This window comes from Vibrio sp. 10N.286.45.E10 (assembly GCF_002874195.2).
GTDB lineage: Bacteria > Pseudomonadota > Gammaproteobacteria > Enterobacterales > Vibrionaceae > Vibrio > Vibrio crassostreae.
On the sequence record NZ_MCWD02000002.1, the window covers coordinates 1,787,813 to 1,839,189 of the forward strand.

The window sequence follows — 51,377 nt, forward strand, 5'->3', positions numbered from 1 at the left end:
TATCGCAGACCTTCTTAAAGAACAGGGCTACATGACTGCTCAGTTCGGTAAGAACCACATGGGTGACCAAGATAAACACCTTCCAACGAACCACGGTTTTGACCAGTTCTTCGGTAACCTATACCACCTGAATGCAGAAGAAGAGCCAGAAACATACTACTACCCTAAAGATCCTGAGTTCCGTAAGAACTTTGGGCCTCGTGGTGTAATCAAATCAACTTCTGACGGTAAGATTGAAGATACTGGCCCTATGACGCGTAAACGTATGGAGCACGCGGATGAAGAGTTCCTAGAAGAATCTCTAGCCTTCATGGAAAAAGCAGTGAAAGCGGACAAACCATTCTTCATTTGGCACAACACAACACGTATGCACGTGTGGACTCGTCTACAAGAAAAATACCAAGGCGCATCGGGTATCAGCATTTACGCTGACGGCATGTTAGAGCACGATGACCAAGTAGGTATCCTACTAGACAAGCTTGATGAGCTTAAGATCGCAGACAACACCATCGTCATCTACTCTACTGATAACGGTGCAGAAACCGTATCTTGGCCTGATGGCGGTGCGACTTACTTCCACGGTGAGAAAGGTACAACTTACGAAGGCGGTATGCGTGTTCCTCAGCTAGTTCGCTGGCCTGGTACAATCAAGCCGGGAACTAAGATCAACGACATCATGAGTCACCAAGACTGGATTCCGACTCTACTAGCAGCAGCTGGTGATGATAAAGTGGTTGAGAAGCTGGCTTCTGATAAAGGTGCGACTTACAACGGTAAAAACTGGCGTGTACACCTAGATGGTTACAACTTCCTGCCTTACTTCCAAGGTAAAGAAGAGAAAGGCCCTCGTGATAGCATGCTTTACTTCTCTGCTAACGCTGAGTTAAACGCGGTACGTTGGAATGACTTCAAGATTTCGTTCGCTGTAATGGACGGTAACATCACAGATGCAGTGCGTTTCCAACCAAACTGGCCTCAAGTCGTTCACCTACGTGCAGACCCATTCGAAAAAGCACCACACGAGTCTGGCATGTACCTGCGTTGGATGGCAGACAACATGTGGCTATTCGTACCAGTAGGCGGCAAAGTACAAGAATTTATGAACACACTACCTGACTACCCAATGCAGAACAGCCAAGTACTGAACCCTGGTAACTTCAACCAGAATGCTTACATGCTTCAAGGTAAACTTAAGCAACTAGAAGCAGCCGCAGCACAAGCTAAATAAGCTACTCTAGACTAAACATGTAATAACGAAGCCGTGGTGACTGAATGCAGTGACCGCGGCTTTTTAGTATCCAATACAAATAACATAAGACGCGAACCGCCAACTAGTATAATTCACACCCAACCTACCCTCTCATTTTTCAAAAATAAAAACTCACACTAGTCAATGTGAACCTTAATATATGACCGTTGCGTTAAGATTTCGCAAATTTTTTCAAATCCTTATAACATGACTTGAATTGGAGTTCTTACCATGCGATTGTAATTCAACTGCCCATAAACAACTGTATGATTATGAAAACATTAAAATCCATCGCGCTGCTTTCCACAATTATCGCAGCACCACACGCGTTCGCTGACGTAACAATTGAAGTTCCTTCTAGCGCAGATGCTTTAGTCGAAGTCTTAGCGGTTAACGAAGCTAAGCCTGCTCTTGAGGGTGGCTTTTTCTCTTCAAGCAAAACGATCACCGTGCCAGACGGCGTAAACCAAATCGTTTTCAAATATCAACTTGCTTTCAGCCAAGGTAACGACCGCGAGTTTGTCGATAGCGATACGATTATTGCTACTTTTGATGCGACAGACACAGCATTGACGTTCGATATGCCTAAGTTCCGTAACACCAACGAAGCGAAAAAAGGCCTTCAAAACTTAGATTGGAAACTGGTTGATGAAAACCAAAATGCAATCAGTGTTAAGCAAGACAAACTTATCAAAGATGGCATGCAGATTGGTCGTAAGTACCCGCAAGAAGCGAAAGAATACAACCAGAAAGGTGGCATCGCTGCACTTACAGTAGGTGCTAGTGCGGGCGCAGCAGCAGTTGTCGTACAGCCAGTAACGCTTCCAGCAAAGATTGACGGAAATGCAGCAAATACAGCTGAAGAGATGTTGTATTTCTGGTACGAAAAAGCAGATGCTGAAACAAAGCAGAAATTCAAAGACTACGTGAACAAGTAACTCAACTGTCTTTATTTAAAATCGAGTAGGAGGAGGCCTCACGGCCTCCGTCCTCTCACACCACCGTACAAGCGTGGGTCGCATACGGCGGTTCCGAATATATTTTCAGTGACTCATACCCATCTCGCAATGAGTACAGGCCCAACTCCTCGAACCATTTTATTGGCATGGCGTGATTTAACTGCGGCGTTAAGGCCAAGTGCCACCACCCTTTATCTGACATCGCTACCTTCCACGCGTTGCGCTCCGTTACACCTTGTTGTTGTAACCATGTCGCTATGCCGTATCTGCGTTTGCGTTGTTTTAAGCGGTAACATCGTAGCCGTCGCCGTATCCATTCGTCTAAGCGCTGCAAGCTGCTTTTCCGTATGGCGAGTTTGAAGTAGTGTTGCCAACCTCTTAGGTATTGAGTTAATTCCGCTATGACTGCTTGCAACTCTCGCCCTCGGTTTCGCTTCGTTATCTGCCGCACTCGCTTCTTCATTTGAGTTTGTGCTGCCTTCGATAGATGGATTGTTCCATCTATCCCGAAGCGGTGGCTTAAGTAAGTCCGCTCTGTCACTCTTGTCGCACCACTTTTCTCTCGATTTACCGTGAGCTTCAGCTTTTGCTCCAAGAACTCCGTTATCGACTCTTTAACTCGATAAGCGGCTTCTTCACTATGAACGTAGATTTGGCAGTCGTCTGCATATCGACAGAACTTATGCCCTCTGCGCTCTAACTCTTTATCCAGTTCATCTAATACGATATTGGATAGCAACGGGGATAATGGTCCACCCTGTGGTGTCCCTCTTTGTCTCTGTTCAACCATCCCGTTTCGCATTATGCCTGCCTGTAGATATGACCTGATGAGCTTCAACACTCGTTTATCACTGATGTCCTGTGACAGTCTGTACATCAGTCTATCGTGATTCACTGTGTCGAAGTATTTCGCTAGGTCGATATCTACAACATAACCTCGACCTTCTCGGATGTAATGACTGGCTGCCGTTAATGCATGGTGCGCACTGCGGTTTGGTCTAAATCCGTAACTGCTATTGGAGAACTTGGGGTCATAGATATCTGACAGTACTGAGGTCATTGCCTGTTGGACAACTCTATCAAGCACGGTTGGGATACCTAGTTGCCTTACGCCACCACTAGGTTTAGGGATTTCTACACCAAGTACCGGTTGAGGTTGGTAGCTTCCTTCCAGAAGACTCTGGCGAAGCGCTTGCCCATTTGAAGCCTGTCGAAGTGTTGAGATAGTCGCATCTATGTCGAGTTTGTCGACACCTGCACATCCTTTGTTCTTCTTCACTCTTCGTAGAGCTTGATTCAAGTTGGTTGAAGAGCAGATTTGCTCCATCAACGACGTTGAGATCACCAAGACTCGTCCTCCTGTTTACGCCAATCATGCTTGTCATTCTTCATCACCATGAGCTTTACTTGCTGTATCGCCCATTGGGACGTAGAGATGGTTTTCATCTTGCTATGACCCCACATGATTGAGTGTCTAGTGACTGCTTCTTGATATATTCAGTTCGGGCCTTCCCTTAAGTTGTACTTCCTTAAGGTACTATGCCTTCTGCTGACTTCTTATTGCTCGTCATACCGCATCGCTGCTGTATTAGTCTCTATCGAGACAAGTAATAAGATCTCCCGAGGTAAGACGTTGCTCTTTCCCTTGGCCGTGCCTGATTTATCACTACACACTTCCCGTCGAGGCATCGGGCTATTCTATCTATTGCTAGGTTGCCCAAGTTGTAATGACCTACTATCAGATTTCTGTTCGTCACAACCAAGTTTTGCCATTTGCTTCCTTCAGATTTCACCTCACGGTGAACACCCTTGCATAGGCTAACGGTTCTCGCTCGACTGAGCCCGTAGAGGACTTTCACCTCCTAGATCAACGCCATGCTCGGCGCACAATGAAAGAAGCTGGCACACTGCCAGCTTCTTTTTTGTCTTCATCTAGGTACTTTAGGCTCGTATAGATTAAGCAGACTCAGTGGATACCACTTTGCCATCCACTCTGGTTGGCCATCCTAGCGCTTTATACTCTTCAGCCAGTAAGTATGCACAGCGGCTAGAAATTCTTGTTTTAATCCATTCACCAAGTCCCAATACTTTATATTCCAGTACAGCCATTTTCATAACAATTCTATTCCGCTCTAATTCAATTTATAAATCTAGAGTGAACATTATAGATATTCTCTTGTGGTGTATGTTCCTAAAAGAACACTGTGCATAATTTTTTCATGTGATATTGATTTATCACTGAAGATCCAATCATCCAAAGGTTAGCTGTGCTGTTAGAGATTCACGCTTTAATCTCAGCGACAGGATCGCGCATCATCAAATTCATTGGTGAAATACGCTCATACAAACCCTCTGCATCGGTGATGAACACCTTCCCTCTCTGTATCTTCACTAAACCCTGTTGCTCTATACCTTTAAGCACCTCATTCAACCTGGGTCTCGAGATCCCTGTAATGGTACTCAATTGAGTTTGTGAGATATTTATACTCACGGTCGCACCTGCGATATTGGTTTGGCGTGCAGCAAGCTCCAACAAGACGTAAATGGTTTTCTGTTCTTTTTCATGAATCGAGGATAAGTAAGCTTGCATCCAAATAGATTGTGCTTTGGTCCCACTATGCAGAAGCCATTTGAATACCATGCACTGCTCTTCGGCAAGCGCTAACACCTTCTCGGTGGGAAACAATACCATGGTAATAGGCTCGACCTCCTCTGCCACAGCAAAGAGGTTGTAGTCAGCATGAATAGACAAAGCGCCAATCCAATCTCCTCTTCCAATCACACCACCGGATATGCTTTTCATATTCTCAGTAGAAAACAGATTCCTGCAGAACCACTCAGAATATAGAAAACGCCAGGCAGATTTTGGAATTTCTGGGTAATTTCCAGGCTATGAACACTCGTTTTGAAAACAGCAATCTCGATTAAGCTATCGATCAACTCTTGCGGCAATTCACATGGCCACTCAATTTGTTCACTGATTGTTGGGTCTAACAACGGTGTATTCCTCCTCCGACAATCGCTATGTTTTCGTTATACAGCGTTAGTGCTGCATTTGACACTCCTTCTAAAGGTAGTTCATTACCGCTAGGACGAGATGTTTTTCGGAAAATAAAATCATACTTCTTAGTCAGTTAGGTTACTTCTTACCTAAGAATTGCGTAGAAGCAATATAAAAACGACCAACATATGTCGGTCGTTATAAGACTCTAAGCTACAGAGTTTTTATTGCCGAAGTCTAAACTAGAGACTATTCAGAATCGGCTTTAGAAAGGTAGTCTTGAACACGCTCACGATATTGCTGCTTCAATGACTCTTCGATAAAGCTCGCGTCAATCGCATTCAAAGTAAACTGTGCCAGTTCTTTCTGCGTCATCTCATGAGCTTGGCTCACTGCGTTGAAGTTATCCGACATGTAGCCACCAAAATACGCTGGGTCATCAGAGTTTATGGTTACAGCGACACCCTTCCTCAACAGTTCGACAATGTTGTGCTCTTCCATTACATCAAACACTCGTAATTTGATGTTAGACAATGGACACACGGTCAGCGGCATTTTAGTCTCAATCAATTCGACGATTAAAGCGTCATCTGTCATGCATTGCACACCATGATCCACTCGACTCACGCTGAGCATTTCAATCGTATCCACAATGTTTTGAGCAGGACCTTCTTCCCCTGCATGTGCCACAGTTAAGAAACCCGCTTGTTTCGCTTGTTGGAATACACGTTTGAACTTCTCTGGTGGATGTCCTAATTCAGAAGAATCCAACCCAACCCCGACGATCTTATCTTGATGTTTTAACACATCGGCGAACGTTTGAATGGCGCGCTCTTCAGTCAGGTGACGCAAGAAACAGGCGATAATTTGAGAGGTAATACCCAGCTCTTTTTGCCCCTGTTGAAGTGCACGATGAATACCGTTAATGACCGTGTCGAATGCAATACCACGATCAGTATGTGTCTGAGGATCAAAGAAGATTTCGGTGTGAATAACATTATCAGCCTTACAGCGCTCTAAGTACGCCCATGTTAGGTCATAGAAATCTTGTTCAGTGCGAAGCGCATCTGCACCTTGATAATAGATATCCAGAAACGACTGCAAGTCATCAAATTGGTATGCGCGCCTTAACTGCTCTGGGGATGAGTAAGGTAGCTCAATGCCGTTGCGTTGAGCGAGTTGAAAAAGCAACTCAGGTTCGAGTGAGCCTTCAATGTGTAAATGCAACTCTACTTTTGGAAGCCCTTGAATAAATGCGTTCATATTTCACCTACTATGGATTTTAGGTGTGCACTTACTCTGAATAATAGACAGGAGGTTTTCTTGAACGCTATTACAAAGAGTAAGAACACAATTGTGTTCTAAACCCTTCGTAATCAGCACTTTGCGGGAGCCGGTAGAGACCCCCAAACCATATCATTGGGGTTATACGAAGCAAACGGTTGCTACTATACAGAGTTCAGTGTGAATTTCACTAATCGTTTCTCGATAAAACTAATAAATTACTCAGTAGCATTTAAGAATACTCGCCACACCTTATTCAGAACAACATTCTAATATTAGATTGACACACTTTAGTTATTGCCGCTATTTTGTCTAAAACCATAAAAGACGGTCGATATGAAACACAACCTATTCGCGAGCTTTGAGGATCTCCTCTCTCACCAAACCAAAACTTTGACCGCATGCCAGCCCAAAGATTTCGATAGCACTTTTTTCTTACTGGCAAGAGAAGCGCTCGCTTGGTTTAAGCTCGACAGACTTACCCTATTTCCAAACTCAATGATTCTTCTGGATACAGGAAAAAGTATTTCCGTATCCCAAACAGATACTCCACCGCTTGAAATGGAACGCTTTCTAAAAGGCAATTATCTTGACTACCTTAAGCTTTTACGTTCAAAAGAGTGTTGGCAGTTGTTCCCTGAAGAAACACTAAAGAACCATAAACTCGACCCGTTACGTGTACTTTATGAAGAAGGTGCTCATTGGCATGGGATTGTAAGCCTTTCGTTGTTTGGCCAGCAGTGGGGAGCTATCGGCTTCTCACGGTTCAATCGTTACGATAAGCCAATTGAAGAGGCTGACATGAAGCGAATCAAATTGCTGAGTGATATCTGGCTCTGTTTTTGGCAGCATTCCAAAATGACGCGTAGTGTCACCAGCGATGAAACCAATAATATTAACGAGAGTGAAAAACTATTATTGCTGACCAAAAGGCAGTGTGCGGTTCTGACTCAACTGGCACAAGGTTATACCGCAAAGCAATGTGCTGAGATCCTCTTTTTAAGCCCTAGAACCATTGAGTCACACAAATACCGCATGTTGGATATTTTGGAACTCGACAACCATACCGAACTGATTCAGTTTGCACTGCGAAATGGCTTTGGCATCGATAATCCATAGCGATCTTATCAAGAAATCTGATAGTGACGAATGCTTATAAACACAAAACCCTCAAGCAAATAAAATTTGAGGGTTTTATTAAAATAACCCTGTTAATTAATATCTTACTTCAACTGCTTCAGTTATATAGAGTCACTTCGCCTTCAAAGGTAATCTGGTCGTATTCTCGACATTAGTAACATATCGATGTACTTACCGCCTTTGAACGTACTGAGCCTTTTTGTGCCTTCTAACTGAAAACCTACACGTTCATACAAAGCAATAGCGGCGTGGTTGTCAGCATGAACCTCTAACTCAAGACGCACGAGGTTAAGCCAGTTATCCGCCTGATTGATCGCTTCTTGCATTAACGCCTTACCGACCCCTTTACCATGCATATCCGGGTGAATAGCAATACCAAGACCAGCGCAGTGCCTGTCTCTTACCTTGCTGGTCATGAATAAAGTAATATGGCCCACTACTTTACCGGATACTTCCGCAACTAAAGTGAAATGGTCGGAGTGACCAAACAGTCGCTCCACTTGATCAGAGCTGAGGAAAGGCTTTTGAGAGGTGTTTTCTGATACTGATGGATGGCGATAAATATCAAAAATATCTTGGTTGTCTGTGAGTTCTAGATGTCTAATTTGTATTTCCAAAGCGCTTCCTTACTATCTGATCTTTTTAACTGAACGACTTTCATACTACGGATAGCAACGAGCACCTACAACCTTAAAGATTATAAGTGCTCGAAATAATTAAACAGATAATAAACCCAAAGAAATCTTAGCGTTATACAAAGCTTCGGAATATCTAATCTTTAGAACTTATAGTCGACACCGACGCTCGCGAGTACCTGTTCAGAATTATAGAAGTCGATGTTTGAATCTATGCTTCTTAAACCAAGTAAAGTAATCAATGACCAATCTTCATATCCCATCAAGCCGCCAAACTCGTATGCTAAGAAGGCGCCATATTCGTTCTCTTCACGAGTTTTTTCATAAATCGGATTTGCTTCATCATACTGACGATCACTGGCATCTAATGTGACCACAAAACCATGGCGACCAATTCTCTTAGCGTAATTCAGTTCAATACCGTAGCTATCAAAGCTCAGTGCACCACCCTCCGCATCTGAATTGAAATACACCATAGATGGAACGAACACACCAGCTTGATTAGGCAAGATGAAGGGATACCCTACCTTGGCATACACATAAGTTCGCTCCCTATCGAGCAGTGCTATCTCTTCAGCAGATAAGTTTAGTGAACTCCCTGACAGCTCATCATCTACGTCTGATTCACCAATCGCGAAATCCGTTCGAAAGCCAGTGCCGCCGATGTTAGTCATTTGCAATCGCCCAACATTACCTTTCACATCGGTTTCGTTTCGATTAACGCCAACCGCGTAAGGATCAGACCAAGCCTTACCTGAGATAAGCGTAGGAAGAACAGAAAAATCCAATATGGTGCCACCGGAAAGTTGATGTCTGTAACCAATCTCAAACGCGATGGTACCTGTTGCAATATCCTCTCGTGTCGTACCCGCATACACTTGGTGAGTCAGCGATTCACCAAAAGTATATTGAACGGTACCCAAAAAGCCGAGTAACCCTTGCTTTTCGCTATTCCCTTCCTCAGTGTTGGTTGCTTGATTCGAATCTTGTTCAGTATTCAAATTACTACTGTCAGAGTAGAAACCGGCCAAAACACTGAAGTTACCGCTGAAACCTTCATTTGGAGCAAGGCCACTGTAAGCAGGCATTGAAGCCAATGCAGAAAATACAACTGGTAAAGCAAACCTCATATTCACATCCATTACTTGAATAATCACCCACTAACTATAAGTATCAAGATGCAATTACAACAAGTATTTAACATGGATTTTTTATCCATCTGATGACTTTGGCAGTTGAAGTAAGTGTCACGAGGGTGCAATAAGTTGATCTATCGCTTTTAGGCTTTCGTAATACCTCTCGGAAATAACAGACAAACTCAAAGGACTACAATATGTTTAATCACTTAAGCAAAACCCTGTCAGTACTGTTCGCAACACTTCTTTTCACAGCTTTCGCTCACGCGAATCATCACGGTATGAAGAAAGACATCGTTGATGTGGCAGCAGAAAACGGCTCGTTCACCACCCTAGTTGCGGCGGTAAAAGCAGCAGGCTTAGTAGATACATTGAAAGGCGACGGACCATTTACCGTTTTTGCTCCAACCGATGAGGCTTTTGCAGCATTGCCAGAGGGAACGGTCGATATGCTGTTGAAACCAGAGAATAAAGACAAGTTAGTCGCAGTACTGACTTATCATGTCGTACCTGGGAAAATTATGGCGGCTGAAGTAATGAAACTGAACAGTGCAGTCACAGTCCAAGGTGAAGCTGTAATGGTAGGGATTGATCATGGCAGTGTGATGATCAACAAAGCTAAAGTCGTGATGCCAGACGTTGAAGCAAGCAATGGTGTCATCCATGTTATTGATGCGGTACTGCTACCAAAATAATCAATGGGTAAAGCCAGTAATAAGCCTTCAAAAATTCTTTAAAGGGTGTGACTCGTTCGCACCCTTTTCGTGTTTAGAGATAACTGAGTTTCGTCATCAAAGAAGGCGAACTTTCTTTTGCGTGTTCAGCTAGACAAACAAACGTCCGAATATCAAAAAAGCCGCCATCGACACGACCTTGGTAAACACCACTACCCAAATACAGTCACCAATACTCGCGTGTGTTGCCTTCCCGAGAAGGAATACAAAAAGGATCAACCCGAGAGCCCACCCTACAGTTGGAATCAACGACACTAGAGCAACGATAACAGCGATGGTAAGGAGGGATTTAAAGTCGGCAACAACGAATGACATTTTCGACGCAATGTACATGCAACATGCCGTGATTAAAGCGTCCATTACAAACGCCAAAGCTTCTATTCCCACTTGGATTCCTTAATTAAACTAAATCAGCCTGCATACTATATGCAACCCGGAAAAAGTTCTTAAGAACATGGTAAAAAACCCACCAACAAATGTCGCAAATTTGAGAATTATGAGAAATAAAATCCGGTCATTCATGTCGGTTATTTCTTATGTTTTTCAAACCCTTTGGTTAATGCTTCGGGACGAGCTGTATTCGTTTATTGATAGGAATCGGAGACATCTTTGTCTTCTCGACTGATACACAGCACATACAGATTGATAACGACAGAAAAGAAAGAAATAACGACGACAAAGATCGGGAATAACCCTTCGAAGCCGAACTTCAAGGCCAGTACCCCTGCCGCCAATAAGAGAGAGGAAATTAAGACGAGGATCTTATTACTAAGTACAATATTCATGAGCCACATTCCATGTAGTCTTTATTAGTTTAGATTAGACCAATAAAGATGCACATAACTCGAAGCCGCCAACACTATTGATAGTTAGCTCAGGCTATTAGATTACTTTCTCCATCACGTAATTCGTCAGTTTTACGCCTCGCATGTCAACTTCTTGCTCATTCACAACCTTGAATCCAAGATGTTCATAGAAAGGTCTGGCGGTAATACTCACCTCTGAGAAGTATCGAGAAACACCGCGAACTCTGCCGACTGAAAATACATGCTCCATCAAAGCTCTTCCTACCCCCTTTCCTTGATATTCATGGTGACAGAAAAAATGGTCAATCAAGCCATTGGGTTGCAAGTCAGTATAGCCAACAACGCGCCCGTCTAACTCGGCCACAAAGGGCTGTATACGGCGAAGACATTTGTCCCACAGTTCCGAATCAAAATCACTTGGTGCCCAAGCCTCGACTTGTTCTTGAGAGTAATCGCGAACGTTGATGTTACGGACGGTATGAAAATAAATCTCCCATAACGCTTTGTTATCACTAGGTTGGTAATTTCTAATTCTAACCACGACATAATCCTTTCATGTATTTAGTGTATTGGACAAGTACCGTATTGCCCCTAAGCGCTCTCTAAATGAGTCGATTCTAGAACAAAGAGATTCAACGATAAAATACAGCCAACCAGATCGTCACAACGTTTTCCACCGTACCAATCACCTTATGCTTTTCTCTCCCAGCAATGTTGATGTAATCCCCTTTAGACAAGGTAACAACACGTCCATCTTCAAACTCGATGACGCCTTGACCTTCGAGCACCATTACCCATTCATTCTCATCTTGGTTGTACCACCCCTCTTCTGGTGAACTGTGTCCATGTGACAGAATTCGCTCAATTCGAATATTCTCGTTACTAATGAGAGCGTTGAACATCTCATTGGGCAGCGACGAAGGGATATCAGCGTAGATATTTGGCATCGAGCTCTCCTAAATCTTGAATCATCGTCATGCGGTGTACTTTATTGCGTAGCAACAGATTCAAACTCTAAGCTATCGCATTCTTTTTGAAGTAAAAACGGTAATAACCCACCAAGTTGCTGCAAATAAACAGCGCTTCCATAAGAACCGCTGTTGGCGAGCCAACTAAATAATTGTGAACCAACCAAAAACTGGTGCCGATGATCATCAATTCTCTTAAGCGGCGGTCATCCTTATTAAACGCAGCGAAGGTTTGAAATACGGAAGCAAAGCAACTCAGTACGCTAGTCAGCCCCGAATAAGTCACGGCCGTTGCGACCACCGACATCGAACAGAATAAATATTTAAACTTAGACGAGGTAGAAAATACGCTCGTCAAATAGCGAATCGTGGCAATCGTCATTAGGCTCGCCGCTGTCCATTGCTCGAGTAGAATAAAGTGACTCGAAATAAGCACACCGGCAAAGAACAGACAAGTGACGATTTTCTTCCTTTCCTTGAACTGGAATGACAGAAGATCGAAGCAAATCGCAATGGCGACTAAGACTTGAGATAGATAAAACGCAGACACAGTGATTCCTTCAATAATAACTTACGCTTTAGCCGCTTCATTCAATCAATCATCGAACGAACTCGCTTGATGCGCTCAAACAGATACAGCCAATAACGCTTTAAATCTTCAACACACCACTAATCACAGTGGTCGCAGAACCGATTAGCTTTATTCGCCCATTAGCTAATAGCTCTGTCGACATATAGCCACCACGACGAGACGCCTGATACGCACTGAAGCTGCTTTTGTTTAGCTTTTCTGCCCAGTGCTGCGTCAATGCACAATGCGCCGACCCTGTCACAGGATCTTCATTTACCCCAACCCATGGTGCAAAATAACGAGAAACAAAATCAAGCTCAGTATTCGATGAAAGCGCTGTCACGACAACGCCTCGCCCTTTAATACCTTTTAAAGCATCAAAATTTGGTGAAAGGCCCAGTAGCACTCGCTCGTCAGACACTTCGATTAGCTGCTTGGAATCAAACTCTCGGAATGAAACGACTTGGTTCGACTCTAAACCAAGATGTTCGAGCAACATGAGGTTGGGCTCAGTAAACAATGATAACTGTGTACTAGGGAAATCAAGCTCAATAGACGATTCACAAACTGCGGCAGACAACTCCCCAGATAAGGTATTAAATATGACCCTATCCCCTGTGTTGAGCAGACCTTGCTCTTTCATCACATGAACGGTTGCCAGTGTACCGTGCCCACACAGCTTCACTTCTACTTCTGGAGTGAACCATTTAAGTGTCATAGTGTTAAGTGACAAAAAAGCCGTTTCGGATACAGCCATCTCTTCAGCAATTGAAAACATTAACGACTCACCCAATGGCTCTTTGGAAATACAGACCCCTGCGGGGTTTCCTTTAAAAGCTTGAGTTGTGAACGAATCCACTTGATATATCTCTAAATTCACAATGTTTCCTAGCTTTGAGATCGGATAAATATTTTGCCTACAATAAGCACAAATACACTGTGCTACAAGTCTTAAACAGAAATTTTATTAATAGTTATTTGAAGAGTAAGGAAAGATAAACAAAGAGTTATGAAAAGAATTGGTGGATGAAGCAGAAGGTTTAATATCGGGCAAGCACTAGATAAAACGTATCAGACAAGGTAGGAAACATACGCACATTCGCGGCACATAAGCATTGTATCGTGCCACAAACGTGAAGTTACTCAGCAATGATGACTCAAATTGAACCTATTGACGTACTAGCGCAGATTTCACAATGGTCAAACCAAGTAGGCCTAGCATTACTCCTGTCACTTTATCAATATAGTAAGCAACACGCGTAAACTCTTGACGTACTTTGGGCGCAGATAACAGGAAGATGATCGCCGCATCCCATATAAAGACAACCACCGTCATCCAAATACCTAGCCCAAACTTAAACATGAAGCCAATATCTTTGTTCAATACCACCGTGAATAAGCTCAAATAGAACAATAGGTTTTTAGGATTAAGGATTCCAGATAGAAAACCGGTGAGGAATTCTTTAAAAAAAGTCGTTTGGTTGAAGCTATCTCCTTCGGTAACATCCATATTATTGTAATTACATTTCTTCGCTCTTATGGCTTGCACTGCAAGATAAACAAGAAACACTCCACCAATTATCTTGAGTGCAATCATAATAGAAACGGATGCTGCCAAAATCGAGCCTACGCCAACTAGGCACAAAGCAATGTAAACCGCATTCGCACTGGCAATACCGAATGCAACGCCTAGGGCTTTTTTTCCCTTATTTCGAACAGCACTCTTCACCACAATCACAAAATCTGGTCCTGGGCTTAATAGCGCCAAAAAGTGAGCAATCGCCACGGTAACAAAAATTCCAACTAAACCTGCATCCATAAACCAACCTCCTTATCGTTCAATTAATGCCCTACTATTGCATAAATAACGAAAAAATGCTCAAGTAGTTGAATATATATTTACTAGTAACCTAATAACCAAACAAATCCCGTGTTTTCATCGGTCAAGGGTTGATATCCCCTTGATTTAACGTAGTGATGTTGTGTTAAAGCTTACTTTTGGCTCCAATTAGGTTATAGGATTTTTCCACCTGGATGCATTGCGTGATGTTGAAGTGAAATTAGAGACCTAAATTTGAGCTATGTCGCAAAATTTGGGCTACGATTTAGTTAAGCAAAGTAGGAAAGGAATCCGTCAGTGAAAGCATTTTATATTTCAGTTCTTGCGTCATCATCTTTTTTAACTGGCACTGCCTTTAGCCAACAGGATGAGATTTATCTCTACAATTGGGATGAATTTCTATCCGATAGCGTCGTGACCGAACTAAGCGACACGTACGGCATTTATTTGAAACAGCAGTTTTTTTCTGACGAGTCGATCAGAGATGAAGTGCTATTAAGCGAACGTCGGGGCGCATTTGAGCTAGTGATTATAGAAAGTGTAAAGCTCAATGCGTTAGCCAAGCAGAACCTGTTTCACAACCTCAGTGAGTTACAACAATCCATTACGGATAACATCGATTCAAGGTGGGTCGAAGGATGTGGCGAGTATGGCATCCCCTATGCTTGGGGAACGACGGGAATCTTATATCGAAGTGACAAATTAAACCCTCCTACCTCTTGGAAAGCTCTTCTTGAACCAGACACGAACAGCAGTGGTCGCATAAGTATGTATTACGAACCAACCGATCTAGTGGGTACCGCGTTGCTAGCAAATGGGTTTGATCCATTCACTAATAACGAGCAAGAACTACGCATAGCTTACAAGACTCTGCAAGCACAAAAGCCTCATATAGAAAGTAGCGAATACGTCATTGACTATACCCACCAACCTGAACGTCTCGCAGATATAGATCTCGCCTACGGCTACTCCGGTGACAGCTATGTACTGAATGATGCCGACCCTAATGCCTCATGGACCTATATTGTCCCTCAGGAGGGCACCACATTATGGTTGGAGTGTATTGCAGCAATTAACAACGGTGAGCTATCTCCACAAGCGATAACAATTCTATCATTCTTAACTCAACCCGAGATCGCCGCTCAAAACGCGATGGGGTCATGGTTTGCGACTCCAAGTTCAAAAGCAAAAGCCCTGACCACTCAAGAATATCAGAATGATCCTGAGCTTTTCCCTAGCAAAGAGGTATTAGAGCGTAGCCATCTATATGAACAACTCGAACCCAATAGTATTCAAATTCGTAACCGCATTGTCGACAGTCTAAGATAATTAATGTCAGTATTAAAGAAGCTCTATTTTGTACTCATTCCCACGTTATTGTTCGTGTTTGCAATGGGCGGGATGGTTACTTATAACTTAGCCTCCAACCACGTAAAACATATGTACTTAGACGAAGTTCAGTCCGACGTGAACACCGCTCTAGTGGCCGCTGAGTACGAACAACTTGGCCTATCTTTACTAGTAAAAGATATTGGTTCATCCCTACAGTTCTTGAGATATATTCAAAACCCTGGTGACTACACCACCCTATCTCTATTAGAGAAAAGAGTACTTCGAGTCTTAAACCAAAGTCATGTTAATCAATTTGGTCAACGTAATATCTATGTCGTAAATCCTAAATTCAAATTAACGCTTTCTACTTTACGATCAGACCCTTTCGAGGGATTAAAAACCCCAGATAACATCTATGAAAAAGTCTTCGATATCTATACCTCGTTAATCAATAGAAACGAGCTGTCTTATGAAGGTTTCTCTTATATCTCTGTGAGTGGTGAGCTTAGATATGCTTACGTTACCGCGATCGACCCTTATTTAGTCCCGCAAGACAAGCGCGCGAACAACAGTCTAAATCGATATATATTAATTGCAGACGGACCATTAAAACAGTTGTCTAATTTGCTCAACAAATACAACGATGATGACAACATGCAACTACTAATTGAACCGTCATCAAACACAGAACATATCGAAAATACGCAGTTCGTCATCAAGTCGTTTGAACAAACCAAAGACCGTATCAAAGTTGAGATGAACAGCCGTCACTTCCTTGCCCAAGTTAATATCCGCGAAAAAAAATTCAATCAAGAAAAGTCCATTATCGCTCAGAAGACCTTACTTGGTTGCTTGACAACATTATTCATAATCATGCTCATCGTACACATGGTCGTCCGCTATCAATTAGTTCGCCCACTGAAAGACTTGTTACACGAGATCTCCATTGGCGGACTCAAACTTAGATATTTCAAACGCTCATCTGGTCAAAGTGAGATCGATGGTCTTAAGAACGCTTACATTGATTCACTAACGGAATTGAAATTTGAAGCTGAGTTCGATCAATTAACAAAGTTGGCCAACCGACGCTCGTTCATTCGACACCTAGATGTACGTATAAAAAGTTCAATGCGCCCACACTGTTACTTGGTTTGTTGGGATATTATCGACTTCCGTAAAATCAATGATTTATATGGCGCTAAAGTGGGTGACAATGTGCTCGTTAGTCTAGCCAAAGTACTAAGAGAAACCTTACAGAACCAACAATCCTCTTTTGGCTTTAGTTGCAGCGACTATTCAGTAGCAAGGTTGGGAGGAAACCAGTTCATTGCCATATTAGAAATAGGTGACCATCAGTCAATAAACGAAGAAATTGAGAACATTAACCACACTCTTACGGGAACGACTTTCCTCGATTACTATGGTTTTAGGCTCTCGATTGCAACGGGTGTTCTGCCTGTCGACACCCCCAAATTTGAAGAGGTATGGCACCGATGTATTGATGCTATGTTGATTAATGCTAAGAATCACAGCGATGGGGAGAGCAGGATTGTTTATGGCGAAGAGTTACTCCACTCACTTGAAAGGCATGATGTTATCGAAAAAAGACTATTGGAGTGCTGCGAGAGCGACAACTTTGAACTTCGCTTTATGCCTATTTTCAATGCTAAAACACTTCAGATTGACGGAGCAGAATGTCTGATTCGCTGCCCAGCTCTATTTGATATAAAGGCAGGACCAGATGAGTTCATTCCAGTCGCAGAGAAAAGTAATTTAATATCCAAACTCGACATGTGGGTCATTAGTTCCGCAATCAAGAGCTATAAAGAGCTTTCAGATATTCACCAATACAGTGGCACCTTGTCCATTAACATCTCGGCGATGGAGCTCTACAACCGTAACTTTGCCGACAATGTTCGGAAGGTACTCGAGCGTTATAAAGTTCCGCCTTGCAATATCATTATAGAGATTACCGAAACCAGTTACGTTAAAAGCAGCAAACTTACGGTGCAGACCATTGAGAGTATCAGAAGCTTAGGTTTAAAAGTTTCCCTTGACGACTTCGGTACGGGTTACACAGCATTTAACCAACTTCTCCATTACCCTGTTGACGAACTTAAAATTGATAAGAGCTTTATCGATAATATCGTCGACGATAAGGCTGACCGCAAGATGGTCGAATCCATGGTTAACTTAGGACACTCTTGTAACACCTTCGTTGTAGGTGAAGGAGTCGAATCTCTTGAACAGTATCATCTTCTTCGAAAAGCCAACTGCGACCTCATTCAGGGCTATTTATTCAGCCAACCGTTAACTTACATTGAGTTTATTGAATTTGTCCGTGACCATAATCCACAAGCCATTCTAGACCAACAATCGCTTTTAGAACCAAACTCTTGCGAAAGGGTTGTGTCACTAAATCAAAAACAATAGTCGTGTTTCGGTAAGCTCGATGACTTAACAACCATGGCTAAACCTCTGCTTCATTATCATCTGAATAAACCTCCTGCAATAAGCACAGACTCACCGATACGCTTGAACTAACAGTTCCTATAGACAAGCCCGAATAAATAAATGAAGCCCTCTTCTGGCTCATAAGCCAACATATTAATGAGGGTAACAAGTTAGTACGTAAGCTAAGCTGACCAAGCTAATAAATTTAGCTTGGTCAGCTTCATTAAGACTCTTAACGTAGACATACAAGTACCAATAAGATGAGGTATCAGTAGGGAGGGATAAAAACGAGACTAAGCCATATAAGAAGCTTAGCCTTGCATCGAGGTCAGTAACTCCATCATATCTTTGGAGCTTATGTTTTTCTTATGCCTGACTACGGCGTCAATCATCAACTCTAGGTTACCTGCCGAGATGTAATCACTGAGCACGTCGTTAAATTTCTCCTGAATTTCATCACTCGCGTACAAATGGTCAGGAATAAAAAATAAAAACTGGCTTCCGCTACTGCGAAACGAAATGGTGCTTTCTGGTATCTTAGCAGTCAGAGACTTAGCTGCCGAACTCACTACAAGATCGCCATATTCAAGACCATATTTTTGATTAATTTCAGTAAGGTTTCTGATTCGGACAAAATAGAGATCAAAGTTGTTATCTTTCGAGTAGCTATTCTTCACAAATTTCATCAATGAGATTCGATTACGAAACCCTGTAATAAAATCCGTAGAGTAGAGTTTTCTTTTGATAGAGAAATCCACATAGAAAATAACCCCGGTAATCAGCAAGATAGCAACTAGAAACACGCTACTGATTCGATGGACGGTAACTAAGTTATCAACCATTGAAGTATTTTCTTCAATCACAGGGCTTTGTAAGCGAAACTTGTCGTTAATAAAATCTACAAGTGTGTGGTAGCAAATATCGACCTTTTTCTGTAATGACTCCTTGGGTAATAATCCTTCACTGACCAATTTTATCGATGATTCCAAGCTCTTAAATTTATCAAACTCCGAAGTGAAATAAGGCTTAAAATTTGCTGACTTAATGAAATTGGAAGATTCAGTGCTGTTAATCAATATATCAAAACGACTCCACGTAATATCGTACGCTAGCCATAACTCATCGTAATCGATAGTTTCGGAACGACTTACCATCAGAAAATTGGCATATTCCTTTACTAACTGGAAAACAAACCAGGTGGCTTCATTTTGTCGAGTCGAAAAGCTTTTGTTGATGTCGTTAATGCGAGTGACACTGTAAATATTAACGGTGAGCACCACCGCAGCCAAAGATAACACGACGACTTTAATGGCAGTCAACGACAACAGCTTTTTCATAGAGACCTCTATAGGTGGATATCGCGTATCTGCCAGATCATCTTGGCATGGAAGTCTGTATTATCAATATCAGGCGTCGAAGACAATGGATATATCAACCAATAGGGCCCTTTATCTCTAACCGACATAAATTGACCATTTTGTTTTATCGCAATGATCGGTTGGTAATCGTAAAAATCTTCCTTGGGCACCGCAATTTTATAGTCATTCAATGCTACGAAAGTTACCTGAGATACAATAGGTAAGTCCATGGTTTCAAGTACTATTTGCAAGGTCACTCCGCTATAGACTAGCTCTCCATCCACCCAAGGTAATGATGTAATAATCTCTTGTTGGGGAAGTTGTAACAGTTGCTCTCGGCTTAACTGGTGCTTTTGACCTAGATGGTCAAATACGGTGAGTTGCGATGTAGCGAAAATAGAAAATGAACACAATGAAAGCATGAACAACAGTGCAGTTCTCATTTTAAACTCCGTTTTAAAAAGGTCACTCATCTGAGTTTAGTCCATATTAGGCATTTGACTTGCTTAGACATTGCCTTATTTTTCATTCGTACAACTCAACCCTGACTAAATAACATTTCAACCTTATAATCCAGCGCGAACACAACCTTTGCTCCTTCCCAGATAATCATTGGCTCACGTTTATTTAGCAGAAATCTCTGCTTTTTAAACACCTTGAGTAATCCAATCCAGCCACTGAATACGTAGTGACCAATAAAATTGACAATAAAAATGAGTCAGCAAGTAGCGAGAATGCCTGTCGCTGCATAACCTTTAATCGAACGTGAGCAGTTTTAAGAGCCTGTTTATCTGGTATCTGTCGCTTCATATTCCGCCAGCCGATATCGAGCGTCGCTCTTAGGAAGCTTACTCACTTCATAATCAAGGGAATCGATAATGAGTTTATACAAGCGAAAATTTAACCCCATGACGACACTTTCTACCTTAGTAATGACGCTGGTCATGTTTCCTGTTTCTGCTGAAGTTGATCAAGAGCAATTCGAATTGGGTAAGCAAAAAGCCAAAGTGTGTATGACCTGTCATGGAGTTGATGGTATTTCTACACAAGACCCTTACCCCAACCTCCGCGGCCAAAAAGTGGGTTACCTAATCTCTTCACTGAAAGATTACCAGACTCGAGAAAGAACCAGTGGTTTAGCGATTCTCATGCAGCAACAAGCCGACACGCTCTCAGACCAAGATATCCGCGACATTTCCTATTTCTATTCAATGCTTGGTAACGATTCGAGCGAAATCGGCGATTCAAATTAAGTCAGCGGTTCAAAACCCCTAGGCAAGGAGCCTTGTTATGGAACAAGTGACAACGCAATACAGCATTAAGGTCGTGAAGTACTTCATCGTCGCATCCTTAGTGTGGGCGATTGTAGGTATGATCATCGGCGTGATTCTCGCCGCGCAATTATATTGGCCAGTCTTAAACTTTGATTCTCAATACTTCCAATTTGGTCGACTGCGTCCGCTACATACATCAGGAGTGATTTACGGCTTCGTCGTGAATATCTTGATGGGGACCTCATTGTACATTGCCCAACGAACGGGCCATTGTGACTTGTTCAATAAAAGCCTTTCATGGATGGTATTTTGGGGCTGGCAATTCATCCTGTTGCTTGCAGTCATTTCCTTACCCGCAGGCCACACTACTTCAAAAGAGTATGCGGAGCTTGAATGGCCAATCGACTTAATGATTGTGCTGGTTTGGGTGCTTTATGCGGTGTTGTTCTTTGGCACCCTTGCTAAGCGGAAGGTCAGCCATATCTTTGTGGCAAACTGGTTCTTTGCTGCTTTCATTATCGTCGTTGCCATGATTTTCATCGTCAACAACCTCGCGATACCAGTGTTGGCGATGAAGTCCTACTCTGTATTTGCTGGGGCTCAAGATGCAATTGTTCAGTGGTGGTGGGGACATAATGCCGTCGGTTTCTTACTGACCGCTGGTGTGATTGGTATGAATTACTATTTCATACCCAAAGCGGCGGATCGACCTATCTATTCGTACCGTTTGTCTGTGATCCATTTCTGGGGCTTGGTTGGCTTCTACACATGGGCCGGAACGCACCATTTAGTTTATTCTTCCGTTCCTATATGGATTCAGAACATCGGTATCGTGATGTCATTAATCCTATGGCTCCCTTCTTGGGCCGGTGCGTTCAATAGCGCAATGACCCTTTTACAAAACAAGGAAAAGCTGAAATCCGACTACATTCTTTTATTCTTTTTCTCAGCGATTCTTTACTACTGTTTGGCGACATTCGAAGGTCCACTGCTTGCCATTCGTTGGTTCAACATGGTGGCACACAACACCGAGTGGATCATAGGACACGTACATTCCGCAGCTCTTGGATGGGTTGGGATGTCAGGGATAGCGGTTTTTTACTATTTCATTCCACGCTTATGGGGCCAAACCGACCTTTGGTCGCGACGACTGATTAAATGGCACTTTTGGCTCGCTCATGCTGGCGTCGCCATCTATGCAATAGCACTTTGGATCGCAGGCATCGGTGAGGGTTATATGTGGCTCGCTCAAAATGAAAATGGCGAACTGATTTACAGTTTTGTAGAAGCTATGGACTTTAAAGCACCTTGGCTATTCATGCGTTTCTTTGGCGGTGCGCTGTTTGTACTTGGATTGTTCTTAATGGCATTCAACTTGTACAAAACGGTTCGTATGCCAACCGTACATGACGCTAAACACACCATTAGTGAGGGGGCTTAAGTGATGAGTAAAGACTTTACACATTCAATCGTCATTTTAATTTTGACCACCGTTGTTGTCGCCTCCTTCTCTTTATTAGTTTGGGTAGTACCAAGCATTGTCCGTGGAGATGATATTGCCAAAGGCAGCTTAGCGATACCTCTGACACCTATTGAGTTAGCAGGTCGAGATATCTACATCAGCGAAGGCTGCCATGTTTGTCACACTCAGATGGTTCGCCCTCTAGAACCAGAAGTGAAACGTAATGGTCGCCCGAATAAAGAAGCGGATGATATCTATGAGTTTCCAAACTTATGGGGTTCAAAGCGTACAGGCCCAGACTTAACCAATTTAGGTAGAAAGTATTCTGACCAATGGCATGTCATTCACCTCGTGAACCCTCGCAGAGTTGTCCCTACCTCTATCATGCCCTCTTACCCGTGGCTGTTTGAGCAAACTCTGACTGGAGATGATATCAGCGCCAAAATGGAAGCCTTGCGCAAGCTGGGTGTGCCTTATACCGACAAAAAGATTGGCGATGCGAGATTGCAAGTAAGAGGCAAAACCAAAGGTGAAGCGCTAATTCGTTACCTTCAAAGCCTTGGTAAAGATACGTCACAGGAGGTATCACAATGAGCACATTTTGGAATCTATGGGCGGTATTATTAACCTTAATTTTCTTTGTTCTGATGGTGTCTGTTGTCGTTAAATACTGGCGTAGCAATCACAAGGCCGATCACGACCACACCATTGGCACCTTTGATGGCATTGAAGAGAAAGACGCGCCGCCACCTAAACTGCTGTTTGTCAGTTATGCGGTAGCCTTCTTACTCTCTGCAGGCTACTTGGTGCTCTACCCTGGGCTTGGTGAGTGGAAAGGCTTAGTCGATTGGGAGCAGAGTGATGACAAGCTCAGTTCACCATCCACCACTCTCAATGAGCAATTTGCACAAACCAGTGAAACCACGTTAGAGGGATTAGCTGCAGTTCCTGAGATCGTGAACAGCGGTCAGATACTATTCCAAACTCACTGTGCGGCGTGTCACCGAGACAATGCACAAGGCCAGAAACACTTCCCTAACCTTATCGACCAAGATTGGTTATATGGCGGTAGTGATGAGGCTGTGATCCATTCCATTGCCAAAGGGCGAAATGGTGCGATGCCAGGTTGGAGCGAAATCATGCGCCCGGATGAAGTGGCAAAGGTATCTTACTATCTAGCGTCTCTTAACCAGCGTCATACCGATGTGCCTGAGGTTAAGGTCGAACTCGGTAAGACCTTATTCGCCAAATATTGTTCGTCTTGCCATGCCGATGGTACGGTCGCCAACCCAGCGATTGGAGTACCCGACCTTTCCGATGATACTTGGCTACACGGGGGCAGTATTGAAGAGATTCAGCACACCATCAATTACGGTTTGAATAATCTAATGCCTGCGTTTGATGATCAGCTCAGCGAGAACGAAATACTCGCGCTTGGGGCTTATATCCGACGCGCTGGTGAAGTAGAGCAACAAAGGCTCGCGAGTTTGAAAGCATCATCTGTTGAGCGCGGAGAATATCTCGCTTATGCCGGTGACTGTGTGGCTTGTCACAGTGCAGAAGGTGGTGAACCCTTTGCTGGCGGCTTACCGTTCGTGACACCTTTCGGCACCGTGTATTCAACCAACATAACCCCACACACCACCGAAGGTATCGGGACTTATGACTTCGATGATTTCCGAGCCGCGTTAGTTGCGGGTAAAGGTAAGAACGGTTACTTGTATCCTGCAATGCCTTACACCTCTTATCAATACCTCACCGATCAAGACATGGTCGATTTATGGGAATACATGCAGTCAATCACCGCCGTGCCACGACGCAATGATGACAACAGCATGATGTTTCCATCCAATATTCGCTTAGGTTTGCTTGGCTGGAACATCGTATTCATGGATACCGACCCTATTGATTACGAAGTACCAGAGGAACTTAAAGGAGAAATTGAGGATGTCGATAAGTGGCAACAAGGCAAATATTGGGTCGCAGGACTTGGTCACTGTTCGGAGTGCCATACGCCACGAAACATTGCCCAAGCACTGATACCAGAACGTATTTTCCAAGGTAACTTAATCGACGGTTGGAACGCACCTGACATCACCGCAAATGAGCTGTATATCGACGGCTGGGATGAGAAAATACTCACCGATTTCTTACACACAGGTCACTCAGACAAAGGTACGGCTTTTGCGGGTATGGCTGATGTAGTGAAAAACAGCCTAAGCTTGATGACGCGTGAAGATATTGAGTCTATGTCCTACTACTTGCTGAGCGGTGATATCAACAACACCATTAGCAGCGATGCCGTGCCGTTACAGCCTCAAGGCTTTGATGAAGAGTCTTACGCAGCTGAAATCTACACCACGTATCGTCAAACCTGTGGGGCGTGTCATGGTGATGATGGTAAGGGTCGCGACCCTATCGCCCCTACTCTATTGAATAACGGTATTATCATGCACAGCGACCCATTCAACACCATTGCGGTAACCGTACGTGGCCTACAACCCACCTATCTCGACAAGGATAGAAACTTCATGCCGATGGCAAGTTTTGAAGATGTATTGTCGGATCAGAGACTGGCTGAGTTGATTACCTTCGTGCGATTGCATCTTGGAGACAGGCAAGAACCAGTCACCGCAGAGCATGTTCGTGAGGTAAGAGAAACACTTGAAGCTGCAGGTTACGCAGGTGGCTTACATACCACACCGGACATGTATGACCGCAGAGATAACACCATCAACATCCGATAGCGGACATATCATTTAGACAGTGAATTGCAATAAACCAAAGGAGGCCAATGTGCCTCCTTTTCATTTTCGGTCCTCTTGTACGCAGTGGCGTCAGACAACACAATTATAACTAACTAATTACACAATTAAGCAGATCTGCACATAATGCGATCAATCTCGCAGAACAAAGATGACACCAAGTGCATAATGTTCAAAATTTTTCAAAGATGTACGAAGGACAGATATGGATACAACTACACTCATCTACGATACGTTGGAAGGCCTGTCGAGCGCAAAGCCACAGCAACACGCTCAAATCCGCCAAAATCTATATAACCAATTAGATTTATCATTTGAGAAGCAGTTGGCTTTGTATTCATCAGTTCTAGGTCCAGCGAGTGCTGGTAGATTGACCGATTTGGATAGTGCAGTCATGTCTGCACGCAAGATTGTTGGTTTAGAAAACAGCTAATCTAGCTTCAACCTATCTCCATTTTAACGCTGCCATTGTGCAGCGTTTTTTTATACACGCTATTTACAATAAGTACGGCTATTAACGATAAATGCAGCTGTTTACGATAAGTATGTATGGCTCTTTACAATAAGTCCAAGTCGCTGCAATTTTCAAGTTGCTCGCATTCTCATTTGGTTAATCTTATGTTCCATTTTTAACAGGTGTGTAACCTCAATAATGGCGCTAATGTTAGTAGCACGTTAACCACACATCGGATGGAAGAATCATGAGAGTACTTATTGAATATACACAAACAGGCAAATATCGTGACCATGCGTGGGAAGCACTAACGATTCGTTCAAAAGGCGAAATTCAAGCTGTGACTCCCTCTTATGCGGCGCAGCTCATCGAACAGAACCGCGCCAGCTTATCGACTACTGAAAATCAAGATATCGTCATCCAACCATAATGAGTTTAGAACTATCCCTCCCGGTTCTTAAATTCTCTGTTTTACTCGCTTTAGTAATCAATACGATACAAAGTAAAAACAGAGTTTGATGACATAAAAAAAACGCTGCACGGATGCAGCGTTTTCTTGTTTCTGGCGTGCCTTGTTTCTAACTTAGATAACTTCTAACGTAGATAACCTACGCAGAGAATTTGATTATTTTGGCAAGTTTTCTAACGAATCAACCATTGCAATTAACTTATCGACAATTCTTTCGCCGTCCACTCGCAAACCATTGTGTTCATATTCACTAGTAATCCACGCTTTCGAATTTGGAATATTCGCCAGTGTTTCACGGCTGTAATCCAACTCAACGTACATGTCATCCGCGTAAACCGCACACGCCATTGGAACCGTATTCTTACTTAGCTGTTCTGCGTTGTACAAAGTGCCCCAGTCCGACTTTTCAGCCAGCATGTTCGCCGCTTCACGCAGTGGCTTCAGTGTTTCTAATTGGTCGAACATCCATGGATAAACCATTTCGCCAGTAAACCAGAATTCACTGCCCGATTGATAGTTGAAATGCGGATACTGCTCACGCACGCGATGTGCCGACCAGTTAGACGCTGTGCCTTGGCAGTAAATCGATTCATGCAGAATCGCGTAAATAGGGTTTGTTAGGTAGCCCTGCTCTTGCTGCATTTGGTTTAGGAAGCTGTAGCTCAGCTGCTTGTTACCGTTCACTTCAACAAACGCACTCTCTAGTGTGAAGTACATAGGAAGGTTTGCTTCACCGCCACCAAGGTTAATACCAATCAATTGGAACTGTTCAACCGTAAACACCTGACCGTTTGGCAGTCTCACGTCGTTGTTAAGCAGGTAATCAGAGATCTCACGACACATAGCTTGCGCTTGTGGGAACTGAGCAAAGAAGGCTCTGTTTTTGTCTTCTACACGCTTGTAGGTTGCTCGATACACATCATCAGCTTCGCGCTCGATAGACGGAATACCGCCCGTGACATAACAACGCTGTAAGCTTTGTGGGAACAGCGACAAGTAGCTAAGTGTACAGAAACCACCAAAGCTCTGGCCAATCGTCGACCATTGTTTAACACCGAACTGCTCACGAATCGCTTCCGCGTCGCGCACGATGTTGTCTGCTCTGAAATGCGATAGGTATTCAGCTTGTTGTTCAGGAGACAAATGAGCCAAGGTTTCGTGGCTGATCACCGTGCTATTGCCTGTACCACGTTGGTCAAGAAGCAGAACACGGTAGTTTTGCAATGCACGCTTTAGCCAACCTGATTGACCGCTGACTCGTGGCGACGGGAAGCCCGGTCCACCTTGAAAGTAGATCAACCACGGCAGTTGTTGCGCATCTTTAGCAAGATCAACCAGCTCACGTGCGAAGACTTGGATCTGTTGTCCATCTTTTGCTTGATAATCGAGTGGCAACTCAAAAGAGTGCTGACGATACAGGGTGGTTCCATCAATAAAGTTAGCTTGCACGCTTCATTCCTTTTTTATCTGATTCTAAAGTCATTGGTACGAATAAAAACGGCGCCTGTTGGCACCTTTAGTTAGCAAGATACGCATAGTGGCTTGTAAAAGAAACCGTTTGTTTAACATGATTGTGAAGGTTCTTCATCTAATCGCTTAATTTACCTTCAACGCGTAACAACTTGTGTCAAAACAGAGAGTTTAAGGTGTGACCTATTGAGAGGAAGAACAAAAGTAGAACACAAATAAAAAGAGCTTAACGAGGTGAGGATACGTTAAGCTCTTTGGTTTTATCTGTTGTAAATGAGGTTTATAAATTCAATAAGCTCAGGATTTATAGGCTCAGTTTCTATAAGCTAAATATCTATAAACTAAAGCTCTATAAAATAAAGCTAAGAAGCTTCTAGCTCACCTGCACCTTGAATTGAACGTTGGCTGTTTTCAACAAGGATCGCCGTGGCCGTTTCTTTCAACGCGCCCCACTCTCCATCGTCAACTTCAATGCCCTCGTACCACGCCTTCTCTTGAGTTTTAAAAAGCGCTTCCGATTCAATGTGTGTTTGGTAGCCATCTGACAAACGTTCGATATCGAAATCCTGGACGGAAAGCTCGATGGTCATATTGTGGATATGATCGTCCGATGCCAGAGGCAAATCTGATAAAAACAATTCTGGTGCAACGCAACCACGGTTAAGCACATACAAAGTGCTCTTAGGGTTGGAGCCATTATCCCAACGTGCAGTACACGCGATGCCCTTCGCCGCCAGTTTCACAAGCTCGCTGTACGCTAGCCAGCGGTTATGACAGTTGTTTAACTCAATTTTCAGCGTCTTCTTGCCGACCATTTTTTCAATCGCGTAATCCATCACCACAGGTAGGTGGCACGCTAAACTTGCCTTGTGCAGGTCAACTTCAACCGTGTTATCACTAAGCACTTGAATGTCCACTGGGCAATCGTCTTCTAACCCAATGAAGTTGCTCGCATTGTTAAAATGACGAACACCATCCAACCCCACCATTTGTAAATCTGCCACCATGTTCGCTATCACATCGGCTTCACCACATGTACGGCGCATACCCAGAAAGGCTTTATTGACGGCCGCTACCAGTTCATTGTGAGAAACGATCATAACGATTTACCTCCATGTTGAGCATTGATATGTGTAGTAGCTTTTTGTGAATCAGCGAGCTCCGCTTCACTTGGTAATACTGGGAACACCCATTCGTCCTGATGAATTTCATCAAGCAGTGGCGCACCTTGGAAAAACGTCACTCGTACCCAACGGTCTGAGCGAGGATCAAACTTAGTCGCACCAAACATCGCAAGCTTGCAACGCAGTAAGTGCATTGGTGGCGAATCTTGGTGCAGCACATTCATTTGAATGTCGCCCATCGCTTTGTTGCCTAGCGTCCATACACGACGTGCAATAGCACGATGCTGTGGCTGCTTAACAAGGAACTCAGCCAATGAAAGCTCTGGCGCAAACTGCAATAAAGCATGGTACAAACGGTAAGCTTGACGGCCTATATCCAACGGCAGTTCACGCTCTTCGCCTAGCTCTTCACCTCGAACACCGAGTCTTGGTTCTTCTTTATCTCGAGAGCGGTACCAGAACCAGTAGTTGTTTTCGGCTTTAGTAAAGTCGGTCGTGATAGCCCAACGGTACTTTTCTTCTAACACAACCAAAAGGTCTTGAATCTTTTTACCACTTGGAAGCGACAGTGTTTCGCTGCTATTCATTTGCTCTTGATGGGCGTCCACTAATTCTGGGTACAATTCCATCAAGCATGAGATAAGGATTTCTTGGGCTTCCATACTCATGTGCTTAGATTGTTCAACTAACTGCGCCCACGTATCACATTGGCTGACAAACACTTCTAGCGATTGCTCTGCGTGTTTTAATTCATCAACCGCTACTTTGTTCAACTCTTGCTGGTTTTCATTGATGGTAACGACTTGTTCTAAATGACACACAGCTTTGTTCATCAAAGCGCGTAACGGTTCAATCAGTGCTGTATCCGTGTGACTAGCTAACACGTCAGCCAATGCATGCTCACGTGTTGTCATCCACTGATCGACAATACTCGGGTGGTTAATAAGGTATGGCGCCATGCCTAAACCAGTCGCATTACCAACACCAAGGTAACGCTGTAATCCTCTATGCAAGGTAATCGCTTGTTCACCGCCCTGTTGCTCGGCTAGGTAATGAACCCAATCTAGGCTGAACTCACGCAGCATATAAACCGCACACATTTGCGCACTAAACGACTGATTAAAATCTTCATTTTTCTCTAAGATTTTAAAGTCAGCAATGCCAAATTTGCCATTACCGTATACCGCTGTCGTTCGCAGGATGTAACCCACTTCAGCCAGCTCTTTTGGCGTTGGTTGAACACCTTTAGCCAAGTGACTCACGATGTGTTCAAACACACGTACACTTTTGTTTGCACGCGCCAACACAAGCACGTTATTTGGATTACGGCCTGCTTCTTGAAGCGGTACGTTCGCACGAAGTCTTTCAAGTAGGGCGACATCAACATCACCAAGAACAAGCGCAAACGTTACGTCCCACTTTTCAGCAATTACACGGTCATTTCGTTCGTCATCTGCAATCTCATCGCAGAAAACAACCAAATGATAAACATGGTTTGGCGTCGCAAGCTTATAGATAACATGACCAAAACCTTGAGCGTCTAATTGCCACTCATGTTTCGTCACTTTCCATTCTTGCTGAGCCATTTTACGAATCAGAGTTCTAACGAAGCTGATACGTGTTTGGTGCATTGCACCTAGCCTTTCCGGTGCCATGACGACAGTCGCGTCACGTAGTGCTGATTCAGTGTAGGTAGAACGATGTGCATCCATTTGCTCACCACCTTATAGTTATAGGATTTTGCTAGCCATTCAGAACCGATCGTTGCCATCATTTGAAGCATTCGTTTTTACAGTGTGTTGGTTAGCTTTCACGTTATTTGGGGCAAGCGAGCTCACCCCTTATTATTTTGTCCTGACTAGATCAATTGACCTAAATACGTGCCGCCCGATGTATCTTCACCAGTACGGTTTTTTGTTCCTTTCGGAATTTTGCATCAGCCTTCTTTCAAAGGCTGATTTGTTCTTATTTAATCAGTTTCTTACAGAGCCTTATTATTACAGCCCCTGCTCTTTTGCCATCTTGATTGCGATTTGAGGCGCGTTCCAAAGTGATGGCAGCAAGATTAAGGAAACCGGTACCGCGGTGATAACAATGAAGGATTGCAGCGCTGAAATACCGCCAGAACCTAGGGAAATCAGAATTAACGCTGTTACCCCCATCATCACACCCCAGAAGGTACGAATAATTGCATTGGGTTCTGTCTCACCACTGATAACTACACTGATGGTGTAAGTCATTGAGTCACCAGTCGTTACGATGAAGATCGTTGTTAAGATCAAGAACAAAATAGATATCAGCATTGGCATTGGTAATTGCTGAGTCACAGCTAGTAGTGCGCCTGGTAAGTTAAAGCCTTCAAATGCCTTACTTACGCTACCCGGATCTGCGATTTCGAACGCAAGACCAGAGCCACCAACAATCGTGAACCAGAAGCAAGTAACAAACGGTGCGATAAGGCTAATGGTTGATACCAATTGGCGTATACTACGACCGCGTGAGATACGAGCGATGAAGATTGCCATCATTGGGCCGTAACCTAGAAACCAGCCCCAGAAGAATACTGTCCACCAGCTCAACCAACCTTCGTCACCACGGTAAGTCGCCATTGGGATGAAGTTATCAATCATGCTGCCTACACCTTGAATGTAGCCATTGAAGATAAAGTTCGTTGGACCAAAGATCAGGATGTAGACCATCAATGCCATTGCCAAAATTACGTTGTAACGGCTTAGCATTTGCATCCCGCGGTTAAGACCACTTAATGCCGATAATGTGTATAAAACGATTGCGAACAGAATGATGATTAGCTGTGTTGTGAAACCATCTGGAATATCAAACAGTGCGTTCAGTGCGTAGCTCACTTGCAAGCCTAAGAAGCCGATAGGACCGATGGTGCCCGCCGCTACTGCGACAATACAACATGCATCAATCAATGCGCCTGTGTGGCCTTTCAGTGCACGCTCACCCAATACTGGGTAAAGCAAAATACGAGGTTTAAGCGGCAAGCCTTTGTCGTAGTGAAGGTGCATAACCACGATAGACGTTAAGCTGCCGACGATAGCCCATGCTAAGAAACCCCAGTGCATGAAGGATTGCGATAACGCATTCACCGCGCCTTGCTGTGCGTTTTCTTGTGCGCCGTACAATGGTGGCGGGCTAACGTAGTGAGCAATAGGCTCTGCTGCTGCCCAAAATACGCCGCCGCCTGCCAGTAGCGTACAGAAGATGATCGCCATCCAACGGAAACCATCCATTTCAGGTTTAGCGATGCCGCCTAGGATAACCTTGCCTGTTCGCCCTGCCGCGAGGCCAAGACCAATAAGAAAAGTCAGAAGAAGAAGCATTTGCCAGTAAGGACCGAATACTTTAACAGACCATGCAAAGCCAGCGTTTACTAGGCTTGATAACAGCTCGCCATCAAATAGAGCAAGTGCCACGAACAGAGCGATAAAGCCGCCGCTGTACCAAAGTGCTGGGTTGGATAGACCTAATTTATCTGATGTAGACTCAGACCCGTTTGTGTTGCTTGTTGTGTGTGCTTGACCCGCATTTAAGCTTGAAGATTTCACGCTATTGGTTAAATCAGACATACTCTGACTCCAGAGGTTTCTTTGCAGCTGTCATTTGAATGATGACTACAAGGGTGTATTTAACACCTGCCCTATTGTTTTTTGTGTTGGGCAGGCTAATCCATGTTTAGGTTACCGCGTTGCGAAATAGACCGTTGTTCCTTTTGAATAGTGAAATTGGTTTAAGCAGCACTTGCTAATTGAACGTTTGTTAGAAGGCTGCTAATTCGATGATGGCTTGCGAGAAATCGTTAACCCTTGGTTTGAGGCTCTAGGCCATCTTTCAAGAAGTTAAACCAGTTTTCTCCCAAGACTTGCCCAGCTTCAGACTCGCTGAAACCATGACGCATCAATCCGTTATAAATATTTTCCATACCCGCACTACCACAGAACCAAGGCAACGCATCTGGCCAACCTGAGTTGTTCGCAGAGCCTTCACCGTAGTCCATAGCTTTAGACCAACGACCATTTCTCATCCACTCAAGAACGGCTTGAGGTTGGTTTAAGCATAGGTCACTGCCAATACCAAGGTGCTCTACGCCGACCATGTCAGCGGTAGTCGCAACCATCTGGCAAAAGTCTTCCAATGTACATTGGCTGCCATTTGGTAGGTGGAATGGGTATAAGCTGAATCCGATTAAGCCACCGCGTGCGGTTAGGGCTTTAATCACATCGTTTGATTTGTTTCGTAATGCATCATGAGCGAACGTCGGGTTCGCGTGACTGATACAAATAGGACGAGAAGACAAGTCAATCGCTTCAAGTGTTGAGCGCTCGGCACTGTGAGACATATCGATGATCATGCCCACTCGGTTCATCTCTTCGATGGCTTGTTTACCAAAGCGAGTAATACCAGTGTCGTTCTTCTCGTAGCAACCTGTCGCCAGTAAGCTCTGGTTGTTGTACGTCAGTTGCATGATCAAAAGACCTTGCTTACGCATCACTTCGATAAGACCGATCTCATCGTCGATTGGAGAACAGTTTTGAGCACCAAGGAAAATACCGACTTTACCGGTCGCTTTTGCAGTCTCAACATCAGCCATTGAGTGAATCGGCATAATAAGGTCTGCGTTCTGCTCGAATCTTAAGTTCCACTCTGCAAAGCGAGATAAGGTTTCACGAGCTGTCTCATGGTAAACCGCGGTAGCGTGAACTGCTGTAATGCCGCTCGCCTTTAGTGTTTGGAAGTATTCTCTATTCCAATTGCAGTATTGCAATCCATCTATAACAATCCGTTGCTGGTACATAACCACTCCTATTGAAAGCTCAGTGTTCTAGCTCGGTTTTGAAAACACGCTCAAGTAACATGTTTTCAAAAATGGGTTAAATCACTTGTCTAAGTTCGTTTGCTGTTTTGGTTTGAATGTTGGCCTGACTCTGTGAATCAGGCCACTTTTCATTAATAGAACGTCAATTAATAGAGATCTATCTAGTAAGGACGCTGGTAAGCCGTCTTAACCACTGTGTAGAACTCTTTCGCGTATTGACCTTGCTCACGAGGACCGAAGCTAGACTCTTTACGGCCGCCAAACGGTACGTGGTAATCCGTGCCTGCTGTTGGTAGGTTCACCATCACACAACCTGTTTGCGCTTGTTGCTTGAACATTACGCTAGTACGTAGGCTCTGAGTAATGATGCCGCCTGTTAGACCAAAGCGAGTATCGTTGGTCGTCGCGATAGCTTCTTCTAGGTCAGCCACACGAATCACGCTTGCCATTGGTGCGAACACTTCCTCTTGGTTCACTTCCCAATCGTTCTTAGTGTTTAAGAACAGCGTTGGAGACATGTAAAAACCTTCGTGTTGCATGCTCAAGCGTTCACCACCAAATGCCAGCTCACCGCCACTTTGACGCGCTTTCTCAACCCAGCCTAGGTTTGCTTCAAGTTGGTTACCGTCAACTACCGGCCCCATGAACACGCCTTCTTCTAGTGCGTGACCCACTTTCAGCTCGCTCATACGCTTAATCAGTGCTTCAACGTATTGGTCGTGAATGCCGTCCATAACCACTAGACGAGAAGATGCTGTACATTTTTGACCTGCGCCAGAGAATGAACCTGCGATAGTTGCATCAACTGCTGTTTGGATATCAGCATCGTCAGCAACAACAAGTGCGTTCTTACTGCCCATTTCTAGTTGGCAACGAACGAAGTTTGGTGCGGTAGCGGCTGCTACTTTACGACCCGTATCAACCGAACCAGTAAAGCTCACACCGTTCACTTCTTTAGAGTTGATCAGTGCATCACCCACTGTTGAACCGCTACCCAAAACAAGGTTGAACGTACCTGCAGGGATACCTTGACGGTGGATTATCTCAGTAAGCGCAACCGCACTTGCTGGTGTTAGGTTTGCTGGTTTCCAGATAACGCTGTTACCGAAAGCCAGTGCTGGAGCGATTTTCCAAGCAGCCGTTGCTGTCGGGAAGTTCCAAGGAGAGATGATGCCGATAACACCAACCGCTTCACGAGTCACTTCAACAGAAACGCCAGGGCGTACTGAGTCCGCGTTGTCACCAATTTGACGAAGCACTTCAGCCGCAAAGTATTGGAAGAACTGTCCTGCACGGTAAATCTCACCACGACCTTCAGCAAAAGGCTTACCCTCTTCACGCGAAAGTAGTGTGCCTAGTTCATCACAACGTGCAATCAGCTCATCACCAATCGCTTGAAGTACCGCTTGCTTGCGTTCAATCGGCGTTTTTTCCCACTCTGGTTGAGCGTGTTTTGCCGCTGAAATCGCTTGTTGAACTTGCTCTGCGCTTGCTTGTGCAAAGTTACCGATGTTTTCAGAAATATCTGATGGGTTAATGTTCGCAACGGTGCTTACACCAGCTTGCCATTCGCCGCCAATGTAAAGTGCGCTTTCTGCTTGAACATTCTGTAATTGAGTCATCATTCTGTCCTTGTAACGGTTAGGTTGCGGTTGAGTCTGGCAACCATTTGGTTAATTAATAAACTGTTAATATTCAGGTAATTAATTGCTAAAATAAGTCGTACATTTTGTATCTGAAATGAACCCGACCGCTTGTATCAATAAACCGCTTTAATTCAAAAGAGTTTTGATCCGCAAATAGCCTTAGTTCACAGTCGAATTATTCAGGTTGAGATGCTGATGCATAAACCACGAACTCAACCAACATTTCTTCTCTTGCTAACCCTGCAACGACGACCGCAGCACGGTTTGGATAAGGTGCATTGAAGTATTCTCCGTATACGCTGTTTACCGTTTTTAGGTATTCACGGTCTGTCACGTAGATCAGAACTTGCAGCACTGAATCCATAGATTCGCCAGCACACTCCAATGTATGAACAAGGTTGTTAAAAGTCTGACGCGTTTGCGCTTCAATACCGCCCTCTACTACTGCGCCAGTTTCATCAATTGGAATCTGCGCTGTGTATAGAGTGCCGTTATTAACGATTGCCCACTCTAGTGGTGCTTTTGAGGCGAAAAGCTCGGTTTTTACTGGGTGTTTTTTAGTTTGTGCGTTCACGATTCCATCCAACTTTGTAACAACTATGTTTCAAGATGGTTAAATACTGCACCTTGACGAATGATAAATCTAACGGTAAATTTTGTGCATTTGATAAATAAAATCTATCACCTTGTGAAAAGTAAGGTATAGCAAGGGCTAGAGAAGGATCAGTGCCATGAGTATTAAGCTACAACAGTTAAAACATTTTGTTTTAGTGGTCGAAGAAGGCGGATTTCGAGCAGCATCTCACCGCGCCAATCGCTCGCAAGCGGCACTTTCTACGTCAATAAAAGAGCTAGAAAAAATACTTGGTCAGCCACTGTTTGAAACAGGCAACAAATCAACCCTGACGCCTTTTGGAGAAATATGCTTGCCCAAGATCATTCAATTTCTGAATGTTTACAAAGCATTAGATAATGACCTACGCGCAGCGGCAGCAGGACAACAAGGAAGAGTTCGAATAGCGAGCGTGCCTTCGGTAGCCGCAAAACTAATCCCCAGTGTTTTAGGGGCTTTTTGTGAGCAGTACCCTAATGTAGAAGTGAGTTTGATTGATGATAATGCGGCAGGTGTAGAAGCAAGGTTACTCTCTGGCGAGGTGGATGTTGCCCTCGGCAATAGCTCCCATTTAGAAGAAGAGAGCATCGACTTCACGCCTTTACTTTCTGATCCTATCGGTGTGGTGTGCCTCAAAGACAACCCTATTGCCTCTCAACGGGAAGGAATCGAATGGCAAACTTTGTTAAAACAGCCCTTCATTCGCAACGGGACTTGCACCCTACTAGACCCAACGCCTGCGCGCATGCTCAGCGAACAAGCCCTATACTCAGTCGAGAACATTACCTCGCTGTTTTCGGTGTTAGAGCTCGGGATAGGCGTGACCACGCTACCTAAGCTGGCTTTCCCAACGAATGAAACCCGCTTGGTGTGGATTCCGTTAATTGACCCGCCCTTGCAACGACAAATTGGTATTTTCAGATTGTCTGATCGTACGATTTCACCACAAGCACAGGCTTTCCATGACTTATGTATTCAATACCTCAGTTATGAAGAGTAATAACTGAGCCTAGATTAAGTAAATTAGGCAGCGTTTTGCTGCCATTTACTTCCTCAAAACTCGGTGTTTCTTCTCCGCACCATGCTTCTCATAAACCCAATCCCCCCACTTCACTCCTATATCATCAACATTTAGGCGCTGAATTTTCACTCTCTCGCACGCAAATAGTGACAAGCTGACAACAATATAAAAATTATTCGCTTATTGATAAGGAGCGACGTACGTTTAATTTCCCAGAACAAAGAGCTCTTCCATCATTGGCTCAAACAAGCGTAACCATGGCCAAAACCACACTTCGCAGTTCAACTTGAAAATGAACCTAAGTGTTTGAATAGTCTTAATTGATAAGATCATAAATTGATAATTTCGCTCGCTGAACCCTCCTAAAAAGCCCCTCTTTTTCATGAGGATAAAGCATCTTAAATATTCATGAATAAAGTAATAAAACTATTACTTTCATAAATGAAAAATATATCTTTCAAAAATGGAATTATTGATGTCGATATTTGTCGTTTTGACCACATAATTTTAGGCGTAATTTATATTTTGTCGAAACGATAGCGAATTAGCTTAATTCGTTTAATTTCGTCAGGAGATATAAAACCAGCAAGGGTTTTTCTTTAAAGCAAATCAAGTGTTATTAACAAGTGAAATGTAGTAACAAGTTAAATTTAAACTGTGTTTTATATTAACTTACACTGTTTAACATAAGGTTTTATTATGAGGCTTAATGGGATTAGTAGCGACATCCTTGTTGCCGCTAAAAGAGTTGTTCTCTGCCAAATAGTATTAGCCATCGGTGTAGTTTTATATGAAGTGTTTTTTGGTAATAAAGTAGATATGGAATCATCAGCTTTGGGCATCGTAATTGCGATGTTGCCACCGCTGTTTGGATTTATATATGCAAGCCTAAAGGTGCGTAAGAATCCTAATTATAGTTTACGTGACTTAATGCAAATGAGTCGTGTCGTAAAAATAACATATACGTTTTTAATGTTTATCTTGGCGTTCCAGTTTTTCAAATTGGATAACCCAGTAATATTATATGCGTACATCTTTACTATGGTTGGATACTTCTTAACACCGTTTATTACCGCCTCTAATAGATCGGAGTACGCGTAGTATGGATCAAGTAACTACCGCTCACGAATACATAGAGCATCACTTAACCTTCTTAACTACAGGTGATGGTTTCTGGGCGTTTAACATTGACTCGATGTTGGTATCTTGGATTACAGGTTTACTTTTCATCGGTGCATTTCGGTATGTAGCCACTCGTGGCACTAGCGGCGTTCCAGGTCGTTTTCAATGTTTTATCGAGCTTGTCTTTGACTTCGTCAATAATCTCGTCAAAGAGATTTTTCAAGCGGAAGATAAATTAATAGGACCACTGGCATTAACCACTTTTGTTTGGGTGCTGTTAATGAATGCAGTCGACCTATTACCCATTGATTTAATCCCGGGGTTAACTCGATCTGTGGGTCTAGAGCACTTTAGAGACCTACCAACGGCAGACGTAAATATACCAATGTCGATGGCACTCGGTGTGTTTATTCTACTGTTAACCTATACATTTAAAAATAAAGGTTTGAAAGGCTTTATCAAAGAGCTAACTACTCAGCCATTTGATAACCCTCTTTTATATCCTGTTAACTTAGTTCTTGAATTAATAACATTAATTTCAAAGCCAATATCACTAGGCTTACGATTATTCGGAAATATGTATGCAGGCGAGATGATATTCATCCTTATTGCACTAATGCCTTGGTGGATGCAGTGGGCACTGAGTGTACCTTGGGCCTTATTCCACATATTAATCGTATTCTTACAAGCATTTATATTTATGGTACTGACCGTTGTTTATTTAGGAATGGCAACAGAAGAACACCACTAATTAATAACTAAAAAATTAACTAACAAATTATTTTCGGAGATACAAATGGATATCGTAAGCGCAGTTTTATATGTAGCAGGTGCATTACTGATCGGTTTAGGTGCAGCAGGTGCAGCATCTGGTATTGGTAACTTAGCAGGTAAATACCTTGAAGGTGTTGCGCGTCAACCAGACCTTACTCCAATGCTTCGTACTCAATTCTTCATCATGATGGGTCTTGTGGATGCAGTACCGATGATCGGTGTTGGTATCGGTCTATACATCATCTTCGCCGTGGCTTAATCAAACCGCTTTGAAAGATCGATTTATACATAATCAAGATTTAGTGAGGAAGGTATGAACTTAAATGCAAGCATGTTTGGACAAGCAATCTCATTCGTGATTTTTGTTTGGCTGTGCATGAAATATGTATGGCCCCCTCTCACCGCGATGTTAGACGAGCGCCAAAAAGAAATCGCTGATGGTTTACGCCACTCAGAGAACGCTGCGAAAGAGCTAGAACTAGCAAAATCAAATGGCGCGCAACTCATCGAAGATGCAAGAAAAGATGTGACTGAACTGGTTGAGCAAGGCCGAAAACGCCGTAACGAAATCATCAGCTTAGCGCAACAAGAAGCCGAGCAAGAAAAGGCACGCATCTTAGAACAAGGTAGAGCTGAGCTAGAAGGCGAACGCCAAAAGATACGCCGTGAACTTCAGGCGGATATGGCAGATGCAGTGATTCAAAGTGCACAGAAACTGATTAGCAAAAACCTAGATTCCGCAACGAACCGAGCGCTAGTTGACCAAATGATTAGCGAACTCTAAGGAGAGGCAATATGTCAGATTACACCAATATTGCTCATCCCTACGCCAAAGCATCGTTTGAATTTGCTTTAGGTGAAAACCAGTTACAAGAGTGGCACTCAATGCTGTCCATTCTTGTGGCTGTCGCGGAAGAAGAAACGATCGCTAGTCAGATTTCTTCAGCTGAAGGGGCTTCTACACACCAAACAGAAGAGCTGGCAAACCTCATCATTCATATTTGCCAAGGACTCGTTGATGACCACGTCATTAATCTTATTAGAGTCTTGGCCGAGAACGGCCGTCTTTCTGTTGTAAGAGACCTGTTTGAATTGTTCTGCGAGCTAAAGGACGAACATGAGCGTGTAGTGCCTGTCACTGTCACCAGTTCTGAAATGCTGACACAAGATCAAGTTACGTCATTAACAGCTGCACTTGAGAAGAAATTAGAGCGTCAGGTTGAAATGAAGCAGGTTATTGATGACACGTTAGTGGGTGGAATGGTCATCAAGGCGGGTGAAACCGTTATCGATGGTTCTTTAAACACATCAATTGACCGATTGGCTCATCAACTTCACGCGAGATAGGTAACAATTATGCAATTAAACTCAAATGAAATCAGCGATCTAATCAAAGAACGCATCTCGAAATTTAATGTGAGCACCGAGGCTCGCAACGAAGGCACTATCGTATCGGTTCGTGATGGCATCATCACAATCAATGGCCTTGCTGATGTTATGCAAGGTGAGATGATTGAGCTACCAGGTGGCAAATACGCACTCGCACTTAACCTCGATACCCATTCAGTAGGTGCGGTGGTTATGGGCCCCTACACTGACCTCTCTGAAGGTATGAAAGTGAAAGGTACAGGTCGTATCTTAGAAGTACCTGTAGGTAACGGACTTCTTGGCCGTGTCGTGAACACATTAGGCGAGCCAATCGATGGCAAAGGCCCAGTGAGTTGTGACCGACTCGACCCTGTAGAAGTGATTGCACCCGGTGTAATCGAACGTAAGTCTGTTGATCAACCTATTCAAACTGGCTACAAAGCGGTTGATACCATGGTGCCAATCGGTCGTGGTCAACGTGAACTTATCATCGGTGACCGTCAGACGGGTAAAACAGCGTTAGCTATCGATGCGATCATCAATCAGAAAGATTCTGGCATCAAATGTGTGTATGTAGCGATTGGCCAAAAAGCCTCCACTATCGCTAACGTGGTTCGTAAACTCGAAGACCACGATGCGCTTAAAAACACCATCGTAGTCGTGGCATCAGCATCAGAGTCTGCAGCGCTTCAATACCTAGCCCCTTATGCGGGTTGCACCATGGGTGAATACTTCCGTGACCGCGGTGAAGATGCACTGATCATCTATGATGACCTATCAAAACAAGCCGTTGCTTACCGTCAAATCTCATTGCTATTGAAACGCCCACCGGGTCGTGAAGCCTTCCCTGGCGACGTATTCTACCTTCACTCACGCCTACTAGAACGTGCAGCACGAGTGAATGCAGAGTATGTAGAGAAGTTCACTAACGGTGAAGTGAAAGGCCAAACAGGCTCATTAACGGCGCTTCCGATCATTGAAACTCAAGCGGGTGACGTATCAGCGTTTGTACCAACCAACGTAATCTCAATCACCGACGGTCAGGTTTTCCTTCAAACCCAATTGTTTAACTCAGGCTTACGTCCTGCAGTAGATCCAGGTATCTCGGTATCTCGTGTGGGTGGTGCGGCGCAATGCAAGATCATCAAGAAACTGTCTGGTGGTATCCGTACTTCATTGGCTCAATACCGCGAACTGGCGGCCTTTGCTCAGTTCTCTTCTGACTTAGATGAGATGACGCGCAAACAGCTAGACCACGGTGAGCGTGTTACCGAATTAATGAAGCAAAAACAATACTCTCCTATGTCAGTCGCTGAGCAAGCAACGGTTATCTACGCGGCAGAGAAAGGCTACTTGGTCGGTGTTGAACTAAGCAACATTGCCCGTTTTGAAGAAGAACTGATTGCTTACGCCAAAGGTCAAAACCCTGCGCTATTCGAAAAAATCAACGCGACAGGCGATTACAACGACGAAATCGACGGCGCTCTTAAAGAGATCCTAGAAGGTTTTGTTGGGATGAAAGCTTGGTAAGTGCTCCGGTTTGTTAGCTGGAAATCAAAACAAATAGGAGCAGATTATGGCAAGTACTAAAGAAATTCGCACCAAGATAGCCAGTGTTAGTAACACTCAGAAAATCACTAGCGCAATGGAAATGGTTGCAGCAAGTAAGATGCGCAAGGTTCAAGACAACATGACGCTAACTCGCCCCTACGCCGAGAACATGCGAAAAGTTATCTCTCATGTTGCATCGGGTTCGCTGGAATACCAGCACCCTTACCTGCAACAGCGTGAACCTAAGCGTGTTGCTTACATCATTATCTCGTCCGATCGCGGCTTGTGTGGTGGCTTGAACTCAAACTTGTTCAAGAAAGTGTTAGAAGAAATGGAGCAATGGCGCACCAAGGGAGTCGAGGTAGAAACAACCTTAGTGGGATCTAAGGCTATCTCGTTCTTCCAACGCGGCGGCAACGTTATTGCACAAACGTCAGGTCTTGGCGATACACCTAAGTTAGAAGACATCTTAGGTACGGTGAACGCGATGCTGGGGCATTACGACGAAGGCAAGATCGACAGCTTGTATCTCGTTTACAACCAGTTCGTCAACACCATGGTTCAAGCGCCAACGACCTTGCAGTTGCTTCCCCACCCTTCGGATTCTGAGGAAGGTGGTGAGCCTAAAAAAGCACGTCGTTGGGACTACATCTATGAGCAAGCACCCAAAGACATACTCTCAGAACTGTTACATCGATACATCGAATCGCAAGTGTATCAAGGCATTGTTGAGAGCATTGCCTGTGAACAAGCAGCCCGAATGGTCGCTATGAAAGCGGCGACTGATAACGCAGGCCAACTCATTGATGACTTGCAGTTGGTTTACAACAAAGCGCGTCAGGCTGCCATTACCCAAGAGCTGAGTGAAATAGTCTCAGGTGCCCAAGCTGTCTAGGGCTAGAAAATACTGGGTCAAGAACAGAATTTGAGGATTTAAGAATGAGTGTTGGAAAAATAGTTAAAGTAATCGGCGCGGTCGTTGACGTCGAGTTCAGCGGCGGCAACAGCCCACGCGTTTATGATGCATTGAAAGTGACTAGCGACGAAGCAAGCTCGTTAGTATTGGAAGTACAGCAACAACTGGGTAGCAATATCGTTCGTTGTATTGCAATGGGTACGTCAGATGGCTTACGTCGTGGCCTAACGGTTGAAAACACAGGCTCACCAATCACGGTGCCTGTCGGCGAAGAAACATTGGGCCGTATCATGAACGTACTTGGTCAGCCTATTGATGAATGTGGTGAAATCGGCCAGAAAGAAAACTACGAAATTCACCGTGAAGCCCCTTCTTATGAAGAACAAGCAAACAGTACTGAGCTTCTCGAGACGGGTGTTAAGGTTATCGACCTTATCTGTCCATTCGCTAAGGGTGGTAAAATTGGTCTGTTCGGTGGTGCCGGCGTAGGTAAAACCGTCAACATGATGGAGCTTATCAACAACATCGCCAAAGCCCACTCAGGTCTTTCTGTGTTTACTGGTGTAGGCGAGCGTACTCGTGAAGGTAACGACTTCTACTACGAGATGAAAGAAGCAGGTGTACTAGACAAAGTAGCCATGGTTTACGGCCAAATGAACGAGCCACCGGGAAACCGTTTACGTGTAGCACTTACGGGCCTGACTATGGCTGAGCGCTTCCGTGATGAAGGTCGTGATGTACTGTTGTTCATTGATAACATTTATCGTTACACACTTGCCGGGACTGAGGTATCAGCTCTGCTAGGTCGTATGCCTTCAGCAGTAGGTTACCAACCAACACTAGCTGAAGAGATGGGCGTGCTTCAAGAGCGTATCACTTCAACTAGACAAGGCTCTATCACGTCTATCCAAGCGGTATACGTACCTGCAGATGACTTGACCGATCCATCACCAGCAACAACCTTTGCTCACTTAGATGCGACCGTTGTACTGTCTCGTAATATCGCGGCATTGGGCCTCTACCCTGCGATTGATCCATTGGATTCAACCTCTCGCCAGTTAGACCCACTTGTGGTTGGCCAAGAGCACTACGACATTGCACAAAAAGTACAAACAACACTGCAACGCTACAAAGAGCTAAAAGACATCATCGCGATTCTTGGTATGGATGAGCTGTCTACTGAAGACAAACAGACCGTATCTCGCGCTCGTAAGATTGAACGTTTCTTAACTCAGCCTTACCACGTAGCCGAAGTGTTTACTGGTCAGAAAGGTGTCTTTGTACCGCTAAGCGAAACACTAAGAGGCTTTAAAGGCCTGTTAAGCGGTGAATATGACGATATCCCAGAGCAAGCGTTCTTGTACTGTGGTTCTATCGACGAAGTGCTTAACAAAGCGAAATCACTCTAACAGGTAGGTGCACAATGGCTATCGGAATCACAGATAATACATTTCAACTTAATATTGTAAGTGCGGAAGGTACGCTGTTTTCAGGTCCAGCGTATGCCCTAGCCGTTTCTGGCGCTGATGGTGAACTGGGGATTCGCCCCGGTCACTCTCCGCTTCTCAGTAAGATCAAACCGGGCGTAACCGTGTTTGTCACGGACCCTAAATCAGAAGGCCAAGTGCTTTATGTCTCGGGTGGGATGCTGGAAGTTCAGCCAGATGTGGTAACGGTTTTGGCCGATACTGCCTTGCATGGTAAAGACATTGACCGCGCTCGTGCAGAAGAGGCGAAATATGCGGCTCTAGAGAACATCAATAAGGGCAATGTCGACATCAATTTTGCACAAGCTCAACTGGAACTGGCGAAAGCTGTCGCTCAGCTTCGTGCATCAGAATTAACGTCTTCTCGCACACGTCACTGAGAATAGAGCTTAGATTTTTGTTGATTCTAAATGCAGAAAGGCTCACTAAATAGTGAGCCTTTTGATATCTGCTTAACGCAAACCGAGTTCTAACGTTGATTAACGTCTTAAAAGAATAATGTTAGAAGAATTCAATCGAATTACGGCCGCTTTTATCGTCACGTGTTGGCTTAGGCGTATCCGCTTTCTTTTTCGGTTTCTTCTCTTTTTTCTCTTTCTTTGGTTCAGCCTTTGCGCTTAGCATTTCTGCTTTGCTTTTCTTAGACTCTTTCTTCTTAGAATCCTTTTTAGACTGACCTTTCTTCGCCTTGTTATCTTTTTTAGGCGCTTCTTTCTTTTTCGGCTTGTCTGATTCTTCTTGTACTGGCTGCTCACACACCACTACATAGTACTCTTGGTTGAACTCGAAGAAGTCACCATCGTACATTTTGCGACGCTTACGCGTTTCTAGCTCACCATTTACCGCTACGTAGCCTTCAGAGATGATGTGTTTAGCTTCACCGCCACCACTCACTAGGTTAGCAATTTTAAACACCTTGTAGAGTTCGATTGGCTGTGATGAAACATCAATACCAATGGCTTCAATTTCAATCTCTTCGCCTTCTTCGCCCAGCTCTTGGCCTTCGTAATCAGCGTCTTCGTAATGTTCTTGGTCCATGGTGACCTCTACCTAAATATGTACTTCTGGAATATTGGGCGCAGTGTAATCTTAAAACAACTAAATGACCATGTTGAATTTATAGCTCAAGCCGAGGAAACGACAAGGCAAAACACGCACCATCCAAGTAACTTTCACCAACAGTGACATGTGCTTGGTGACGGTCACACACCTGTTTAACAATAGCTAACCCTAAACCATGGCCCGTTTTCCCCTTGTTCCTCGCTGCATTAGCGCTGTAGAAAGGATCAAACAAAAAAGGCCAATGCTCCGCTTCAACGCCTTTACCGTCATCATGAACCTCAATAACAAATTCATTGTCGGTATACCACAACTCAATAACGATCTTAGTATCGGCAAACTTAAAAGCATTCCTTACTATATTATCCACCGCCCTATTGAATAACTTTAGATCGACATACAAAGAGGCTGGGACTTTTAGTGGCACCTTAATGAGATCGAGTGTTGTCTCTTTCTCCCAAATGCTAAAACGCTCGTTTAGCCATTCATTGGCATCAATAGGTTGCTTAAGCAATTCAAAGCCCCCTCTTTCCAATCGAGCGTAATACAATAGCTCATCAACCATGTCTTCCATTTCATCCGTATCAGCAAGAATACGGGCTATCGCTTTAGATTGTTGCGGAGTTGGTGCTAAGTCACTCAACAACTCAGCCTGCCACTGAATTCGGAATATAGGCGTCCTTAGCTCGTGAGCAACAGCATTAGTCAAAGACTTATTACTATTGATTAAGTCTCTTATCTTGTCCGCCATAACATTAAAGCTACGGTTTAACGTACCTAATTTTATGCTATTTTTTTCGGAAGCTCTTTCTAGTAGATCCCCATGAGAAAAAGCAACCGTCGCCATTTCAAGGTTATTTAATCGGCGCTTGATTCTCCAAACCAAAAACAAGCCGCTAAACGCGAAACCTGTTATTGCAAAAACCCAAATAAGACGGTTTTCAAATTTGATTTGCTTCCTCAGATAAGAATTTTTGTTCTTAGATAACTCATATAAATCATCACTTCCAACTAACCTTAACCACAGGAAGTATTCGTCATGGTAGTAAACATTTCGGCCTTGCTGCTGAAACGCTTTTCTCACTAGTTCTGGAGCGTTATCAAAAGGTATGATTCGCAGGTTCTGCCGAGTCTTATCCGCATAACTTTTCAATAGATTCTGCGTTTCAAGCAAACCTTTTTCACGGAAAACCACATCAATTAATTCTTGATAAGCTTCTGCTTCATGGTCTCGTAATATGTATTCGTAGTCAGTGCTTAACTTGTAAACAATAAAAGCATAGGAATATATACTCACTAAGAAGATGACTGTCAGCCCCGCTAGGTATTCAAAATAGATACGTCGCATATTATTTATTCAGCTACCGTTACCAACGTTCTGGTACGAACAAGTAGCCTTTACCTCTTACAGTGATGATCTTTTTAGGTGGGACAGTTATGTCATTAAGCTTTTTACGTAAGATTACGATTTTATTGTCGATAAAGCGGTCAATGCCATCGTAATCAATACCTCTCAACTGTTGAGTCAAAAAATTACGTGACAACACCTGTTCTGGCGAGGAAGCCAATAGCCAAAGCAGTTCAAATTCACTCTCCGCTATGGATATATCTTTTCCAATATGCGTACAGGCTTTGGTTGTGCGGTTTAAATTTAACTTCCCAAAAACTAACTCATTCTTACTCACTTCAGCACTTATTGAACTGTCAGGAGTGCGACGCAAAAGCATCCTCACTCGAGCAAGTAATACTCTTTGGCGAATTGGTTTACTAATAAAGTCATCGGCGCCAGTTTCTAACGCTGCAACATGGTCAAAATCATCATCACTAGCTGTAAGAATGAGTATCTTTCCCTTAAACTGACTCCGGACTTGCCTACAGATAGTTAGCCCATCAACTTCTGGCAACATAAGATCAAGTAGAACAATGTCGGGCTGAATATTTAAGATTTGCTCACTCGCTGATGCGCCATCAGAAATAGTGATTACATCAAAAGATTGGCTTTCAAAATATTCCTGTAACATCTCTCTTAAGATGGGATCGTCTTCTACGATCACTAGTTTCGGGTTGGTCATAAATCCTTCTCACCATTCCTATTGCTACCTTGCGAACCCCCGCCTCTCTATTGCGAAATTCAGCATATTCTTTTTACATAGCTTATATTTATAAAATTAACAAAAACATCTATATAACATATAAATATAAGGTAATGCAGCTAAAAATAGACCAAAAGCTCTTAATTTTAGACTCAAAAAAACCGGTCACCTTAGTAAGGTAACCGGTTCAATTTATGGGTTTAATTAAACATTTGTTGTCTAGTCATCATAAACAGGGAACTGTTCAAATGCGCGACGATAATTCACGTACTCATTAGAGCTCCATAACCTCAATTCTTCTGGGTCATAGTTGTACACTTCTTTATGAGCCGCATTTGTGGAACTGGTGTTGTTATCCGCAATCTGATTACCAAAGATTTGTGCTAAATCGAATATACGTTCGTGCTCTTCATCTTCGAATTTACCAATCGAGCTATTTTGTACCGTCTGCAAACTGGATTGAGAGTTACACTTACGTTTCATGTGATCTTCGGTCGACTCGCCATCGACTTTAAATCGTAAACACTTCTGACCATCTTCATCATATTCTTCGAACTGATTATCAAACATAAAAAAGCGTGCGAAACCAGTGGTGTCACGAAGAGCAACGAGCGCCTCTTTATCACCGACAGCGATAATACGAGCTTCGTTGCGATCTCGCGTATTCTTAAACACAGACAGCGCGTTACGGACTCGGTAAGGCAAACCGTTTAATTTTTCTACGCGAGCTTGCTGCTCTTCTGTGTATAAGGCGCGTGAAGCTAAAGCATTTGCAAGTGTGTTACGTGAACTCAACGAGTAATTTGTCCCTTTCCAAGTAAAGTTAATCCCATCTTCGTCGGCATAACTACTATTTGCATAGTTGACATGGATAGAGTCGCTAAAACCAGATACTGAGTCACTCAAACCATATTCATTTGCACGATTATACTTGTTTAGGTTAGCCAATAAGGTTCCAAAGTACGGCACCTTTGTATCTTGGCTAGCTCCCTCAGTCCAATACACAAATGCTTCATTACCGCCCATTGAGAAATAGCGCTTCATTGGCCACAGGTATGAAGGTGTAGCCTCAATTGTTTCGGTAATGTCTTGTTTGTATTTCAGAACCGTTTCTACGTAATCCCCTTTCCCATCAACAAAGATAGCTTGGCGAGCTTCAGCTCTACCCGTTAAATCGGATAGATACGTATACAAGTGTGAAATTTTGTCTGACATATCAACCAACGCTAAGCTCGAATTCTCAGTTGATTTGAATGGTGTATCACGCCTAACTAACATCTGTGCTGCTAGTAGTTTGTCTGGCCATACGCCTAACAAATCGACAGAAGAAGACGATGTTTGATAAGGGTTGTTCGCTTTTAAGCTCGCCCATACTTTTCCATCTCGAGTTTCAGAGCGAATGACGATCTCGTTAGCTTGACTTGCTAACATCTGAACTAATTCCTCATCGAAACAACTGGTTGGAACATCGCGATTTTGCGACATGCCGCCTTGGTAGGTTAACCAAAGGTCAGATAACTTAGCGAAACGATAGCGGTTAGGAACTCCAACAACACCACTCAATTCTTCTAATTCACAAACTTTATCTGGTGCTGTTAGCACTTCTAAAAAGAAGTCTGCTGCCAAATTTGCTGCATTATAAGTATCACAAATTGGACGAACACCCGCAGACAAGTTCTCTAATGGAATAGCGTTACCGCGAAAATCCACACAGTTGTTTCCGGCTATTTCTTCAAAAACCTGCCCTTTGTTATTCGTCGTATTTGCACCTAAGTAACGAGCAAACATAAAGTCAATTTCACCAACGTTTTCAACGATATCGCGAATTTTTTGGAACTCCCCCATTCGATATAAGAAGTAGCTATATTGATGAAATTGTTCAAATCTCTCACGTCCATTTCTTTGGTTAACCGTGTCGTAGCTATCTTTGTATCGCTGAATTCTAAACTCTGTGGCTTCTTGAAGGCTTGTACCTTCATCAAAACGATCACATAACAAGTTAGTGGTCGTGTGTTCATCCGTACAATAGCGATAGCTCACTAACGAATCTGGAATACCATTTTGACCAGCGTTAGCTCTCAAGTGTGCAATAACACCCGTCGGATAAACCTTATAGTCATTAGATAACTGACGGTCATACTCAGCCAAAGAATAGACTTTGCGCTTTTGTGCTCCTGTGGCGTCTACTACAGCGACATCGTCTCCCTCGCTATTGGTGTTAACGATAAGTTCATTTGTTTCAACCTGACGAGCATAAGCGAAACGTAAAGCGGCCTTGTCATACTTACCGAACGTCAACAGTTCATCAAATATTGATGCACCGTAATCCATGATCGAACTGTACGCAGCTGGCTTATCAAGGTGCCCAATTTTGCTTTGTGCAAGCTCAGCCTCTGTATAAAAATGGCTTTCGTCCGTTGAACCCATAAAGTTATGACGTAAACCAAGGTTATGCCCGAGCTCATGAATCAATGTTGATTTAAACATATGCTTTGAAATCGCTTGGCTTGCTAGCTTCTGCTGATCAATCGTTAGCGCTTCCCACGTTTTCATTTTGCTCTGATCAGCATCGGCGAAGAAGCCACCTTGGATATAGTCTAAACCCTTCACTAAGCCCTTTGACTGGGTACTTAACCACATCGCATCAACGCTATATACATTCTGCTCAGAGAATCGCTTCAACATATCTTGGCGTTTATAGAATGATTGCAAAGCGAGGTCTTGGTTGCTGGTATCGTATTTGAAATCCAAATCGGCTTCAGGCAGTGAATCGACTAAATTATCTTTGCCCACCAAATTAATTTCGCGTTCACTCAACGCTGGAACATTGATCGAAGGTCCTCGATCTTCCTCGAGCATTTTATTGAACAAATCGATTTCGGTTGGCTCAGAGCTTGATTTCGAAGCGTTGCTTTTTTCCGCCACAACCACAGGTTGTACTTTTTCAATTTCTTGGCGGTTGTAACGCTTAGCGAGATCATTCCACGTATGGCGACTTGCGGAACGAATCACACCTAAATATTGGTTAACATGCGCATGAATAATTTCACCCGTTAATGGGTTAGTGGCAGATGGGCCATAGCCAAGAAGTCCGTTGTCAACCGGATCCGCGATCAGGTTGAATACGTTGTAACGTAAGTCACCCGTTTTTACACCCGCTTTCTTGTCACTATTAACAATGTTAATGCGAGGAACACCTGTGCCTTCTAATGACTGATTTACCTCTTTCATGGTATCGAGCGTAAGTTGCAGGTACGCTTCATTGCCATCATCGAAGTAGCTGTCGCTTAAGTAGTAATCGATCGACTCTAACTTGGGATTGAATCGGTTAATATAAGAAAAACGAGAACCCTGTACGTTACTCTCACCAGTGTGAGTTTTTACTTCTTTGCTATCGTTGAAGAACCCAAAGTATGCGCTGTCTTGGCCTTGGTAATAGATAGGTTCGTAATTTTCACTTGCTAACTTATCAAGCTTAACAAGAGAATAGAAAAAACGTGTTTTGAATGATAAGTCTTTAAGCTCGCCACCAAACTGGTATTGATCTTCCGCTTCTGCAGTAAAGGTTCGTTCTACTTCAACGTTAATTACCCCACCTTCAGGATCGTATTCGTATGAAATCAAACGAGGCTCTGCAGACTCCGTAACATTACTGGAGGTATACCAAGCTCTAATTGTGTCTTGAGATAGTGATTTAATCTCTTCATATTTAGGTACAAAGTGTGTGGCTTGCTCCCAAGAAACGTCTTCATCTGCGTTAATTTCTTCTTTATTTGTACATTCGCCATAACCGTTCTCAGCACAGCGATACTGACGGAATTCTCCAGGAATTTTAAGCACAGGAGCACGGTTAATTTCCGTATCCCAACGACTTTCATCTGTCGAATTCACTTTGTCGCGATCAACTTCTTCGACATAAATACCATTAGTTTCATCAAAACGAAGCGTCACCAACTTTGGATCGCCTTGGAAAAAGCCGCGCTGAGTCATTGCATAACGAGGAGCATCGCCGGTTGACGGCATGTACATCCAAAGCGATTCCGTATCTAAAGATTGAACAGAAATCTCTTCGGTTGGTTTTTCATAGGTGTCATAGGCACGATCTTCGGCCCCACACCCGCTGAGGATTGTGGCAATACTTGCTGCGATAATTGCTTGTTTAAACATAATTTACCTATATTTATAATTATATTAAATTTTTACTTCTAACTATTTAAATTCAATGCGAACGGAGCAATATTAGAATTGATAGTTAATCACTGCGTAATAAGTTGTTTTCTTTAAATCGACTAAATCATTAAGAGGGTTTGAGCCTCTTTCTGGATTGTAATAACTAATGCCATTAGTCAAACCAGCAGAAATAGAAATACTCTTAGTTATTTGGTAACCCACCTCTTCCCCA

At 43.5% G+C, this 51,377-nt stretch carries 46 protein-coding genes, 2 pseudogenes and 1 riboswitch (1 of these 49 cut by a window edge); of the genes and pseudogenes, 22 read left to right on the top strand and 26 right to left on the bottom strand.

The genetic code is table 11. From position 1 onward, the window contains the following. Together BCU34_RS20940 and BCU34_RS20945 are read left to right on the top strand one after the other, a co-directional pair. On the top strand, positions 1-1,228 hold the 3' portion of the coding sequence (locus tag BCU34_RS20940) for an arylsulfatase (RefSeq protein WP_077681544.1). Its footprint begins 335 nt before the window's first position; only the last 1,228 of its 1,563 coding nucleotides appear in the window; the start codon falls outside the window, past its left edge; its stop codon occupies positions 1,226-1,228. A gap of 293 nt (positions 1,229-1,521) precedes the next feature. Further along, the gene (locus tag BCU34_RS20945; RefSeq protein ID WP_102479209.1) at positions 1,522-2,187 is read left to right on the top strand and encodes a DUF2057 family protein; all 666 of its coding nucleotides are present in this window, start codon (positions 1,522-1,524) and stop codon (positions 2,185-2,187) included. Between the two features lie 55 nt (positions 2,188-2,242). Here the strand turns inward: BCU34_RS20945 and ltrA are convergent, their stop codons facing one another. The 4 genes and pseudogenes from ltrA to BCU34_RS20965 all read right to left on the bottom strand — a co-directional run bounded on the left by ltrA (position 2,243) and on the right by BCU34_RS20965 (position 6,472). After that, entirely contained in the window at positions 2,243-3,535 is a 1,293-nt protein-coding gene (gene ltrA / locus BCU34_RS20950; RefSeq protein WP_170962452.1) for a group II intron reverse transcriptase/maturase, read from the bottom strand. A gap of 629 nt (positions 3,536-4,164) precedes the next feature. Beyond that, positions 4,165-4,323, bottom strand: a complete 159-nt coding sequence (locus tag BCU34_RS20955) for a hypothetical protein (RefSeq protein WP_170961283.1) — start codon at positions 4,321-4,323, stop codon at positions 4,165-4,167. Positions 4,324-4,489: 166 nt separating this feature from the next. Continuing rightward, positions 4,490-5,205 (bottom strand): annotated as a pseudogene (locus tag BCU34_RS20960) (Crp/Fnr family transcriptional regulator). 253 nt (positions 5,206-5,458) lie between these two features. Next, entirely contained in the window at positions 5,459-6,472 is a 1,014-nt protein-coding gene (locus BCU34_RS20965) for an adenosine deaminase (RefSeq protein ID WP_102479645.1), read from the bottom strand. Between the two features lie 90 nt (positions 6,473-6,562). Continuing rightward, positions 6,563-6,662, bottom strand: a riboswitch (purine riboswitch). 167 nt (positions 6,663-6,829) lie between these two features. Between BCU34_RS20965 and BCU34_RS20970 the strand changes: the two genes are divergently transcribed. Next, positions 6,830-7,612, top strand: a complete 783-nt coding sequence (locus BCU34_RS20970) for a LuxR C-terminal-related transcriptional regulator (RefSeq protein WP_102431223.1) — start codon at positions 6,830-6,832, stop codon at positions 7,610-7,612. Positions 7,613-7,755: 143 nt separating this feature from the next. Here BCU34_RS20970 and BCU34_RS20975 read toward each other — a convergent pair whose 3' ends face one another. Next, on the bottom strand, positions 7,756-8,250 hold the full coding sequence (locus BCU34_RS20975; RefSeq protein ID WP_102431224.1) for a GNAT family N-acetyltransferase: 495 nt from the start codon (positions 8,248-8,250) through the stop codon (positions 7,756-7,758). A 161-nt stretch (positions 8,251-8,411) separates the two neighbouring features. Continuing rightward, entirely contained in the window at positions 8,412-9,398 is a 987-nt protein-coding gene (locus BCU34_RS20980; RefSeq protein ID WP_102479646.1) for a DUF2860 family protein, read from the bottom strand. A gap of 203 nt (positions 9,399-9,601) precedes the next feature. Between BCU34_RS20980 and BCU34_RS20985 the strand changes: the two genes are divergently transcribed. Further along, the gene (locus BCU34_RS20985; RefSeq protein ID WP_048660303.1) at positions 9,602-10,099 is read left to right on the top strand and encodes a fasciclin domain-containing protein; all 498 of its coding nucleotides are present in this window, start codon (positions 9,602-9,604) and stop codon (positions 10,097-10,099) included. A gap of 129 nt (positions 10,100-10,228) precedes the next feature. On the opposite strand, the gene BCU34_RS20990 is transcribed toward BCU34_RS20985, so the two are convergent. From BCU34_RS20990 to BCU34_RS21020, 7 genes are all read right to left on the bottom strand, one after another. After that, complete coding sequence (locus BCU34_RS20990) at positions 10,229-10,525, bottom strand: hypothetical protein (RefSeq protein ID WP_048660304.1); 297 nt, start codon at positions 10,523-10,525, stop codon at positions 10,229-10,231. 197 nt (positions 10,526-10,722) lie between these two features. Further along, positions 10,723-10,923: a hypothetical protein gene (locus BCU34_RS20995; protein ID WP_157934949.1), complete on the bottom strand. Its 201-nt coding sequence runs from the start codon at positions 10,921-10,923 to the stop codon at positions 10,723-10,725. A gap of 97 nt (positions 10,924-11,020) precedes the next feature. Next, positions 11,021-11,485: a GNAT family N-acetyltransferase gene (locus BCU34_RS21000; RefSeq protein WP_048663458.1), complete on the bottom strand. Its 465-nt coding sequence runs from the start codon at positions 11,483-11,485 to the stop codon at positions 11,021-11,023. A 91-nt stretch (positions 11,486-11,576) separates the two neighbouring features. Next, the gene (locus BCU34_RS21005) at positions 11,577-11,891 is read right to left on the bottom strand and encodes a cupin domain-containing protein (RefSeq protein ID WP_102479648.1); all 315 of its coding nucleotides are present in this window, start codon (positions 11,889-11,891) and stop codon (positions 11,577-11,579) included. 67 nt (positions 11,892-11,958) lie between these two features. Beyond that, positions 11,959-12,462, bottom strand: coding sequence for a YgjV family protein (locus BCU34_RS21010; RefSeq protein ID WP_048660308.1), 504 nt, complete (start codon positions 12,460-12,462; stop codon positions 11,959-11,961). Between the two features lie 100 nt (positions 12,463-12,562). Further along, a complete protein-coding gene (locus BCU34_RS21015; RefSeq protein ID WP_102431229.1) occupies positions 12,563-13,363 on the bottom strand; it encodes a PhzF family phenazine biosynthesis protein in 801 nt (266 codons plus the stop codon). 288 nt (positions 13,364-13,651) lie between these two features. After that, the gene (locus BCU34_RS21020) at positions 13,652-14,302 is read right to left on the bottom strand and encodes a LysE family translocator (protein WP_102479649.1); all 651 of its coding nucleotides are present in this window, start codon (positions 14,300-14,302) and stop codon (positions 13,652-13,654) included. 318 nt (positions 14,303-14,620) lie between these two features. Between BCU34_RS21020 and BCU34_RS21025 the strand changes: the two genes are divergently transcribed. Together BCU34_RS21025 and BCU34_RS21030 are read left to right on the top strand one after the other, a co-directional pair. Next, positions 14,621-15,652, top strand: coding sequence for an ABC transporter substrate-binding protein (locus tag BCU34_RS21025; RefSeq protein WP_102479650.1), 1,032 nt, complete (start codon positions 14,621-14,623; stop codon positions 15,650-15,652). A 3-nt stretch (positions 15,653-15,655) separates the two neighbouring features. Further along, a complete protein-coding gene (locus BCU34_RS21030; protein ID WP_102479651.1) occupies positions 15,656-18,088 on the top strand; it encodes a putative bifunctional diguanylate cyclase/phosphodiesterase in 2,433 nt (810 codons plus the stop codon). 332 nt (positions 18,089-18,420) lie between these two features. Here the strand turns inward: BCU34_RS21030 and BCU34_RS21035 are convergent, their stop codons facing one another. Together BCU34_RS21035 and BCU34_RS21040 are read right to left on the bottom strand one after the other, a co-directional pair. Continuing rightward, a complete protein-coding gene (locus tag BCU34_RS21035) occupies positions 18,421-19,446 on the bottom strand; it encodes a diguanylate cyclase domain-containing protein (protein ID WP_102479652.1) in 1,026 nt (341 codons plus the stop codon). 8 nt (positions 19,447-19,454) lie between these two features. Further along, positions 19,455-19,910: a hypothetical protein gene (locus BCU34_RS21040; protein WP_102479659.1), complete on the bottom strand. Its 456-nt coding sequence runs from the start codon at positions 19,908-19,910 to the stop codon at positions 19,455-19,457. A gap of 435 nt (positions 19,911-20,345) precedes the next feature. Between BCU34_RS21040 and BCU34_RS21045 the strand changes: the two genes are divergently transcribed. The 6 genes from BCU34_RS21045 (at position 20,346) to BCU34_RS21070 (ending at position 25,852) form a co-directional block, all read left to right on the top strand. Beyond that, positions 20,346-20,720 carry a c-type cytochrome gene (locus BCU34_RS21045; protein ID WP_048660315.1) on the top strand — a complete coding sequence of 125 codons (375 nt, stop codon included), beginning with the start codon at positions 20,346-20,348 and terminating at the stop codon, positions 20,718-20,720. 37 nt (positions 20,721-20,757) lie between these two features. After that, the gene (ccoN, locus tag BCU34_RS21050) at positions 20,758-22,182 is read left to right on the top strand and encodes a cytochrome-c oxidase, cbb3-type subunit I (RefSeq protein WP_102479653.1); all 1,425 of its coding nucleotides are present in this window, start codon (positions 20,758-20,760) and stop codon (positions 22,180-22,182) included. After that, on the top strand, positions 22,183-22,797 hold the full coding sequence (locus BCU34_RS21055) for a cbb3-type cytochrome c oxidase subunit II (RefSeq protein WP_102479654.1): 615 nt from the start codon (positions 22,183-22,185) through the stop codon (positions 22,795-22,797). Beyond that, on the top strand, positions 22,794-24,950 hold the full coding sequence (locus tag BCU34_RS21060; RefSeq protein WP_102479655.1) for a cytochrome c: 2,157 nt from the start codon (positions 22,794-22,796) through the stop codon (positions 24,948-24,950). Before BCU34_RS21055 ends, BCU34_RS21060 begins: the two co-directional genes overlap by 4 nt. Positions 24,951-25,173: 223 nt before the next feature. Continuing rightward, positions 25,174-25,401, top strand: coding sequence for a PAS factor family protein (locus BCU34_RS21065; protein ID WP_004730426.1), 228 nt, complete (start codon positions 25,174-25,176; stop codon positions 25,399-25,401). Between the two features lie 268 nt (positions 25,402-25,669). Beyond that, positions 25,670-25,852: a hypothetical protein gene (locus tag BCU34_RS21070; RefSeq protein ID WP_004730424.1), complete on the top strand. Its 183-nt coding sequence runs from the start codon at positions 25,670-25,672 to the stop codon at positions 25,850-25,852. A gap of 195 nt (positions 25,853-26,047) precedes the next feature. Here BCU34_RS21070 and BCU34_RS21075 read toward each other — a convergent pair whose 3' ends face one another. The 7 genes and pseudogenes from BCU34_RS21075 to BCU34_RS21105 form a co-directional block, all read right to left on the bottom strand. Next, positions 26,048-27,340, bottom strand: a complete 1,293-nt coding sequence (locus tag BCU34_RS21075; protein ID WP_102479656.1) for an alpha/beta fold hydrolase — start codon at positions 27,338-27,340, stop codon at positions 26,048-26,050. A gap of 383 nt (positions 27,341-27,723) precedes the next feature. Next, complete coding sequence (locus BCU34_RS21080; RefSeq protein ID WP_102479657.1) at positions 27,724-28,461, bottom strand: DUF3726 domain-containing protein; 738 nt, start codon at positions 28,459-28,461, stop codon at positions 27,724-27,726. Then, a pseudogene (locus tag BCU34_RS21085) lies at positions 28,458-30,259 on the bottom strand (hypothetical protein). The gene BCU34_RS21080 and the pseudogene BCU34_RS21085 overlap by 4 nt, the downstream one beginning before the upstream one ends. A 223-nt stretch (positions 30,260-30,482) precedes the next feature. Continuing rightward, positions 30,483-32,078: a BCCT family transporter gene (locus BCU34_RS21090; RefSeq protein WP_048660322.1), complete on the bottom strand. Its 1,596-nt coding sequence runs from the start codon at positions 32,076-32,078 to the stop codon at positions 30,483-30,485. A 230-nt stretch (positions 32,079-32,308) separates the two neighbouring features. Continuing rightward, complete coding sequence (locus BCU34_RS21095) at positions 32,309-33,304, bottom strand: membrane dipeptidase (protein WP_017060833.1); 996 nt, start codon at positions 33,302-33,304, stop codon at positions 32,309-32,311. Between the two features lie 182 nt (positions 33,305-33,486). After that, a complete protein-coding gene (locus BCU34_RS21100; RefSeq protein ID WP_170960863.1) occupies positions 33,487-34,947 on the bottom strand; it encodes an aldehyde dehydrogenase family protein in 1,461 nt (486 codons plus the stop codon). 199 nt (positions 34,948-35,146) lie between these two features. After that, entirely contained in the window at positions 35,147-35,545 is a 399-nt protein-coding gene (locus BCU34_RS21105; RefSeq protein WP_004730412.1) for a RidA family protein, read from the bottom strand. 157 nt (positions 35,546-35,702) lie between these two features. Between BCU34_RS21105 and BCU34_RS21110 the strand changes: the two genes are divergently transcribed. The 10 genes from BCU34_RS21110 to BCU34_RS21155 all read left to right on the top strand — a co-directional run bounded on the left by BCU34_RS21110 (position 35,703) and on the right by BCU34_RS21155 (position 44,203). Further along, entirely contained in the window at positions 35,703-36,584 is an 882-nt protein-coding gene (locus BCU34_RS21110; protein ID WP_048608581.1) for a LysR family transcriptional regulator, read from the top strand. A gap of 720 nt (positions 36,585-37,304) precedes the next feature. Then, positions 37,305-37,706 (top strand): ATP synthase subunit I, encoded by a 402-nt coding sequence (locus BCU34_RS21115; protein WP_048608582.1) that lies wholly within the window; start codon positions 37,305-37,307, stop codon positions 37,704-37,706. A gap of 1 nt (position 37,707) precedes the next feature. Then, on the top strand, positions 37,708-38,478 hold the full coding sequence (atpB, locus tag BCU34_RS21120; protein ID WP_102479435.1) for a F0F1 ATP synthase subunit A: 771 nt from the start codon (positions 37,708-37,710) through the stop codon (positions 38,476-38,478). 45 nt (positions 38,479-38,523) lie between these two features. Next, on the top strand, positions 38,524-38,760 hold the full coding sequence (gene atpE, locus BCU34_RS21125) for a F0F1 ATP synthase subunit C (protein ID WP_004730405.1): 237 nt from the start codon (positions 38,524-38,526) through the stop codon (positions 38,758-38,760). Between the two features lie 54 nt (positions 38,761-38,814). Next, complete coding sequence (locus tag BCU34_RS21130) at positions 38,815-39,285, top strand: F0F1 ATP synthase subunit B (RefSeq protein ID WP_017060839.1); 471 nt, start codon at positions 38,815-38,817, stop codon at positions 39,283-39,285. An 11-nt stretch (positions 39,286-39,296) separates the two neighbouring features. After that, positions 39,297-39,848, top strand: coding sequence for a F0F1 ATP synthase subunit delta (locus BCU34_RS21135; RefSeq protein ID WP_048608584.1), 552 nt, complete (start codon positions 39,297-39,299; stop codon positions 39,846-39,848). A 9-nt stretch (positions 39,849-39,857) separates the two neighbouring features. After that, entirely contained in the window at positions 39,858-41,399 is a 1,542-nt protein-coding gene (atpA, locus tag BCU34_RS21140) for a F0F1 ATP synthase subunit alpha (protein ID WP_048608585.1), read from the top strand. 46 nt (positions 41,400-41,445) lie between these two features. Continuing rightward, positions 41,446-42,315: a F0F1 ATP synthase subunit gamma gene (gene atpG / locus BCU34_RS21145; protein WP_017064727.1), complete on the top strand. Its 870-nt coding sequence runs from the start codon at positions 41,446-41,448 to the stop codon at positions 42,313-42,315. Between the two features lie 44 nt (positions 42,316-42,359). Continuing rightward, positions 42,360-43,745, top strand: a complete 1,386-nt coding sequence (atpD, locus tag BCU34_RS21150; protein WP_019820615.1) for a F0F1 ATP synthase subunit beta — start codon at positions 42,360-42,362, stop codon at positions 43,743-43,745. 14 nt (positions 43,746-43,759) lie between these two features. After that, entirely contained in the window at positions 43,760-44,203 is a 444-nt protein-coding gene (locus tag BCU34_RS21155) for a F0F1 ATP synthase subunit epsilon (protein WP_048668867.1), read from the top strand. 121 nt (positions 44,204-44,324) lie between these two features. Here BCU34_RS21155 and BCU34_RS21160 read toward each other — a convergent pair whose 3' ends face one another. The 4 genes from BCU34_RS21160 to BCU34_RS21175 all read right to left on the bottom strand — a co-directional run bounded on the left by BCU34_RS21160 (position 44,325) and on the right by BCU34_RS21175 (position 51,142). After that, positions 44,325-44,861, bottom strand: a complete 537-nt coding sequence (locus BCU34_RS21160) for an RNA-binding S4 domain-containing protein (RefSeq protein WP_102479433.1) — start codon at positions 44,859-44,861, stop codon at positions 44,325-44,327. A gap of 79 nt (positions 44,862-44,940) precedes the next feature. Beyond that, entirely contained in the window at positions 44,941-46,230 is a 1,290-nt protein-coding gene (locus tag BCU34_RS21165; RefSeq protein WP_017064731.1) for an ATP-binding protein, read from the bottom strand. Positions 46,231-46,249: 19 nt separating this feature from the next. After that, on the bottom strand, positions 46,250-46,954 hold the full coding sequence (locus tag BCU34_RS21170; protein WP_017064732.1) for a response regulator: 705 nt from the start codon (positions 46,952-46,954) through the stop codon (positions 46,250-46,252). 240 nt (positions 46,955-47,194) lie between these two features. After that, entirely contained in the window at positions 47,195-51,142 is a 3,948-nt protein-coding gene (locus BCU34_RS21175; protein ID WP_102480217.1) for a zinc-dependent metalloprotease, read from the bottom strand. Positions 51,143-51,377: the final 235 nt, after the last annotated feature.

Coding starts and splice junctions, on each gene's coding strand:
- BCU34_RS21020 (WP_102479649.1), bottom strand. CDS start 14,302: ATGGATGCAGGTTTAGTTGGAATTTTTGTTACCGTGGCGATTGCTCAC.
- BCU34_RS21045 (WP_048660315.1), top strand. CDS start 20,346: ATGAGTTTATACAAGCGAAAATTTAACCCCATGACGACACTTTCTACC.
- BCU34_RS21115 (WP_048608582.1), top strand. CDS start 37,305: ATGAGGCTTAATGGGATTAGTAGCGACATCCTTGTTGCCGCTAAAAGA.
- BCU34_RS21090 (WP_048660322.1), bottom strand. CDS start 32,078: ATGTCTGATTTAACCAATAGCGTGAAATCTTCAAGCTTAAATGCGGGT.
- ltrA (WP_170962452.1), bottom strand. CDS start 3,535: ATGGAGCAAATCTGCTCTTCAACCAACTTGAATCAAGCTCTACGAAGA.
- BCU34_RS21170 (WP_017064732.1), bottom strand. CDS start 46,954: ATGACCAACCCGAAACTAGTGATCGTAGAAGACGATCCCATCTTAAGA.
- BCU34_RS21080 (WP_102479657.1), bottom strand. CDS start 28,461: ATGATCGTTTCTCACAATGAACTGGTAGCGGCCGTCAATAAAGCCTTT.
- BCU34_RS21035 (WP_102479652.1), bottom strand. CDS start 19,446: ATGAAAAAGCTGTTGTCGTTGACTGCCATTAAAGTCGTCGTGTTATCT.
- BCU34_RS20970 (WP_102431223.1), top strand. CDS start 6,830: ATGAAACACAACCTATTCGCGAGCTTTGAGGATCTCCTCTCTCACCAA.
- BCU34_RS21100 (WP_170960863.1), bottom strand. CDS start 34,947: ATGACTCAATTACAGAATGTTCAAGCAGAAAGCGCACTTTACATTGGC.
- BCU34_RS20945 (WP_102479209.1), top strand. CDS start 1,522: ATGAAAACATTAAAATCCATCGCGCTGCTTTCCACAATTATCGCAGCA.
- BCU34_RS20980 (WP_102479646.1), bottom strand. CDS start 9,398: ATGAGGTTTGCTTTACCAGTTGTATTTTCTGCATTGGCTTCAATGCCT.
- BCU34_RS21005 (WP_102479648.1), bottom strand. CDS start 11,891: ATGCCAAATATCTACGCTGATATCCCTTCGTCGCTGCCCAATGAGATG.
- BCU34_RS21175 (WP_102480217.1), bottom strand. CDS start 51,142: ATGTTTAAACAAGCAATTATCGCAGCAAGTATTGCCACAATCCTCAGC.
- BCU34_RS21060 (WP_102479655.1), top strand. CDS start 22,794: ATGAGCACATTTTGGAATCTATGGGCGGTATTATTAACCTTAATTTTC.
- atpA (WP_048608585.1), top strand. CDS start 39,858: ATGCAATTAAACTCAAATGAAATCAGCGATCTAATCAAAGAACGCATC.
- BCU34_RS20985 (WP_048660303.1), top strand. CDS start 9,602: ATGTTTAATCACTTAAGCAAAACCCTGTCAGTACTGTTCGCAACACTT.
- atpB (WP_102479435.1), top strand. CDS start 37,708: ATGGATCAAGTAACTACCGCTCACGAATACATAGAGCATCACTTAACC.
- BCU34_RS21135 (WP_048608584.1), top strand. CDS start 39,297: ATGTCAGATTACACCAATATTGCTCATCCCTACGCCAAAGCATCGTTT.
- atpD (WP_019820615.1), top strand. CDS start 42,360: ATGAGTGTTGGAAAAATAGTTAAAGTAATCGGCGCGGTCGTTGACGTC.
- BCU34_RS21155 (WP_048668867.1), top strand. CDS start 43,760: ATGGCTATCGGAATCACAGATAATACATTTCAACTTAATATTGTAAGT.
- BCU34_RS21165 (WP_017064731.1), bottom strand. CDS start 46,230: ATGCGACGTATCTATTTTGAATACCTAGCGGGGCTGACAGTCATCTTC.
- BCU34_RS21040 (WP_102479659.1), bottom strand. CDS start 19,910: ATGAGAACTGCACTGTTGTTCATGCTTTCATTGTGTTCATTTTCTATT.
- BCU34_RS20965 (WP_102479645.1), bottom strand. CDS start 6,472: ATGAACGCATTTATTCAAGGGCTTCCAAAAGTAGAGTTGCATTTACAC.
- BCU34_RS20955 (WP_170961283.1), bottom strand. CDS start 4,323: ATGAAAATGGCTGTACTGGAATATAAAGTATTGGGACTTGGTGAATGG.
- atpE (WP_004730405.1), top strand. CDS start 38,524: ATGGATATCGTAAGCGCAGTTTTATATGTAGCAGGTGCATTACTGATC.
- BCU34_RS21130 (WP_017060839.1), top strand. CDS start 38,815: ATGAACTTAAATGCAAGCATGTTTGGACAAGCAATCTCATTCGTGATT.
- BCU34_RS21070 (WP_004730424.1), top strand. CDS start 25,670: ATGAGAGTACTTATTGAATATACACAAACAGGCAAATATCGTGACCAT.
- BCU34_RS21160 (WP_102479433.1), bottom strand. CDS start 44,861: ATGGACCAAGAACATTACGAAGACGCTGATTACGAAGGCCAAGAGCTG.
- BCU34_RS21095 (WP_017060833.1), bottom strand. CDS start 33,304: ATGTACCAGCAACGGATTGTTATAGATGGATTGCAATACTGCAATTGG.
- BCU34_RS21030 (WP_102479651.1), top strand. CDS start 15,656: ATGTCAGTATTAAAGAAGCTCTATTTTGTACTCATTCCCACGTTATTG.
- BCU34_RS20995 (WP_157934949.1), bottom strand. CDS start 10,923: ATGAATATTGTACTTAGTAATAAGATCCTCGTCTTAATTTCCTCTCTC.
- BCU34_RS21065 (WP_004730426.1), top strand. CDS start 25,174: ATGGATACAACTACACTCATCTACGATACGTTGGAAGGCCTGTCGAGC.
- BCU34_RS21110 (WP_048608581.1), top strand. CDS start 35,703: ATGAGTATTAAGCTACAACAGTTAAAACATTTTGTTTTAGTGGTCGAA.
- ccoN (WP_102479653.1), top strand. CDS start 20,758: ATGGAACAAGTGACAACGCAATACAGCATTAAGGTCGTGAAGTACTTC.
- atpG (WP_017064727.1), top strand. CDS start 41,446: ATGGCAAGTACTAAAGAAATTCGCACCAAGATAGCCAGTGTTAGTAAC.